The organism is Acinetobacter sp. UBA5984 (assembly GCF_002429925.1).
GTDB classification, from domain to species: domain Bacteria; phylum Pseudomonadota; class Gammaproteobacteria; order Pseudomonadales; family Moraxellaceae; genus Acinetobacter; species Acinetobacter variabilis.
The window spans coordinates 1-57671 of record NZ_DJBE01000005.1; the positions used below are offsets into that span (position 1 = coordinate 1).

Genomic DNA, 57671 nt, shown 5'->3' on the forward strand with positions numbered 1-57671 from the left:
CACCGGGTTTTGATCCCGGCATTCGTTGGTTCGAATCCAGCTACCCCTGCCATCTACTTCCATACATACCAACCGCCAAGGGTGCTTCATGCCCAATCTTGTCGTTTTTAGTGGAACCGCGCATCCACAATTCGCTCAAAAAGTCGTAAGTCACTTACATATTCCTCTAGGCGCTGCCTCTGTAGGCCAGTTTTCTGATGGCGAAATCGCTGTTGAGATTACTGAAAATGTTCGTGGTAAAGACGTATTCATCGTACAACCTACTTGTGCACCGACCAATGATAACCTGATGGAAATTCTGGTCATGGCTGACGCGTTACGCCGTGCAAGTGCTGGTCGTATTACTGCCGTGATTCCTTACTTCGGTTATGCCCGTCAAGACCGTCGTCCCCGTTCAAGCCGTGTGCCGATTACTGCAAAAGTTGTTGCAGATATGCTGACCACTGTAGGTATTGACCGTGTGGTGATGATTGATCTTCACGCTGACCAGATCCAAGGTTTCTTCGATATTCCTGTAGACAACATCTACGGTACGCCAGCCCTACTTGCTGACTTACGCCAACAACAGCATCATAACCTGATGGTTGTTTCTCCTGACGTAGGTGGTGTAGTTCGTGCTCGTGCTGTTGCGAAACAGATGGGTGATATCGACCTGGCGATCATCGATAAACGTCGTCAAAAAGCGAATGAATCACAAGTGATGCATTTGATTGGTGATGTGAAAGATCGTGACTGTGTGATCGTTGATGACATGGTGGATACTGCTGGTACGCTTTGTAAGGCTGCTGATGCGTTGAAAACTTTCGGTGCCCGCAAAGTGGTTGCTTACGCGACTCACCCAGTATTGTCTGGTAAAGCACTCGAAAATCTGAAAAATTCTGTGATCGATGAACTGGTTGTAACTGACACCATCCCTCTTTCAGAAGAAGCTTTAGCTCTTGGCAAGATTCGCCAGGTTTCAGTTGCAAGCATGGTTGCTGAAACAATTCGTCGTATCAACAACGAAGAATCTATTAGCGCAATGTTCGATTCTTATCTATAATAGTGCGCTGAATTTCCAAAGCCCTGCCATTTGGCGGGGCTTTCTATCACCGGATCGGTCGCAGGTCCGGTTCATTTAAAACTTAAATAGGATGTCTATCATGGCAAACTTCGTATTAAACGCAGAAGCACGTGAAGTAGCACAACAAGGGAAAGGTTCGAGCCGCCGCCTTCGTCATGCTGCTAAAGTTCCAGCTATCATCTATGGTGGTGAAGCTGCTCCTGTAGCTGTTTCTCTTGAACTTCGTCAGCTTGTTAAATTCTTAGAAAGCAACTCATTCTTCGAAGAAGTAATCGAAATTGATGTAAACGGTAAAGTTGAAAGCGTTAAAATCCAAGCGTTACAACGTCACCCAGCTAAAAACACTCCAATGCACGCTGACTTCAAACGCGCATAAGTGTTAATGGTGTAGATTAGTGTCAAATATTTCACTGATTGTAGGTTTGGGCAACCCAGGTTCTGAGTATGCTCAAACCCGCCATAATGCAGGCTTCTGGTTTGTAGAACGCCTTGCAGATCAATATGGCATTAGCCTTAAAAAAGACCCTAAATTCAATGGATTCAGCGGTCGTGGCAATATCGAAGGTCAAGACGTCCGTCTCCTTCTACCTACAACATTCATGAACCTTTCCGGTAAAAGTGTTGTTCCTTTCGCCAAATTTTACAATATCGCACCCGAATCAATCCTGATTGCCCATGATGAACTGGATATGAATCCAGGCATTATTCGCCTGAAGACTGGCGGTGGTCATGGTGGACATAACGGTTTACGCGATATCGTGCCGCATATCGGTCCGAACTTTCATCGTCTACGCATTGGTATTGGTCACCCAGGTTCTAAAGACCGTGTTTCTGGTCATGTCCTGAGTAAAGCACCAAGCAGTGAACAAGAGTTAATGGACAATGCAATTGCCCATGCACTTGCTCGCGCCAAAATGCTGGTGAACGGTGAAGTACAACAGGCAATGAATCAAATCAATGCTTATAAACCGAACTAAACATTCATAAATTGCTGGACAATTCCGCTTGCCTTGCTGGCCATTTAGGCGCAAAATGCGCAAGCCTACCCACTTATCCAGTGTTGTAGAAATTGATTCAACCATAAGATCAAAGTCTTAGGTCAACTAAGGGGACGCTAGCCATGCTATCTCGTTTATTAAAATGCAAAATTCATCGCGCTTTTGTTACACATGCAGAATTACACTATGAAGGTTCATGTGCAATTGATGGCGTTTTGATGGATCTAGCTGGCATTCGTGAATACGAAGAAATTCATGTTTGGAACGTGACCAATGGTAAGCGTTTTACTACTTATGCCATTCGTGGTGAAGATAATTCAGGGATTATTTCTGTGAATGGTGGTGCTGCGCATCAAGCTGATGTTGGTGATATCGTGATTATCGCAACATTTGGTGATTTCACTGAAGCTGAAGCCAATGCTCATAAACCACGTCTGGTTTATGCAAATCCGGATAACACTGTGAATCACACTGCAAACTGTATTCCGGTACAAGTTGCCTAAGCTGGTTCGACAAGATTCTAAAAAGCTCGCTTCTTGCGGGCTTTTTTTATGGGCTGATTAAAATAAAACTAACTTCCCTGCCACCAGCTTTTTCGGTTCTCACAGTTTAAGGACTTAAGATTTTGATCTACCAGGTCGGCTAACAAAGCTTCTCCATTTTCTTTTAGCTTTAATTCAGCGAATTTGGCATCGCGATAACAAGGCTCAAGTCCTTCGGCAAACATAAAACTGTTGGCAGCCGGATATAAGCCTTCAAAGGTATTCCGCGGATTTTTCAGGATTAATTGTGCTGAGCGTGGCTGATCCAGCGTACTTCGATCAAAACTGGTTTTGACCACTCTTCTTTGCTCATCAAGCTGTACATAGCTTAGTACACGGGACTGGTTTTCAAAATCTTGAATACTGATTTTAGGTTCTGATTGTTCTGATCTATTCTCCGCTGCTAGTGCACTAAAATGCAGATCATAATTCAGCGCCATATAATCGCCTTGCAGAATTGATCGCGGATCTACTGGTGCCAGTTCTACATAAATACTTTGGCTATCTCGAAGATGCCATTCATGTTGCACCACCAATCCACAAAATAAGGCAATACTGAAAATAGCCAGATGCAAAGGAAGAAACTTTTTCATCTTGCCTCTCCTTGATCATGTGGCGGTTTTGATGACTGCTTCAACATATATACCAACAACAAGACCAGCATCCCAGAAGCAAAGATACTGATGCTTTTAAACAGGAAGCTTAAACCCAGATTGTAATACAGCATCCATAACCAGAAGATTAACAGCAAGATAGTTAAGGCCTGAATCAAGGACTGCTTATAAACAATGGCCCATGCCATAAGCAGCATAATGATAAAAATCTCAAAATAGCCCAACAGAATAAGTAAGATGCCAAATACAGGAATTAACCAAAGCCATTTTTCCCTAAATTGCTGCCAGTTTTGCCAAATAAAACTCAGTAGTAATAAGCTCGGAAAAACATAAAACAGCAGAACGTGGTCAAAGCTGATCTGCCCGATGCCCTGCCAGTGCTCTAATCCAGTCACCGATTGAACCACGGCTGAACCTGTCAACATAGCGATGATCCAGAGCAGAATACTTTTCTGATAAATTGAGGACTGCCAATATCTAGCGGTTAGGAATAGCCCGATATAAATGACATAGTTCAAGCTTAGAGCAAGCGTGATTACAATATCATCATGCTTAAAAGAGTTCTCTAATGCCAAAACGACAATTGCTAAAGCATGAGCTATCAAGAGTTGTAAGGTCAGAATGAACCAGTGCATCCGTTTGATCACAGTCAGAGCCAGCATCATTAATTGCAACANNAAATATGGAATTCTTTTGACTTAATAATTTCCAAGCGATACCAATAAAAATGAGACCTAAAACAATTGAAACCGCTTTCCAATAGGTCAGCAATAGGATTGCCAGAATAATCCCAGCAATCCAGGCACCGAGTGCCAAAGGAATGACGGAGAATTTGGTTTGAGGAAATATTTTCTTGAGCGCAAAACTGATCAGCGCAAACCAGCCAAAGATCAGCATTGCCAAGATAAATAAACCAGCTGCTGAATTGGTAAGCCGATCGTCCAACAGTTCAAACAGCCATAGGCTCACACTGGCAGCCAAGCCTGCAATCAATAAAATGGTTTCTAATGCCTGATGCTTACGATAAAAATAAAATGCAGCACCTGCTGGTAGAACAACTGAAGAAGCCAGATAGATCAGCTGAAAATGATGGGTAAACTGCATCATACTGCTGATCGAAATCATGATGATGAATGCAATAAACAGATATCGCAGCAACGGGTAATAACGTATGACAAAGGCAAAACTAATGGCTGTAAGTAGATTCAAAGTCAGTAGATACAACCCTTCTGCCCGTATCATCCAGAAACTTTGTTTAAAGTAAAAATACAATGCCAGCTGAGTGACCACACAAAGCATGGCAAAAATACCGATATTGGATCGATATAGCCACGGCAAGAGTAATACAGCCCAGAGCAGAAATAACTGATAACTATCGGCACCAGTCTGATAGATCTGCCCAATCACAGCCAGACTTAAGCCCAGCATCAGGCCAGACAAGGTATCCAGACTCTGTCTGATCCATTCCCGCTGATTAAAGTAAATACTGGCTATTGCACTACAGACTAAAACCAGCATTGGAATTGCAAGTTGAACCTGATTCGGTAGCATCCACCAGTTCGCAGCCATTAAATACAGCAAACTGACTGCAATCAGCGCAACGCCCAAAATATTGAGATAACGCAAAACCTTTGCATCACAAAACAGCAAGGGAGAAAATGGATTATTATGGATCAGCTCGGTTTTCTTCATTGTCTGAATGATTGATCAATTTCTATTCTTAATAGCAACATAACATGTTTCCAGTTTTTTGCTAAAAGGCTGTAGTAATTCAAATAATCTGTTTTGCTTATCTGAAATTCTGCAAATTCGTGACTGGCCAAACTATACCATCTTTTAAAAACCAGGACTATAATGATCCCACATCGCTTCAGGGCGGGGTGAGATTCCCCACCGGTGGTAATTTCAGGGTAGTAAATCTTTCTATTTCTGAATCAGCCCACGAGCGGTCAATTTCAATTGATCTGCAGATCTGGTGTAAATCCAGAGCCGACGGTATAGTCCGGATGAAAGAAGACGAAAGCAGTACATCCTGTTTTATGCCTGGCATGAAACTGTTTTGCTATAAGCCTATTTTCACTATGTCCTGAAATGTTCAATCGTACTTTTACTTTACGTGAGCGTTTCAATGTCAAGTTTAATTCAACCCGAAATTTTCTTTTCCGCTTTAGCTCCCGCTGAACAGCGCATCCAACAAGCACTCGAAGACATCCGCCAAGGCAGACCTGTTCTGGTGATGGATGACTTTGACCGCGAGAATGAAGCCGACCTCATTGTTGCTGCAGAGACTTTGACTGTAGAAACCATGGCACGCATGATTCGCGATGGTTCCGGTATTGTCTGCCTGTGCCTGACTGATGAACTGGCCAATCATCTAGAACTGCCGCCAATGGTGCAGGATAACTCTAGCCAGTTTAAAACTGCCTTTACTGTAACGATTGAAGCTGCGGAAGGTGTGACGACTGGTGTATCTGCCAAAGACCGTACCACTACGATTAAAGCAGCCATTAAAGACGGTGCTGTCGCCAGTGATCTGAATCGTCCAGGTCATGTCTTCCCTTTACGTGCCCGTGAAGGCGGTGTGCTGACCCGTCGTGGTCATACCGAAGGTACGATTGATCTTGCACGTCTGGCGGGTTTAAGACCTGCCGGTGTTCTGTGTGAACTGACTAACCCAGATGGCACTATGGCTTCTGGCATTCAGGTATTGTCTTATGCACAGACACATCAGCTGACCGTGATCACCATTGATGAACTGGTGCATTACCGCCAGCAGCACAATGTCTAAGGCGTAAAGATAAAAAATCCCGGCTTAAGCCGGGATTTTTATTTTATATAAATATTTTTAGATGAGTACAGATAATATTCCATAGACTGCGACTACCAATAAAATCAAACCGCACAAACCAAGCAAATAAGGATACAGCTTGGATTTAGCAAAGCGTTGAAAGCCTAAATAAACTAATGATAGGGTCAAAAAATCCAGAACAATCCAGCTGATCGTTAGAATTACTAAACTGGAATCTAAGTTTGGAGTAATGCCGATGAACTGCGGGAAAAATGCAGCAAAGAAAATAATATCTTTGGGATTGGAGATCCCCACCAGAAAACCGGTTCGAAATCCTCCCTGTACTGGTTGCAAACCTTGTGAACTGGTTGGACCCTGCCCTTTCCAGACTTCCCGGAAAATCTGGATTCCTAGCCAGGCAATATATAAACAGCCAAGCAGCTTGATGCCATTCAGCCAGTTTTCATTAATGACTAATAAGCCTTTTAAGCTAAAAATAGATAAGGTGATCAATACCAGAGAAGCAAAATTCGTCCCGAAAATGGTCTGTAAAGCATGTTTATAGCCACCTTTCAGTCCAGTACTGGCAACTAGTAGCATAACAGGCCCAGGTGTGGCAATCATGATGACGACGGCCAGACAATAGAGAGCATATTCACTGATATTCACGCCATTTCCTCAGCTATCATGATTTTTTAATAAAAAAGAGGACTTATTCGTCCTCTTCCTGCATCTGAATCAGGTGCTGGCTCATCCCATCCGCCCGTAAAAAGGCCAAGTCATAACTGGCTTTGGCGAGTGCCAGTACCCGACGCTCGAATTCATCCCAAAGCGGACGTACCTGTTTGTAATGAATGCCTAAACCGCTTTCATCAGTAAAATGACGGTTCTTTTCACAGAGTTTCAAGGCATGGTAAAGCTTACGGCCCTTAGTCGCATCTTCACGCAGACGCACCCGTTTAGACAGGACAAATGTTTCCACTTTGGCCAGGTTTGCCATCGGCAGCATCGGGACCAAAATCTGATCTAGCTGTGCATCCAGCCGCTGCCAGACCGCAGTATGTTGATCTGCGTTATAACTGTTCCAGTGAATCACTTCATGATTAAAACGGCGGCAACCACGACAGACCGCATCACCAAATACGGTTGAGCAACGCCCTGCGCAAGGGGTCAAAGATGCAATACGACGATCCGAACTCAAAACTTACTCCAACTGTGCTGCAACTTCCAGCATCTGCATCATTGCATCAAAATCCTGGGTCGGCATGACTATACATGTTCTCCCTATCGATTTGAAGTCCGTTAAAACCCGGCCTTTTACTCGCTTATTCATTCAAATCACGTTAAAATATGCGCCTTTCAAATTATCATGCTACGTTGGAGTATTCCATGAACGCTACTGTAGAACAGCTTGCACCTGTAGAACAGCAAGCGACGACTGGTTGGGTTGTTGCCGCACTTTATCAATTCAAAGAAGTTCAAGACCCTGAGGGTCTGCAACAACGTCTTTTAGACTTGGTAAAAACCATCAACCTTTGCGGTACTCTAATTGTGGCAGGTGAAGGCATTAACGGTACCGTTGCGGGTAACCGTGAAGCCATCGATAAAGTACACCAGTTCCTGCTGGATGAAGGCTTCAACGAAATGGAATATAAAGAGTCGCATAGCTCTGACAAACCATTCCGTAAAATGAAGATCAAGCTGAAAAAAGAGATTGTGACTTTAGGTGTGCCGGTTAAGCCACGTGATCTGGTTGGCCATTATCTTGATCCTAAAGAATGGAATGAGCTGATTGCACGTGATGATGTGATTCTGGTGGATACTCGTAATGATTACGAATATAAAGCCGGTACCTTTAAAGGCGCAATCGATCCGAAAACTGAAACTTTCCGTGAATTCCCTGAATACGTGAAAAAGAATCTGGAACAGCACAAGGACAAGAAAATTGCCATGTTCTGTACCGGTGGTATTCGCTGTGAAAAATCAACTTCTTTATTGCTTCAGGAAGGCTTTAAAGAGGTATATCACCTGAAAGGCGGTATTCTGAAATACCTGGAAGAAACCCCAGCTGAAGAAAGTCTGTGGGAAGGTGAATGTTTCGTATTTGATGGCCGTACTGCGGTTACACATGGTGTGGAAGAAGGTCAAAATACCAAATGTCATGCGTGTGGCTGGCCATTAACACCTGAAGAAGCAGCGCTGCCAAGTTATGAACACGGCGTATCTTGTGTGTACTGCATCGATAAAACCACCGAGAAACAAAAAGAAGGTTTCCGTATGCGTCAATCGCAAATTCTGGCTGCAAAACGTAAACGTCTCTAACTCCAGTTTTGTAACCAAAAATATCTAAGCCCTCTTCGGAGGGCTTTTTATTTACATAAGCATTACATCTGCAATAAAAAACTTACCAATCCCTTACCAAGAACAGCATATTTTTACAGCCAAGCTTGATAGTCTTTATATCACATTACTTTGTTACCATAAGTCTTTCATTATTAATTAATTTTTTAAATGAAAAGGAAAACAAAATGGCCAATTCACTTGCTCGGGATTCAGATAATATTGTTAGATTCCAACCTAAAGAAAATACAAAACTGGAACGTATTACCCAAATGACAGATGAGCTGGAAGCAGAATCACATCTGTTTATTGTGATCTTGGGAACTATCATTGGTGCCATTCTTGCCCTGTTTATCGGCTACCATATTGAGGCTACAGCAGCACATTATTTACTGCTCAGTGCTCTGCCAGTTTGCCTGGCTTACAGCTTACGTAAAGTTTACATTTATACCTTAACCCATAGTTAATCCGCACTTGGCCATTTATATAACTTAACTTTACCCTCTTAAAAATACTGCTTAGGATACAAGCAGTATTCTTTATTTTGCCAATTCTATGAATCTGACTGAATGGATTATTTCTGTCATGGAACAGCTGGGCTACTGGGGCATTGCCCTGCTCATGTTTCTTGACAATGTCTTTCCCCCGATCCCCTCTGAAATTATTATGCCTTCTGCCGGCTATTCCGCTTCTCAGGGAGAATTACTGCTGGTTGGAGTCATTATTGCAGGCAGTATCGGTTCGTTATTGGCAGCGGCATTGCTCTATTGGATTGGCTACAAATTTAACCACGACAGTATTTTCAGATTCATAGACCGATATGGAAAATTCTTGTTTATCAAATCTAAAGACGTGAAAAAATCTCTGGAATGGTTCGAGCAGTATGGACACCGGATTGTATTCTTTGGCCGGATGGTTCCGGCAGTACGTTCCCTCATCAGTATCCCGGCCGGCATGAGCCATATGCCTTTCTGGAAATTCATGTTCTATAGTGGACTAGGTACTGTTATCTGGACCACGTTCCTGGCCTGTGTCGGTTTTTATTTTGGTGAAAATCAGGAATTGATGCACAAAATCTTTAGTCAGGTCAGTTATGTGATTATTGCGATTGTCGTGATCATCGTGGGCTGGGTTTTATACCGTAGACATCAACGTAAAAATCGCCCATCCTGAAGAGACCCCAGCATAAGGAGGCTAAAACGATGTCGCATTATCTTAAATATTTTGCCACCGTTTATCTGACTCTGGTCTTAATAGTCGGCATACTCATCTATGTATTCAATCTGGGCGCCATTCTGATGATTCCTGCCCTGATTGCCTCCGCCTTTCTCAGCGCCCGATACTTTGTGAAAAAAGAACTCCGACTACCCACCCAGGAAGAGAAAAGCAGACTGGTCTGGGGTTCCACGATTATTGCCATGACCTTTGGATTTATCTTTTTGTTTATAGTGATCTGGCTGCATCCACAGACGGAGGAAATCTATAGAAGAATGGCTTATACAGGACGCGGGCCAAACTCGTTCCTGGTGGCTACAAGTATTGCCTTACATGCCTTGCTGTTCCATATCGCCTATAATGGCTATGCGCGTTATAGCTTGAGCAAGCGTACGGGTGCCGATCATAAACCTTAGACTAGGTAATTAACTAGTCCAAACGTTGTACAAAACACCTGAGCTAAAAAAAGCACCTGACGGTGCTTTTTCATGGCGGGGCATGACTTATTCTGGTGTGTGGTACATCAGATATAATTCATTCAAGTTTTCTGGAATCTCTTCTGCAAGCTCATCCATTAACTGACCATTGCGACGGAAAGATTCCATTTGCGGATCTTCTTCATCGATGCCACTGAATACCATAATTGGCAGCGTTAAATCGACCAACTGTTCTTCAAATTCTTCTGTAAACCAGGCTTCTTCGTTCAGGAACATGGCATCTACAAAGCCCACACTCCAGTCACCTAGACTTGATTCGGTATCTGCTTCTTCAATTTCAAATGGGAAAGTGATCCCTTCTTCATTGGCCAAGCTTTGACGGATTGACTCTAACCATGCTTTAACCTGATTGATGATTTCTGCAGGCACTTTTTTCTGGTTGCCTTCAAAAAGCTCATCCATCCATTTGTCAAATTGCGGGCCTACTGCGATAGCACATAAGAAACCATGAGTTGCCGCAAAATCCAGACCATACTCATTTTGGTCGCCATCCAGATATTCACTCAACAGGTCTAAATCTAAAGCACTCATTTAACATCCAAACTTAGAAAACCGAAAGGATTAGCATAGCATTTATTCAGGCTATGCTAAATCTGAATTCGTTAATCTTCGTCGTCAAAGTCGTCATCATCGTCGAAGTCATAATCAAAATCTTTGAGTTCGCGTTCCAGGCGGCGTTGCGAGAGCAGATCATCAATTAAACGACGTTTTTCCAACGACTCTTTCGCACTTAGCTTACTCGATGCCTCATCGAAATTAACATCATCATCACCGTAGCTATCATCTAGTTCAAAATCTGTCGAAGACACTAAAACTACCTCGTAGTGAAAAATGTAAATGGGTCTAGGCGCTATTTATCTTGCCTTTAAAAACTTGTCAAGTTTTATTTATATATTTTGTATGTTTATACTAGTTAGCTCTTGTTTTTCTACAGCATAATTGTGTATTTATTAGCTGGTTAGATAGTGAACGCTTTTTATCCCATGGATGAGGGACGTTTCTAAAATTAGATTGGGAAATACACTTGAAAAGATAAACTTAGACCCAATATCGATATTCAATTGTTATTCAAACATATTTATAAAATCATGCTTGACTGATCAATTCCAAAAACTATTTCAGGTGAATTGTGCTATCATGCACGGTTTTTCACTGCCACAGATTCAACGAAGAGTAAGCAAAGATGAGCGATATGACTTCCCCTACTTCTCAAGTAGCGGCTCTGATTAGCCGAGGCAAAGAACAAGGTTACTTAACCTTCGCTGAGGTTAACGATCATCTCCCGGACTCCATCACAGAAAGCGAACAGATTGAAGACATCATTCAAATGCTGAATGATGTGGGTATTCCTGTCCATGATCGTGCGCCTGAATCTGATGATGCAATGTTCGAGGATACTGCAGAAGCTGCCGATGAAGTTGCAGAAGAAGAAGCTGCGGCTGTACTTGCATCTGTAGAAAACGAACCAGGTCGTACGACTGACCCTGTACGTATGTACATGCGTGAAATGGGTACCGTTGAACTTTTAACGCGTGAAGGCGAAATTAGCATTGCAAAACGCATTGAAGAAGGTATCCGAGACGTTCTTCACTCTATTGCTTACTGGCCGAATGCTGTAGAAGTTGTACTACAAGAATACAAAGATTATGAAGCTGGCGAACGCCGCCTTGCTGACATTCTGTCAGGTTATTTAGACCCTGAATCAGATGAAGAAATTCCAGAAGTACTGGAAGAAGTCGCTGAAATCGAAGAAGACGAAGAAGCAACGACCAAGTCAACCAAAGATGTAAAACTGGATGATGACGAGGAAGATGAAGAGTCTGATAGCGATGACGATTCTGAAGGTGACTCAGGCCCAGATCCAGAAATTGCCAAAGTTCGTTTTGCCGAACTTTCAGATGCCTGGAAAAATACCAAAGCGGTACTGGAAAAACACGGCCGTAACAGCAAAGAAGCAGAAGAAGCACTTCAAGCGCTTGCAACTGTGTTCATGATGTTCAAGTTCACCCCGCGTTTGTTCGATATCATTTCTGAAATGATTCGTGGTACACATGACCAGATCCGTGGTGCAGAACGTGAAGTGATGCGTTATGCCGTCCGTCGTGGCCGTATGGACCGTACCCAGTTCCGTACTACTTTCCCGGGTCAGGAATCGAATCCAGCCTGGTTAGATGAGCAAATTGCGAAAGCGACTGCTGATCAGAAAGCTTATCTGGAAAAAGTACGTCCTGACGTATTGGCCTTCCAGCAAAAAATCGCAGATATCGAAAAAGACCTTGATCTTAAAGTTCGTGACATCAAAGACATTGCCAAACGTATGGCAGTCGGTGAAGCGAAAGCACGTCGTGCCAAGAAAGAAATGGTTGAAGCAAACTTGCGTCTGGTAATTTCGATTGCGAAGAAATATACCAACCGTGGCTTGCAGTTCCTGGATCTGATTCAGGAAGGTAACATCGGTCTGATGAAAGCGGTAGACAAGTTTGAATACCGTCGTGGTTATAAGTTCTCGACTTATGCCACTTGGTGGATTCGTCAGGCGATTACCCGTTCAATCGCGGATCAGGCACGTACCATTCGTATTCCAGTGCACATGATTGAAACGATTAACAAGATCAACCGTGTATCTCGTCAATTGCTTCAGGAAATGGGCCGTGAACCGACACCGGAAGAACTGGGCGAACGTCTGGAAATGGACGAAGTGAAGGTTCGTAAAGTACTGAAAATCGCTAAAGAACCGATTTCGATGGAAACACCAATCGGCGATGATGAAGATTCGCATTTGGGTGACTTCATTGAAGACAGCAACATCACCTCACCAGTGGATGCTGCTACTTCAGAAGGCCTGAAAGAAGCGACTCGCGAAGTACTGGAAAACCTGACTGAACGTGAAGCGAAAGTCCTGAAAATGCGTTTCGGTATCGACATGCCAACGGATCATACTTTGGAAGAAGTCGGTAAACAGTTCGATGTAACCCGCGAACGTATCCGTCAGATCGAAGCGAAAGCTCTACGTAAGTTACGTCACCCTTCCCGTTCTGAACATCTGCGTTCATTCCTGGAAAATGACTAAGATTTAATACAATTTTGGAGACTTGAAATTTCATCTCTCGCCTCCATTTTGTATTGCAATACACCCAAACGCCTGCGCTACGCAGGCGTTTCGAATAGGGGAACTACATGTTAGACCGTACACCATCTCGTGAACTCCGCGAAGATCTTTGGGTTTTTCCAATGGATTACCCAATCAAACTCATTGGCCTTGCAGGTGAAGAACTGCTGAATGCAGTTGTTGAGATTTTTACCAAACATTTCCCTGACTTTGATGGCGATAGCGTAAGCATCACTCCATCTCGTACTGGTAAATATCATTCGATCACTGCTCAGCTACGTTTCCTTGAACTGGAACAGGTTCATGCCGTATATGCTGATCTTGCAGCTTGCCCACTGATCAAGACTGCACTTTAAGATTATTCTGCTCCAACCTTGGCAAATTAAAAGACACGCTTTCGGGCGTGTTTTTTATATGTGTGACCAGCTCACCAACAATTACTACGAATCCCTCCCCTATCCATTGCTGAAATCATTATAATTATTTTCAGTATGATTTAATTTTCTAAGGACGCACACTGTGACAGCTGCGGTTCAAAAACCCTCCCTGATTATCCGTCAATATAATAACCTGACTCCCTACGAAGACCGTTTTCTGGAAATGAAAAGCTTCACGGAAAACCGTGATGAAAATACGCCTGATGAGTTATGGATTTTGCAGCACCATGATGTACTGACCCAAGGTCAGGCAGGCAAACCGGAACATATCCTGATTCCAACTGATATTCCTGTCATTCAAACCGACCGTGGTGGTCAAGTCACTTGGCATGGTCCTGGTCAGCTCGTCGCATACTTTATGTTTGACCTGAATCGTCTGGGTTGGAATGTCCGTAGATTGGTGTCGTATGCTGAAAACCTGATGATCCAGCTCCTAAAAAATCATGGCATTGAAGCCTATGCCAAACCCGATGCTCCGGGCGTCTATGTGAATGAGCGTAAAATTGGTTCTCTCGGCTTCAAGATTCGTAAAGGCCGTAGCTATCATGGCCTGTCTTTAAATATTGATTGCGACCTGACTGGTTTCCATACCATTAACCCTTGCGGCTATGCAGGTCTGGAAATGGTGCGAATTAATGACCTCGTCAGCAATCCGCCAAAGTTTAATGACTTATGTGTTGAAATTATTGAAACTTTAAGCAGCAGCGGTTACTTTAATCAGGTGAACGTCGAGCAAAGATAAAGCCTTTGCATTTTAACAATAAATAAATTAGAGTAATTACTCTAAACAAATAATATCAAGATAGGGATCATCACGTGATTGCGACAAAATCCGTAAAACCCGCTTTGCAGCTTGCCTATGTCAAACTGATGATGGATATCATTGGCCGTGGCCTGGTCATGGCAAGTCAGGTAGACCCAGAAATCAAACAGGAAGTTGCCCAGTTTCCCGCCAATTTCAGGCTTTCAATGAATGTTTTTCCGCATGGCCCGGCCTTCGTTGCCCGGGTCACGGAACAACATCAGCTGGAACTGGTCAAAGACAGCAGCATCAAGCCAGACCTGACCATTACCTTTAAGCATCTGCATCATGCCTTTCTGGTGTTTTCCTTTCAGGAAAGCACGTCTCAGGCCTTTGCCAATGACCGCATGATTGCCAATGGTGATATTTCCTATGCGATCCGTCTGGTACGTTGCCTGAATAAAATGGAAGCGCTGATCTTGCCGAAAATGGTGGCGCAACTGGCAGTAAAAGAATACCCGAATAATCTGAGACTCAAAGATAAAATCATGGAAGCGAGCAGCATCTACTTAAAAGTCGCTCAATCTTATTTGAAACGGAGTGTATAACATGGCAAAACCTTATTATGAATTTTTCTGTCCAGTCAAAGTGATTGCTGGTCATGCCGCGTTAGAACACATTCCTTTTGAACTGGCCACTTTAGGTGCTAAACGTCCACTGATCATTACTGATAAAGGGGTACGTGCCAATAACCTGCTGGCGCCGATTGAAGCTGCTTTTGAATCGACCGATGCCAAAATTGCAGCGATTTTTGATGATGTACCGCCAGATTCTAGTTTAGGTACAGTGCGTAGCGCAGCACAGCTTTATCGTGATCATGATTGCGATGCCATTATTGCTGTTGGCGGCGGTTCAGTGATTGATACTTCAAAAGCGACCAATATTCTAGTCTCTGAAGGTGGTGACGACTTACTCAAATATTCTGGTGCGCATAATCTGCCTAAACCGCTGAAGCCATTTTTCGTAATTCCTACGACTTCAGGAACTGGTTCTGAAGTGACGATGGTTGCTGTGGTATCGGATACTGAAAAGAATTTGAAAATGCCATTCGCATCCTATTACCTAATGCCGCATGCTGCGATTCTGGATCCACGTATGACCCAGACCCTGCCACCGCATCTGACTGCCATGACAGCCATGGATGCGATGACNNATGGTGGGCCTGGTGCACTCGCTTGGACATGCTCTAGGTGCAGTCGCGCATTTGCCGCATGGCCTATGTATGAACCTGTTCCTGCCTTATGTGCTGGAATATAACAAGGAAGTCAATGGTGACAAGATTGCCGAGCTGCTACTACCATTAGCGGGTGCGGATATCTATGCACAGACGCCAGCACACCTACGTGCAGACAAGACCATTGCTACAATTTTAACCATGCGTGATCGAATCTATAGCTTGACCAAATTACCGCGCACATTAAGTGAAACAGGTAAGATTTCTGAAGCACAGCTGGATGAAGTTACTGAAAAAGCATTAAATGATGGTTCCATCATTTACAACCCGAAAGAAGCCAGTTTGGAAGATCTGAAATCTATCTTAAAAAAGGCTTGGTAATTACTGAAAAATAAGCCAATATAGCGAAAAATTTAAGCCTGATGTTTTTTTAGACATCGGGCTTTTATCTTGCAGGAAATCGCTGTTTTTTGCTTCGAATGGCACATTTCGTGCAGGCCTAAATTCAAAAAATAGCTAGTAAAAGCCGTAATTTTAAAGTAGATTGGCGCGCTTTTATAGAAAATTGTAGGGGGGATCGTTCGTCTCAAACGATCCTTATTAAATATGACTGATCCTTGATCAACGATTAAGAGGATAACGCCGTTGACAAATTTCTCTGGGACTCAATCGGCAGCTAAACTGCAAAAAACGCTAGGGCTCTGGCACATCATTATTATTGGTTTAGCTTACATTCAACCAATGACCTTATTTGATACTTTTGGTTTGGTATCTGAAGAAAGTCATTTGCATGTTCCTACTTCTTACATCATTGCCCTGATTGCAATTTTGTTTACATCGATCAGCTATGGTCACATGATTCGCCGTTACCCTTCTTCGGGTTCGGCTTATACCTATGCCCAAAAATCGATTCATCCGAATATTGGCTTTATGGTGGGCTGGTCTTCTTGGCTGGATTATCTGTTATCCCCAATGGTGAACATCATCCTGGCAGTGATCTATCTTGAAGCACTGTTTCCTGATGTGAACCATTGGGTCTGGGTAATCGTACTGACTGCCTTTATGACCGGGGTAAACCTGCGTGGTGCACGCTTCGTGGCGAACTTTAACAGTTTGATCGTACTGGTACAGTTATTGGTGATCGGTATCTTTACCTGGATGGTATTTACCAAACTGCAGGCCGGTTTCAATGCTGATGGTCCGATTACAGCTGAACAGCGTTACCAGCTTTGGAGTCTTGAACCGTTCTGGAATGAACTGACTTCAGTTGGCGCCTTGATTACTGGTGCGACCTTACTGTGCTTCTCATTCACTGGTTTTGACTCTTTAAGTTCTCTGGCAGAAGAAACCAAAGATACTGAAAACACCTTGCCTAAAGCGATTTTCTTGACTGCTTTAATCGCTGGTGTGATTTTCATTATCAGTACTTACTTCATGCAGTTGTACTTCCCTTCTACACCGGGTTCTTACTTCAAGAATATTGCTGAAACTCAGCCAGAAATCCTACTTCTTGTCGGTGGCTCACTGTTCCAGTCTTATGTGCTGACTTTTGCGATCATTACCGTAATGGCGTCTGGTATTTCTGCTCACGCAGGTGTATCACGTCTAATGTATGTCATGGGTCGTGATGGCGTGATCAACAAGAAAATCTTTGGTCATATCAGTCCGAAAAGCTATACGCCAAACTACAACATTCTGATTGTAGGTGCAGTGGCCTTAACTGCTGGCTTCATGGATCTGGATATCGTGATTTCAATGATTAGTTTCGGTGCCTTGACTGCGTTTACATTCGTAAACCTGTCAGTGATTTCACGTTATGCACTGCGTGATGGTCGTACTAAAACCGCAAAAGACATTTTTAGCTTTGTGGTCATCCCGATGCTTGGTTTTATCAGTATCTTTGCGATGTGGCTGGAAATTGAAGAAACTGCACTGAAATACGGTTTATGGTGGGCGATGTTCGGTATTTTGTACCTGGGTTATAAAACCAAGGGCTTTAAGCACCCTGCTCCACAACATAACGAGTTTGAATAATCGATATTGTTCATACTTAAAAAGGCGCTTTATGCGCCTTTTTTTATTTTCTTGGATAATGGACTGGGCTTATTGTAGGCGACAGTCAAAACCCATCTGGGTATTGACCCGGTTATTTTGAAAGCCCAATTTTTCAATAAACAGATCATGATTGGATAATAGTTTCTGATCTTCCGGACTGAGTCGAGCCTTGTTCTTTACCGCCATTTGATACATTTCATTCACCACGCCCTGAAAAATATCACAAACTTCCTGACGTTTGGCTGGTTTCATCTGACGTCCACGCCAAGTCCACTCGAAATCATCACGGCTAAGGATTTTGCCCCATTGCTCAATGCGGCTATTTAAGCGCCGTTGCATCGCTGCCAGCCCTTGGCGGATTTATTCCTGAGTAATGGGCTGAGCTGTATCTTGTGATGATACTGATTGCTGTGGCGCTTCTTGAGCCTGTGTCATCATGCTGGCCAGCAATAACGTACTACAGCTTGCTAAAAACCATCCTTTTTTCTACATTCTCAACAGCTTATCTACAAGATTACCTGAAAGACCAAACATGTACCTGTATCTGTTACATAAAATAAAAAAGCTGCCTTTAGGCAGCTGTTTAAATCGGTACGATGAACTTAAAGCGGTTTAAAACCCTGTTGACGCCAAGCTTCATAGACAATCACAGCTGTTGCATTGGACAGATTCAAGCTGCGTGAATTCTCGGCCATTGGCAGACGAATCCAGTGCTCTTTTGGGAACATCATACGTACATGCTCTGGCAAGCCACGAGTTTCTGATCCCATCAACAAGGCTACAGAACGATTTAGATCTGAGGTATGCGGGGTTTCAAAACCTTTGGTGGTCAGCGGATAAACCGCATCCACACCTACGCCCTTAGTAGCCAGATCGGCCAGACACTCTTCAATATTTTCCCAAATCTGCATATTGGCATATTCATGATAATCGAGACCGGCACGTCTTAGTTTTTTATCATCCAGTTCAAAGCCAAGGGGCTTGACCAAATGTAACTGTGCTCCCGTATTTGCGCATAGGCGAATAATATTACCTGTATTGGCAGGAATTTCAGGTTCATATAAAACAACATGGATCACAGCTTTTCTCTACTTTTGGGAGTTTAGTGGCCATTTAGGACCACTTCAATTTTTCACGTAAACGCACCACTTCACCAATAATGGTCAAGGTTGGTGCCTGAATATGGTGCTCATTCACTTTCGATGCAATATCTTGGAGCGTTCCCACCACCACTTTTTGCTCTGGTGTGGTGCCTTTTGAGACCAAGGCCACTGGCATATCTGGACGCTGACCATGCTCAATCAATTGTGCACAGATTTTTTCCAGTCCCACCAGTCCCATATAAAGTACCAGTGTCTGGTTTTCATAAACCAGTTCATTCCAAGGCAGTTCAGGAGAACCTTCTTTTAAATGACCTGTCAGGAAACGCACGCTTTGTGCATAATCACGATGAGTGAGCGGAATACCAGCATAAGCTGAACAGCCTGAAGCTGCGGTAATGCCAGGCACGACCTGAAAGGCCACGCCAGCAGCAAACAGCTCTTCAATCTCTTCACCGCCACGACCAAAGATAAACGGATCACCGCCTTTTAGACGACAGACTCGCTTGCCTTCGCTGGCATATTTCACCAGTAAGGCATTAATCCCTTCTTGTGGCACCGCATGATTGGACCTCGCCTTACCGACATAGATCTTTTCTGCATCACGGCGACAGAGATCCATAATCGGTGCAGAGACCAAACGGTCATAGATCACCACATCGGCCTGCTGCATCAAGCGTAAGGCTTTTAGCGTCAATAACTCCGGATCACCCGGTCCGGCACCGACCAGATAAACCTCACCTTTTGGCTTTTGCCATTCATTTAAGGCTTGTTCAATCAAACGGTCGGCTTCAGCCAGATTTTCATTAAATACCTGTTCTTTCAAAGGACTGGCATATAAATCTTCCCAGAAGATACGGCGTTCATCGGGATTAGTGATCTTGGCTTTAACTGCACTACGCCACTTACCAGAGAACTCAGCCAGTTTACCCATACCATGCGGAATGGTAGCTTCAAGCTGAGTGCGGATCTGACGAGACAATACTGGTGAAGTACCGTTACTCGCGACTGAAATAACCAGTGGTGAGCGGTCGATAATTGCTGGCACCATGAAACGGCAATGTGGTGGATCATCAACACTGTTGACCAGCACATTTTCAGCTTCACAGTCTTCAAACACCTGACGGTTGACTCCAGCATCATTGGTCGCTGCAATCACCAGACGGTAGGAACGTAGAGGAATTTCAGAATTGAAAGGTGCCTGAACATATTGACCGGCGGTCGCTTGAACAATCTCAAGCAGACTCGCTTCGATCTCAGGTGCAACCACCGAAATGACTGCCCCTGCTTTCTGTAGCAATACCGCTTTACGGTATGCAATATGTCCACCACCGACAATCAGACAAGGTTGCTGTTGCAACTTTAACGAGATTGGAAAGATATCCACAAAATACCTCAAAAAGTTTTAAATCTGACTGTCTAAGCAATTTTCATGCACATTTTGGTGCATACACCGACATTTAGTCGATGTAAGTTGCACCACCCATATACGGACGCAGTACTTCAGGGATCTCAATTGAACCATCAGCACGTTGATAGTTTTCCATGACCGCCAGTAAAGTACGACCTACAGCCAGACCTGAACCATTCAGCGTATGTACGAATTCAGTTTTTTTCTGGTCAGCACGGTAACGCGCTTTCATACGGCGTGCCTGGAAATCCCACATATTTGAGCAAGATGAAATCTCACGATACGTATTTTGACTTGGCACCCAGACTTCAAGGTCATAAGTTTTGCATGCACCAAAGCCCATATCACCGCCACACAGAATGATTTTACGGTATGGCAGACCTAATGCTTGCAAAATACCTTCTGCATGACCAGTTAACTCTTCCAGTGCCTGCATAGAGTCTTCAGGTTTTACAATCTGAACCATCTCAACTTTGTCGAACTGGTGTTGACGGATCAGACCACGGGTATCACGGCCATATGAACCGGCTTCACTACGGAAACATGGGGTATGTGCTGCATATTTCAGTGGCAGACGGTCGGCATCGATGATTTCATCACGCACGAAGTTGGTTACAGGTACTTCAGCCGTAGGGATCAGGTAGAATTCTTTCTCACCTTGCAGCTTGAACAGGTCTTCTTCAAATTTCGGTAACTGACCTGTACCACGTAAAGAATCTGCATTCACCAAATAAGGTACATAGGCTTCGGTATAGCCATTTTTAGTGGTATGCGTATCCAGCATGAACTGAGTGATGGCACGTTGCAGACGCGCTAAAGGACCTTTCAGAACGCTAAACCGTGAACCAGTCAATTTGGTCGCAGTTTCAAATTCCAGACCACCCATCATTTCGCCCAGGTCAGTATGGTCTTTGATTTCAAAGTCAAATTCGCGTGGTGTACCCCATTTCAGGACTTCCACATTGTCATTTTCATCTTTACCTTCAGGTACAGATTCATCTGGCAGGTTTGGAATAGACAGTGATTTTTCTTCTAGTTCAGCTTGCAGCTCAGCCAGTGCAGCTTCAGCAGCCTTGATTTCATCACCAATTGAAGACATGCGTGCCATGATTTCAGAGGCATCGCCACCTGCTTTTTTGATCTGACCCACTTGCTTGGCACCGGCATTACGCTCAGCTTGCAAGGATTCAGTTTTGGATTGAATCTCTTTACGTCGAGCTTCTAATGATGCCCACTCCTCAACATTCAGTTGAACACCACGTTTTGCCAAGGCTAAATTTACAGCCTCAATATTATTTCTAAGTAATTTCGGGTCGATCATAGCCAATCTTTGGATAAGAAAAAAACTGGCTATAGTGTAAGCTCTTAACGTCAAAAAATACAGTGACTGACCTACCGGCTGGAGTTTATTAGCGCAATATTTAAAGGCTTGTTTGAGGCAAAAGCGATAAATATTCAGGCCGGATGATCTCTCTTAATGCTGTATAAGGTACTTTTAATTCTGCCATATCACTGATTGTCTTGTTCAACTCGCCTGCCGGATAAACCAGTACCAAGCCCTGACTGTCAAAATAATAATTATCACTCAGTGCTAGTTTCTGCTGGGTGATTTGATAACGATCCAGCCAGTCTTTATTTGCTTGATATAGAGTCTGTTTCAGTTTTTCATCTGTATTACCGCACATAACCTGATGAAGAGCTAGACGTTTCTTTTGTTTTAGATCCAGATTGACATATTCAGTATGAGATTGGGGCTGTGCTGCACGTTCAGGCTGATGGGCAGTTTTAAATATAAAAGTGGCCAGATGCGCATGCTGATTCAGGTAATTCACCTGAATGGAACGTTGATCAATAAATTTTGGCTGATCCTTTGCTTTAATTTTATTACTGGTCACTTTGCTAAAAGCGACCGGCTCAGTACGCTGAATACGCTCCATGAAGTATTGATCAATCCAACTCATATTGGTATCTACAGTCTGCAAATCAAAGCGCACACAACCTTCGATTTCACACACGACCTGATTGGCATCTTTAACTGGAACTATTTTGGATTGGATTTCTCCTGTGTCTTCTGATTGCGCGGATGTAGTGACTGAAGAGGTTTGAGGCTGACAGGCAAATAGCCCGAGATTCAGACACAAGATACAACCGATCCAGCCTATTTTACATGAAGTCATTTTCATCCTGAGCTCCTAAAATTTTGCAATTTCATTGACTCAACTTTTGTTTATTCTAAAACACCCGAACTTCTAGATATACGCCAACCTTGTAATGACTCCAGATCCATCTCGATCAGGAACAAAAAAAAGCAACCCGAAGATTGCTTTTTTGTTGAGTTGATCTTGATGTTTATTGATCAATAATGTCTGTGCCTTTTGGCGGGGTAAAGTTAAATGTAGATGCCGGAATCGTGGTATTCAGTTTGACATTACTGAATTTAATATTGGTAGTCTGGCCTAATGAATCTTGCAAAATCATCAAGCTAGGCGCTTTGTTCGCACCAAAACTGATAGTCAGGCTTTCAAAAACCCCATCGGTATTTTTCGGATAAAGCGTGTAATAGGTTTTAGCTTTATTCGGCTGAGTTACGCGATAAGATTGCATAATCTGGCTAGTATTGCCGGACAATAATAATGCCGGTGTATTTGCCACTTGATCGTCTAGACTCTGACGCACTGCTTGCTGCAAGTCTGGATCATAGATCCATACGGTTTTACCAGTAGTAGCAATAGTCTGTTTCGACGGGCTTGAAGTTTCCCAGTAGAATTTACCCGGACGCGCCACTTTCATCACACCTTTAAAGGTCTGGTTCATGTGCTGCGCAGTCAAGCCTTTTTTCTGGGTCGCTTTCGGATTCGTGACTTTAGTCGTTTGTTCAAAATTTGCAGTTAAGCTACGGATATTGCTGAGCTGTTTCACCAGATTCGCAGTAGCTTGCTGCTCCGTCGCTGCAGTTGCGGCAAATACAGTCGTGCTCATGACAGGTGCCAGTGTCGCCGTACCGATTGTTATGGCACATACAGTTTTACGAAGCATACTCATAATCTCACCTTTTTGTATTTGCATATCGCTATTTATCTAATGACTCATCTTAAACCAATTTCTCAAACTAAGATGATAGAAAATAAGAAGTTTTGTATTGTTATTAATGCAGAATTCCTACTTTTATTCATCATTATGAAGATTCAATAGTGATATTTACATTCGCTGTCACAGCTTTATAAGCCGATAAACCTTCACGCATAAAAAAACCCACAGAAACTGTGGGTCTTTTTTCTATCTCAGCAAATTATGCTTCAACAGATACGTAGCGACGGCCAAATTGACCTTTCACTTCGAATTTTACTACGCCATCAGCAGTAGCAAATAATGTATGGTCACGGCCCATACCTACGTTTTGACCAGCGTGGAATTCAGTACCACGTTGACGAACGATGATGTTACCTGCAGTTACAGTTTGGCCACCGTAAACTTTAACACCTAACATCTTAGGATTCGAATCACGACCGTTCTTAGTCGAACCACCGGCTTTTTTAGTTGCCATGTCTATTTACTCCTAGTAATTAGCCTGAGATACCAGTAATTTTCAACTCAGTGAACCATTGACGGTGACCTTGTTGTTTACGGTAGTGCTTACGACGACGCATTTTGATGATGCGGATTTTGTCGTGACGACCATGGCTAACTACTTCTGCAGTTACTTTAGCGCCAGCTACAACTGGAGCACCGATTTGAATGCTATCACCGTTTACAAGCATAAGTACGTCATCAAACGTAATTGTTGAACCAGTTTCAGCTTTCAATAATTCAACTTTAAGGGTTTCACCCTCAACTACACGGTGCTGTTTACCACCGCTTTGGATTACTGCGTACATAATGTACTCCAAACATGCCCGTGTCGACGTGCCGATAAAGGAATATATCGATCTTAAAACGCGCGCCACTGGGGGTTATACAAGGGCAAAGATTTTAAGGGATATTATAAGAAACAACAAGCCATTTTAAGGAAATAATCATGAACTCCATTATAAAGCCTATAAATCATTAAATTATTCATTCAAAATCAAAGATTAATATTGGATATAATGGCCAAAAAAAGGATACTCAATTCCGAGTTTTCCGGCTGCCTGAGAATGTTTAGAAAAAAACTTTAGCGGAAAGATATTGTTCATTTTTTAAATGTCAAAATTTAGGCTAAACTCAAAGAAGTGCTATAAAAAGCTGATTTTTAGTGGAGTTTGTGCTTTTCTTAGCTTTCACTCATGTTATAAATTGTTAAACTACCCGCTGCGATTTACCAAACTAGAGGTTTTCTTTCACATGGCCATCGACTTTAAGCAAGATATTCTCGCTCCTGTTGCTAACGACTTTGCTGCGATGGACACATTCATTAACGAAGGAATTACCTCAAAAGTAGCGCTGGTGATGGCGGTCAGCAAGCATGTGGTTGAAGCTGGCGGCAAGCGCATGCGCCCAATCATGTGCCTGTTGGCAGCGAAAGCCTGTGGTGCCGTAGAATTGGAACAGCATCGCAAACTGGCAGCCATTATCGAAATGTTGCATACGGCAACTCTAGTTCATGATGATGTCGTCGATGAGTCAGGTTTGCGTCGTGGCCGTCCAACTGCCAATGCCACATGGAACAATCAGACAGCTGTGCTAGTGGGTGACTTCCTGATTTCGCGTGCCTTTGATTTACTGGTCGACCTTAACAATATGACCCTGCTCAAAGACTTCTCTACGGGTACCTGCGAAATTGCCGAAGGCGAAGTTCTGCAACTACAATCGCAACATCAGCCAGAAACCTCAGAAGAAACTTATTTAAGTATTATTCATGGCAAGACTTCTCGCCTGTTTGAGTTGGCGACCGAAGGTGCCGCTATTCTTTCCGACAAGACTGAATTCCGCGAACCATTACGTAAATTCGCTGGTCACTTCGGTAATGCCTTCCAGATTATTGATGACATTCTGGACTATACCTCTGATGCTGAAACCCTAGGTAAAAACATCGGTGATGACCTGATGGAAGGTAAACCTACCCTGCCATTGATTGCTGCCATGAAGAATACAACTGGGGAATCGCATGAAATTATCCGTCGCAGTATTGCAACGGGCGGAACAGATCATTTGGCAGAAGTCATCAAGATTGTAAATGATTCTGGCGCCTTGGATTATTGCCGCCAGCGTGCAACCGAAGAAACAGAAATTGCAATTCAAGCCTTGAATGCACTACCCGATTCAGAGTATCGTCAGGCCCTCGTTAATCTGGCCAAACTGGCTCTTCACCGGATTCAATAGCCGCTTATCTCGCCTATGCATATTAATTTTCTTGATATTTTTCAAAGCATGCAGCATCAGCTTGAACAACCACAAGCGGTGCTGGATGAGAATCTGCTCATCCAACTTGTAGAACGTATACGCCCAGAAGACAGCAGAAATACAGAAGAAATCGAAACAAAATTTAATGCATTTATCCGGGCTTTACTGCTCACTCCCAATGCAGTCTTAACCTTACAAAGTTTCACTTTAAGAATTATCAACCGCTATAAACAAGCCAGTCTGTTTTCCGATACCGGGATTCTTTCTCTGGATGGTTTCTGGAACCAGCTGAATCAGCGGATCGGGGCGCATATCCTGCCGGTGATTCCAGATCATTTACAGCTTCAGGAATTGTTCCGCAAGATTTTCTATTTGCGTACCGATAAATACTGGCTGGATTATTTTGATGAAGCGGATTGGCAGCGACTTTTTGCTGTTGTAAATCAGGGTCATTCCAATCAGGTAGAAAAAACCCGAATCAAAGATCAGATCATTAAAGCACTAACGATTCTGTCCTACCGGGTGAGTGGGATCGGCCTGCATCCTGAATTTATTAATGCCCAGCCTGAGCTCATGGAATATGAATCACCTTTTCTGGTGCAAAACCGTGAGATTATTGAATTTATCCAGGAATATAAAAAACGCTATAACACTGTAGAACTGGTAGATGCGATTACGCCGCCAGATGCTTCTCAAGCTCTGGTCATGCTGGAGCAGTGTCACGATGTTGTCGCCAAAATTCGCCGCTCTACCAAACGGATTGGGGTCAGTGTCAGCCTGACCTATATGCTGGCCTTGCTGGAACAGTGTCTGGAACGGATTGAAATCCTGTTGAATATGGTGCTGGATGACGATGATCTGCGTTATCAGTCCATTGGTCTGTTTATCGCAGATATTACCGAAGCGATTTATAGCGAACGCAGTGTGCGTGCCTTACTGACTACCAATAGTGAACTCCTGGCTTTACAGGTAACTGAAAATGCCAGTAAGACTGGTGAACATTACGTAAGTACCGACAAGCAAGGCTTTTTGGCCATGTACAAATCGGCAGCCGGTGCCGGTATCATCATTGCCTTTATGGCCTCGCTGAAAGTCTTAATGGCGCGTGTCACGATGGCACCTTTAATGCAAGCCTTTAGCTATAGCATGAACTATTCGCTCGGTTTTATGCTCATTCATGTGCTGCACTTTACCGTTGCAACCAAACAGCCAGCGATGACTGCAGCTGCACTGGCTTCTACCGTACAACAGCGTAAGGGTTCGAAAACTGCCCAGATTGCTGAACTGGCTGCACTGATTGTGAATATCATTCGGACCCAGTTTGTCGCGATTCTTGGGAATATTTCAATCGCAATTCCGGTTGCAGCACTGATTGCCCTGATGTGGGAATTTGCCCTACATGAGCCATTAATGACACATGCCAAAGCAGCCAAAACCTTATATGACCTGAATCCATTTACTTCTTTAGCGATTCCTCATGCAGCAGTGGCTGGAGTATGTTTATTCCTGTCAGGCCTATTAGCCGGTTATTTCGATAATATGGCAGTGTATCGGAAGGTCGGTCCTCGTCTAAGAGCTCATGTGCGCCTGTCACAACTGATGGGACAAGAACGTTTGCATCGATTTGCTGACTATATTGAACGTAATCTGGGTGCACTGGCGGGTAATTTTATTTTTGGGGTTATGTTGGGCAGTATGGGTACCATCGGTTTCATTCTCGGCTTGCCTTTAGATATTCGTCATATTGCCTTTGCGTCTGCCAACTTTATCCAAGGACTAATCAATATTAATGGTCCAGATATTGGACTCATTATCATCTCTTTCCTGGGTGTTCTGCTGATTGGTCTGACTAACCTTTTTGTAAGTTTCAGCCTGACCATTATTGTGGCATTACGCGCACGACGGGTGCGTTTCGAACAGTGGAAACCGCTCGCTAAACTGGTCATGACCCATTTCCTGACTCGCCCAAGTGAGTTTTTCTGGCCGCCGAAGCAATCTATTGAAATTGACGAAAATCATACATCCACAAAACTGTAAAATTGCGAGAATATTTGGGCATTTAGGTACAAAATCCCATAAGTAAAAAATGGAATTTGCATAAAATACGCACTCTTGAAAAAAAGTGTACTGACAAGTACACTTTAGCGCAGACAGTTAACCGGCTGAATAACGGTTAAAAGGACAAGGATTTTTGGCATGCATTACTTGTTACTTATTGTCGGAATTTTATTTTTAATTTTCAGTGTGTTATTTCTTGATATTGCAACTTTAAGCCAGTTGGATGTGCTTGCAATTGAATGGATTAGCGGCTATCGCACAGAATTTTTAAATCAAATTAATCAGTCCTTATCAGTGATAGGTGGCATGCCATTTGTATTATTTTTATCCACACTATGGTGTATTTTTCTACTGTGGTATAAAAAGCATGCAAGCGTAATTTTTATATGTATCGGAATTATCGGAGGAATTCTCCTAGGCTGGCTTTTAAAATTCAGTATTGCCCGACCTCGACCAGCAGAGTCTTTTCATCTGGTTGAAAGCTATGGAAGCTCCTTCCCGAGTGCCCATAGCGTCTATGCAGCCTGTCTCGGCTGTCTGGCAGTGTTCATATATCGGCAACATCCCCGACATACCATCATCTGGATGGGTGCAGGTGCATGGATGCTGATTATGGGTATTTCAAGAGTTTATCTAGGTGTACATTTTCCTTCAGATGTCATATCCGGCTGGAGTATAAGTTTTATTTGGATTTCGTTGTGGTATATGGTCTGGATCAGATATTGCACGGCTCACAAATAAAAAAATTTAGATAAGAATCCAATTGAGGTGGAACAATGATTTCTGCAAAGCTTTGGGCTCCCGCCCTGACTGCTTGCGCATTAGCAACAAGTCTTGCACTTGTTGGTTGTAGCAAAGATCCTAAAGAGGGCCAGCAAGCTGGTGCTCAGCAGCAAATGCCACCGACTGAAGTCGGTATTCTTGTTGCACAGCCACAAAGTGTCGAGCAGTCTGTAGAGCTCTCAGGTCGTACAACAGCATTTGAGATTTCTGAAGTACGTCCACAGGCTAGTGGTGTGGTGCTTAAACGCTTATTCACTGAAGGTAGCTATGTCCGTGAAGGTCAGGCGCTTTATGAAATCGATTCAAGCACTAACCGTACTACTGTCGATAATGCTCGTGCTGCGATTGCCCGTGCTGAAGCGAATTTAGGTGTATTGCGTGTTAAAGAAGGTCGTTACCGTCAACTGGTCGGTACCAATGCCATTTCTAAACAGGAATACGATGACATCGCAGCACAGGTCAAACTGGCTGAAGCTGATTTGAATGCAAACCGTGCAACTTTACGTAATGCTGAAATCAACCTGGGCTATTCAACCGTACGTGCACCGATTTCTGGTCAAACCAACCGTTCTTCGATTACGGCGGGTGCGTTAGTGACTGCAAATCAGACAGAACCACTGGTTACAATTCAGCGTCTAGATCCAATCTATGTAGATATCAACCAGTCAAGTGCTGAACTGCTACGCCTGCGTCAACAGCTAAGCAAAGGCAACCTCAACAGCTCAAACAACACCAAAGTGAAGTTAAAGCTTGAAGATGGCAGCATCTACCCTGTCGAAGGCCGTCTTGCATTCTCGGATGCCAGCGTGAACCCTGAAACAGGTACTGTGACTTTACGTGCAGTATTCCCGAACAAAAACCATTTACTTCTGCCAGGTATGTTTGCCACAGCGCAAATCGTGCAAGGCGAAATTCCAAATGCTTTCCTGATTCCACAAGCGGCGTTAACCCGTACGCCTACTGGTCAGGCCATGGCGATGCTGGTGGGTGCTGACAATAAAGTAACTCCACGTCCAGTAACGACAGTCGGTACTCAAGGTAGTAACTGGATCGTAACCGAAGGTCTAAATCCGGGTGATAAAGTGATTGTTGATGGTATTGCCAAGGTAAAACCTGAACAGCAAGTGGTGCCTAAACCCTATCAACCTCAAGCAGCTGCCCCACAAGGTGCTGCTCCTGCTGCGCAACAACCTGCAGCAGATGCAAAAAAGGCAGATGATGCAAAGAAACAACCTGAACAAAAACCTGCTGCAAATGCATAAGGAGTAATGGTTCATGGCTAAATTCTTTATCCATCGCCCGATTTTTGCATGGGTGATTGCATTGGTAATTATGCTGGCGGGTATTTTAACCATCAGCAAAATGCCAATTGCTCAGTATCCGACGATCGCGCCACCAACAGTCACCATTTCTGCGACTTATCCGGGTGCATCTGCAGCGACTGTAGAAAATACAGTAACGCAGATCATCGAGCAGCAGATGAACGGTCTGGATGGCTTGCGTTATATTTCCTCGAACAGTGCCGGTAACGGTCAGGCATCCATCGCCTTAAACTTTGAACAAGGTGTCGATCCTGATATTGCACAGGTTCAGGTACAAAACAAATTACAGTCTGCAACTGCACTGTTACCTGATGATGTACAACGTCAGGGTGTACGTGTGACCAAATCTGGTGCCAGCTTCCTTCAGGTATTAGCTTTCTATTCTCCTGATGGCAGCCTGACTGCAGATGACATTAAAGACTATGTAAACTCAAACATTTCTGAACCTTTAAGCCGTGTGGCCGGGGTTGGTGAAGTTCAGGTCTTTGGTGGTTCTTATGCAATGCGTATCTGGCTGGATCCAGCCAAAATGGCTAGTCTGCAAGTGACTCCAAGTGATGTGGCTCAGGCAATCCGTACCCAGAACGCTCAGGTGGCTGTCGGTCAATTAGGTGGTGCGCCACAAATTGAAGGACAGGTACTGAATGCGACAGTGAATGCGCAAAGTCTGCTGCAAACACCTGAACAGTTCGAAAACATCTTCCTGAAAAATACCACTTCAGGTGCTCAAGTCCGCCTGGGCGATGTCGCACGTGTAGAACTTGGTGCAGACAACTACCAGTTTGATTCTAAATTTAATGGTAAACCGGCTGGCGGTGTTGCGATTAAACTTGCAACCGGTGCCAATGCACTGGATACCGCTGAAGCAGTTGAAGAACGTTTAAAACAGTTACGTCCTAACTATCCTCAAGGGATGGTGGATACACTGGCATTTGATACCACACCATTCATTCAGTTATCGATTGAATCGGTGGTTCATACTCTCATTGAAGCAGTCATTCTGGTCTTCATCGTAATGTTCCTGTTCTTGCAGAACTGGCGCGCAACGATTATTCCAACCATGGCCGTTCCAGTAGTTGTACTGGGTACTTTTGCAATCATTAATATCTTCGGCTTCTCGATCAACACCTTGACCATGTTCGCGATGGTTCTCGCGATTGGTCTGCTCGTCGATGATGCGATCGTTGTGGTCGAGAACGTTGAACGTGTCATGGCTGAAGAGCATCTGGATCCTGTGTCGGCGACTGAAAAGTCGATGAAACAGATCTCTGGTGCGCTGATCGGTATTACCTCTGTACTGTCTGCAGTATTCGTACCAATGGCATTCTTTGGTGGTTCTACAGGTGTTATCTATCGCCAGTTCTCAATCACNNACCATTCTGAAACAGCATGATCCGAACAAGCCGCAAAGTAACAATCCGGCTGCACGATTCTTCCGCTGGTTTAATCATAGCTTTGACCGTGTTTCTGTGAAATATCAAGGCGGCGTCAATCGTATGACACACCACAAGATTTTCTCCGGTATCATCTATGCGGTGGTGATCGGGATTATTGTGCTGATCTTCCAGAAACTACCTTCTTCATTCTTACCTGATGAGGACCAAGGTGTCGTAATGACGCTGGTACAGTTGCCACCAAATGCAACCTTGGAACGTACCGATAAAGTCATCAATACCATGACAGGCTACTTCCTGGAAAATGAAAAAGATCATGTCCAATCTGTCTTCAGTGTGGCTGGTTTCTCATTCACAGGTGTAGGTCAAAACGCTGGTCTGGCATTTATCAAACTGAAAGACTGGTCTGAACGTACCACACCAGAATCACAGGTCGGTGCAATTATCCAGCGTGGTATGGCACTGAACATGATTGTGAAAGATGCGTCTTACATCATGCCATTACAATTGCCAGCAATGCCTGAACTGGGTGTATCTGCCGGCTTTAACATGCAGTTAAAAGCAGCAAGTGGTCAAAGCCATGAGCAACTTTTGGCAGCGCGTAATACTGTTCTGGGCCTGGCTGCACAAGACAAACGTCTTGCAGGTGTCCGTCCAAATGGTCAGGAAGATAACCCGCAGTACCGTGTGATTGTCGATCATGCACAAGCCGGTGCTTTAGGTGTCAGCATCTCTGAAATTAACAGTACCATGAGCATGGCGTGGGGTGGTTCGTACATCAACGACTTCCTTGACCGTGGTCGTGTGAAAAAAGTGTACGTTCAGGGTGAAGCCAGCTCTCGTATGATGCCGGAAGACCTGAACCAGTGGTATGTTCGTAACAACCGTGGCGAAATGGTACCGTTCTCGGCATTCGCAACGGGTGAATGGACCTATGGTTCGCCTCGTCTAGAACGCTATAACGGCGTATCTGCAATGAACATTCAGGGTACACCGGCACCGGGCGTGAGCTCAGGTGATGCAATGCGTGCGATGGAAGAAATCATTGCCAAGCTTCCTGAAATGGGCATGCAAGGTTTCGACTATGAATGGACTGGTCTGTCTCTGGAAGAACGTGAGTCTGGCGCACAGGCACCATTCTTGTACGCGCTTTCACTGTTGATCGTGTTCCTGTGTCTGGCTGCATTGTATGAAAGCTGGTCAATTCCATTCTCGGTTCTTCTGGTTGTACCATTAGGCATCGTGGGTGCATTACTATTGACCTTTGGCGGTATGATTCTGTTTAAAGACCCGAATCTGTCGAATAACATCTACTTCCAGGTAGCGATTATTGCCGTAATTGGTCTTTCTGCGAAAAACGCAATCTTGATTGTGGAATTCGCCAAAGAGCTGCAGGAACAAGGCGAAGAGTTGTTTGATGCGACCCTGCATGCAGCAAAAATGCGTTTACGTCCAATTATCATGACCACCCTTGCCTTCGGTTTTGGTGTACTTCCACTAGCACTTGCTTCAGGTGCCGGTGCGGGTAGCCAGCACTCCGTCGGTTATGGTGTCCTTGGTGGTGTAATCAGTTCGACTCTTTTAGGTATCTTCTTTATTCCTGTATTCTACGTATGGATTCGAAGTATCTTTAAATACAAACCAAAACAACAAAATCAGGAGTACAAGTCGTAATGCAAAATATATGGTCTATTACAGGTCGTAGCATTGCGGTATCTGCCCTCGCGCTTGCTTTGACTGCATGTCAAAGCATGCGTGGCCCAGAGCCCGTTGCAGAGGCAAATATCCCAAGCAGTTATACCAATGCTTCAGGTACTTCTGTAGCAGAACAGGGTTATAAAGAATTCTTTGCTGACCAGCGCCTGTTACAGGTACTGGACCTGGCATTGATCAATAACCGTGATTTGCGTACTGCCGCATTAAACATTCAGCGTGCCCAACAGGCTTATCAGATTTCTGAAAATGACCGTCTGCCAACCATTGGTGCGAGCGGCAGCGTGTTACGTCAGGACACTGGCAGTAACAACCCGCAAAGCCGTGGCGCTGTGACGACTTATAATGTCGGTCTAGGCGTAACTGCATTTGAGCTGGATTTCTGGGGTCGTGTGCGCAGCTTGCGTGACAATGCACTGGATACTTATCTGGCGACTCAAAGTGCGCGTGATGCGACTCAGATTTCCCTGATCGGTCAGGTGGCCCAAGCATGGCTGAGTTACTCATTTGCCAATGCCAATCTAGCGTTGGCTGAGCAAACGCTGAAAGCCCAGCTTGAATCTTATAACCTGAACAAAAAACGTTTTGATGTGGGTATCGATAGCGAACTTCCGGTACGTCAGGCACAGATTTCTGTTGAAACTGCACGTAATGATGTTGCCAACTATCGCACCCAGGTGGCTCAGGCACAAAACCTGCTAAATCTGCTTGTAGGTCAACCCGTACCGGCCAACCTGTTACCGGCACAGCGTGTTACCCGCATTACCTCTAATGCAGCACTAGGTGCAGGCTTACCAAGTGATCTGCTGATTAACCGTCCGGATGTACGTGCAGCTGAATATCGTCTGTCTGCGGCAGGTGCCAATATTGGTGCTGCCCGTGCGCGTCTGTATCCAACGATCAGTCTGACGGGTTCGGCAGGTTTTGCATCTGCGGATCTGGGTGATCTGTTCAAGTCTGGCAGTTTTGCGTGGTCTGTAGGCCCAAGTCTGGATATTCCAATCTTCGATTGGGGTACACGTCAGGCGAATATCCGTATTTCCGAAACAGATCAACAAATTGCGCTGTCAGATTACGAAAAATCAATTCAGACTGCATTCCGTGAAGTGAATGATGCCCTAGCGGTACGTCAGAATATTGGTGACCGTATTGCTGCTCAACGCCGTCTGGTCGATGCAACTAATACCACTTACCGTCTGTCTCTGGCACGTTTCCGTGCCGGTATTGACAGTTATCTGACTGTACTGGATGCACAACGTGCTTCATATGCAGCAGAACAAGGTTTGTTATTACTTGAACAGGCGAATCTGAACAGCCAGGTTGAACTGTACAAGAGTCTTGGTGGTGGTTTGAAAGTTAATACCTCAGACACTGTACCGTATCGCCCGTCTGTGACCGAACAGCGTCGTGCGAAAGAGACAAAATAAGCCTAACTCCTTTTCAGAAAAGCTCACTTCGGTGGGCTTTTTTATTGCTTTTTTAAAGGAGATTTTCTATCTTCATGATTATATGACTGATTAAGAAGATATCTGCATGTTATTGAGCAATCTGGAATCTGTACCGGGACATACTATTCGCCAGCAAATCGATGTGGTCTATGGCAGTACTGTGCGCAGTAAGCATGTTGGACGTGATTTTCTGGCCGGTCTAAAAAATATTGTCGGTGGTGAGTTGACCGCTTATACCGAATTACTGGAAGAATCCCGTCAGGAAGCTATGAACCGGATGATTGAAAAAGCCCGCAGTATGGGTGCCAATGCGATTGTGGGTATTCGTTTTTCTACCTCAAATATTGCCCAAGGTGCTTCTGAACTGTTTGTGTATGGCACTGCAGTCATCGTTGATCCGGTCATACCTAAACTGCCTGATCCATTTCCACAGGCGAACTAATGCATGGACGGATTGATTATACAGATTGTCATTTTTGCCATTCTGTTCAGCGTGGGTTTCGGTTTTGGTCGCTTTAACGAGCGCAAGCATCTGCAATATCTGGATGAACAGGAACAGCGTTTGGCTTATATCCGGGTCAATAATAGCCGTTTCATCGAATCTACATTCCCCGGCCATATGATCAGCAGCAATGTGGTGATTTCACATGATTACTTTAAATATGCGATTGCTAATGTGCAAAACATGCTAGGTGGTCGTTTGACCAGTTATGAGAGTGTCGTTGAACGGGCACGACGTGAAGCTATAGTACGATTAAAATTGGAAGCAGAGAAAATAGGCGCTGACCAGATTATGGGAATTCGACTCAGTACTACCGAACTTGGCATGCAAGGCGGTATGGTTGAAGTCTTCGCTTATGGCACCGCAATTCAGGCCAAGTAATTATGCTTCTGAAAGCTTTTCTACAAATAAAATTCCATTCAAGTGGTCAATTTCGTGCTGTACAATTCGTGCCGGAAAGTCTTTAAACGACTGAACCACTTCATTTCCCTCTAAGGTAAAATAACGCACCTCAACCTCTTCTGCTCGAGCTACCCTCCCCCTTTGCTCGGGCACACTTAAACAGCCTTCCTCACCCAATACTTGCGTAGCTGAAGCACTGATAATCTCCGGATTGATCATGGTCACGGCTTCCATATATGGCGCATCCGGATAACGTAAATTGGGCCGTGATGCGACAATAATAATGCGTTTAGAGACATAAACCTGCGGTGCTGCAATGCCCACGCCCTGACGGTGTTGCATAGTCTCCATCAAGGCGCTGTTAAATTGCCGCAACCAGTCACTGTCAAATTCAGCCTGTGTGACCGGACTGGCAATTAGGGTTAAAATGGCCTCACCTTGCTGTGCCACCGCCAAGGTATTTGTCATCGCGCTATCCTGTAATTTTTTCATCCAACTCTATCTTAGAGGGAAAGTTACAGAATGAATATCATACTAAAATGAATAAATACGTTTAAAAAAGATAAGCTGTATTTTCAGTAATGTTTCGGACTCCAGCTTATTTTGCCTTAAAAATTTCACCTGAAAGGAAGATAATTAATCAAAACATTCCAAATAATTTTATTCATTTAAATTTTAATAAATTTTAGTTTAGATTAAACAAAGAAAGATTGATTATTCAAGAAAATAACCCTTCTTTAAAATCAGCAATCAAGTCATGGATATTAAATAATGGAACGAGCACATGAATGCACAACCCTATCTGAGCCCTGCTGATAAACGCACCCTCGGACTATCGTCCCTAGGTGGCGCACTGGAATTCTATGATTTTGTCATTTATGTGTTCTACGCCAAATTGATCTCTGAACTGTTCTTTCCAAGTACCCTAAGTCCGTTCTGGGCCATGCTGAATACCTATGGCATCTTTGCTGCAGGCTATTTCTTTCGCCCACTCGGCGGTGTGGTGATGGCGCATTTTGGGGATCTGATCGGTCGTAAAAGACTATTCAGTTTATCCATCTTGCTGATGGCGCTACCGACCCTCATGATTGGGATCATGCCAACCTTTGAAAGTATTGGTTATGCTGCACCATTACTGCTGCTATTGATGCGTGTTGTTCAAGGTATTGCGATTGGTGGTGAAATTCCGGCTGCCTGGACCTTTGTGTCTGAGCATGTGCCTGAAGGCCGAATTGGGATTGCCAATGGTTTGCTGACCGCTGGCCTATAACTCGGAATTCTACTCGGTGCCCTAATGTCACTGTTTATTTCCTTACAGTTCACTGAAGCGGAAATCAAAGACTGGGCTTGGCGCGTTCCCTTCATTCTGGGTGGAATTTTCGGTTTTATCGCTCTTTACCTGCGCAGTTATTTGAAAGAAACTCCAGTTTTTAAAGCCATGCAGGCGAAAAAAGAACTGGCGAAAGAATTACCGGTCAAGCAAGTGCTGTTAAGCCACAAAACTGCTGTAGGCATCGGGATGTTATTTACCTGGTTCCTGACCGGCTGTGTGGTGGTCTTGATTCTGGCGATGCCAAATTTACTGGTGGCCAGTTTTGGCTTCGAACGTGCTGATGCATTCAAGATGCAAAGTGCTGCAATCCTAATGCAAATGCTCGGCTGCATTATCGCTGGTGTACTGGCTGACCGTTTCGGTGCAGGCAAGGTCATTTTACTTGGCTCTATTTTTGTCGCGGCAATGGCTGGGATTTTTTATCACAGTCTGGGTCATGTTGAAGCGTCAACGGTGTTCATGCTTTACATGTTGCTCGGTCTAAGCTCAGGAACCGTGGGCATGGTGTCTTATAGCATGGTGAAAATGTTCCCGGCACAAATCCGTTTCAGCGGAATTTCATTTTCCTATAATCTGGCCTATGCGATTGCAGGTGGAATCACCTTGCCACTGGTGCAATGGTTGAGCCTATATAGCAATATTGGTGCCCTGTACTATATCTGGACTGTGTGTCTAGTGACCCTATTCACTGCCCTGCTTTACCGCAGCAAATTTGAAAAAAACAGCCTAAAATAAAAAAGAGCCTGACTCACAGGCTCTTTTTCTAAGCGTGAAAATACGAGCTTAAGCTTTCAGATTCTTGCGTAGCTCATCTTCTACAATGCTGATCTCGATCTCACTGAATTTACGGATTTCACCTTCGGCATGTTTTTCCAGCATGCCACCGACCAAAGGCACTTTCACATTCACCGTCCAGTTCAACTGGAACTGGATCTGCTGTTCATCACCTGTAACGGCACGCTGACATTTAGCTTCAATCGGCAGATTGGCACCTAGTTCCACGACTGAAGTCATTTCTTCTAGATTGCTAACATCGGTACGCTGCAAGCGAAACGCATCTTTCAGCAGTTTTCTTGCAATATCCGGGATTTTGACATCCAGATTGTAGGCACGTTTCAGGGTATACAGATGTCCTTGCTTTTCTGAAACCAGAATTTCCATATTTTGAGCAGGGATTCGATGACAAACCGCTTCATGCAAACTGATGTCATTTGCCAGACGTTTAAACTCATCAATCGAAACACCGCGAATAATTGCATTTACGGTAAACTGGTGGGCCATATCTATTTTCCTTATTTTTATTAGGGGGTTATGGACTCAAATTAAGTCAAATGAATCATCTGACAGAGAAGATAAGCTATTTAAGTCAATTTTACATCGGCTGTCATTATTTTTTTATTGAGAAAAATTGGCGTTGAGGTCAATGTTTCCAGGCAATTTTTGCAGATATACAGGGTCCGCAGCTGAGTAAAAGCTGAACTTCACGATACTCAATGACCGCATGAAATTCTTCTGCACCATCATCCAGACCTGAAGCATACCAGACCGTGCCCGCAGGAAATTTCTTTAACCAGCTGGCCTTATAAAAATCAGAAACAGAATCAAACTGTAAATAGTGTTCCGGTTCGGCTTCAACCTGAGTCGCCAGAGCCATAAATTTCTGTAATTGTGCCTGATGAAAATCAATCAGCATGAGGCAGCCCTTCCTTTTGTATGAGGCGATTGCATGCCATATTAAGCATTGATGTCATTTACGACTCGTGAGTTTTGACATCATGGCTTAGATCAGATTAAAAATAATATAGATTCACCTCCCCTGATTCAATCCACGTATAAGGATATCCAGCATGCAACAAGGAAAAATTCAGGTCGAAACCGTGCAGTTTCTGGCAGAAGATGGCTATACCTTAACCGGCAAGCTTTACCGCAGTGAATATGCCAAAGCCAATATTGTCATCGCCTGCGCAACGGGTGTCCCCCAAGCTTTTTACCGGCGCTTTGCCGATTATGCAGCACGAGCAGGTTTTCAGGTACTGACTTTTGATTATCGTGGGGTGGCTGATTCTGCACCCAAACGTTTAAAGAATTTTAAAATGTCCTATTTAGACTGGGGAAAATATGATCTCAGCGCTGCGATTGATTATCTCAGCCGAACCGGTCTGGATATTTATATGATTGGCCACTCCTATGGCGGGCAGGCTTTGGGATTAAGTAAATATCATGATCGCATTGAAGCAATGTACTGCTTTGGCACCGGTGCTGGCTGGCATGGTTATATGCTTTTAACTGAAAGAATCAAGGTTCAGGTAATCTGGAATATTGTTTTTCCACCGATGGTAGCGGTGACAGGCTATTTGCCATGGAGTCGTTTAAATATGGGCGCTGACTTGCCGCGTGATGTTTATCGTCAGTGGCGCAAATGGTGTAAAAATCCGACCTATTTCTTTGCCGATCCTGAACTGAAAGACCTACATGCCCATTATGCCGCGGTAAAAACACCTATTTATGCCGTAGCCGCACTCGATGATGCCTGGGCCTTACCTAAATCCAGACAAGCCTTTATACAACATTACCGTCAGGCCTCGTTGCATTATATTGATATTCAGGCGACCGATTATGGACTCAAACACATTGGACATATGGGTTATTTCCGTCAGGGCGCAGAACAGCTCTGGGATGAAGTGCTCGCTAAGTTCAGTGAATTACATCAACTCAAAAATGCAGCTTGATTTTAGTCTCTAGAGTATTTAAGCATTTAGCTGCTTAAGCATAATATGCCTGTTGAATATCGGTTCTGATTTCCTGACGGTGTTCCTCGCCGAAACGGTCGACATGGGCATAAAATACCCCATAACGGCCGACATAATATTCCAGTGACTGGTCATAAAAATTCCAGAAAATTGACCATTCGCCTAAATCCATCTGACGGATTTGTGTACCGGTATGCATCGGCATCTTACGGAGCAGTTCCTGCTGTAATTGCTCTGCTTCATTGCGATCCTGAATCTGAACCTGATGTTGGAAAAATAATTGCGCTACATCATCAAACAGTTCCAGCTCATAGGCATCGACCACATGCAATGTTTCCTGAGACTCAGGTTGACTCTCTTCAGTACTGCTGGAAATCGGATCCTCTTTTTCGACACGTTTACTCTTTACATACTGCTGGGTTTTATAGATTTTCATGCCGATAAACCAGGTCGCATACAGTATCAGGGCTAGACATGAAAAAATCAGGAACTTAAGAATCATTGATCATCTCGTGTAGTTAATTTTATTTTTATCACGGTCTGCCAATTCTTGATTTGGCGATCTTCTTCCAACTTAACACAAGTCTATTTTTTGTACAGTAAACTTGAGGATTTTTTTAGATCTTCTTGGATTTTTTTCTTCGGTTGAGCCTTATTTCCCAGTATTCAATTTGAAATAAGGATCTAAAATCTTGTTAAAAATTAGAATGAATCCAGAAAGCCAATATTGATCAGGATAAATAAATCAGACAAATCACTACAGAATCGATCATCAACTCTGGATTCTTTAGCAAATGCACTCAAAAAGCTACACGATTGGTATTTGTTTTTTTGAGCATTTTCCTTCAAATAAAAGGTCCCTCTTTATGGTCGAGTAAATGAATAAAATTATGATTCGTGAAGGGAAGATTCAAGATATACCTCAAATAATCCAGGTCATCCACGACAGTATTCAATCCTGTATTTTGGATCATCAACGTGAAGACAGCGTGATCCAGCGCTGGCTGGAGCAGTTTAATCACGCCCAGCTGATTGTGGAAATGCTTTATAACGACTGCTGGGTGTATATTTTAAATGATCAGATTGTCGGCTTTTTGCTGGTCAGTGACACTGGAGAAATCCTGATGCACTATGTGGCTGCCCGTTTCCAGCGACTCGGGTTTGGCACCCAGCTTTTTGATCAGATGCACAACTCCTTAGTGCGTAAAAATATCCATAAAATTAAAGTCCAATCGACTCAAACAGCTTTAAGTTATTATCAAAAAAATGGATTTTTCTCACCGAATCATCAATCGGAAAATGAAGAAAATTATCATTTATATAAATACGCTTTTTAAAATTAAAAATTTTTCATGCCATTTTAAGTTGATCTCGCCCTGCCTGCTTAGCCGCGTATAACTGCACATCTGCCGCTTTCATCAGTGCATGAATATCTGGATAGGGATGTGTTTGATCCATCCAGGAAATACCCATGCTGACCGTGACATAAGATTTATCATCTGTTCGATTTAAGTGTTCAAATTGCTGTTCGCGAATCTTGTGCAAGACTTTTTCCAGAAACTCTAAGGCTGCCTGAACAGGTACATCAGTGAGTAGAATCGCAAATTCTTCTCCACCATAACGAGCTAAATACGCGGATTCGGGGAGTACCGTTTGAATGACCTTGACCAGATTCTGTAAAATTTCATCTCCTTTTAAGTGCCCATAATAGTCATTGTAGTTTTTAAAATAGTCGACATCGAGCATGGCAAAAATCAGTGTACTGTGTGGATGTTTCTGACAGTATAAAAACTGCTGCTGGATTTGGTCATTTAAAGCACGACGGTTAAAGGCACCCGTCAAAGCATCAATATTCACCTGATGTTCGAGTTTGGCATTCAGTTCACGTAATTGCTCTGTACGTGCTTTGACTTTCTGATCCAGTGAACTGTTCAAGATCATTAATTTATTATTCAGTCGCTCGGTATAGTAGGTTTGATGGGCATAATTACGAGATTGTTGAAACATAATGATCAAGACATACAGGCTGGTCGAAATAAATGACAGATGCACGCTCTCAATTACATTCAGTAATACCAGATAATCATTAAGAAAGGTCACACACAAAAAGATGATGGCAAACAGGTTAGTGAACGAATATTCATCTCCTTGAGAAAGTGTCACATAAAACCCGTAAATAAAATTACCCAGTATCACCAGACCATAGATAACGCTATACAAAGCCAGACGCTCAAAAACTTCTGGTGTGCTAAACAAGGTTACTGCGATATTAAAAATTAGTAATCCCGCACCTACGTAATAAATTGAACGTCGGATATAACGTGGCTTAAACAGGTACATGTAGCTCAGGAAGAATAAGATTGCCAGAAAAGTGAACAGATATTCTAGACGAGCGCCCCATAACCAACTGATTTTACTTACAATGGCGTATGGATGTGGCGCAGAAAACAGATTATGCAGTGCCAAAAAAATAATAAATAAGCCAAAAATAAATACACTGCGGCTATTTCGCTCCACAGATCCGCGAAACAGGGAAAATAAAATGGTAAATAGTCCTACACCCAGCACTGTGCCACAGACCAAAGCAATACTCAGCATTTGCAACATAAACTGTCGGTTAATGGTCGCAGAGGGGCCAATTTTCAGAGGCTTTTCTAATCCGCCATGTAAATTAGTATAGTTGGAAACCTGAATACTTAAGGTAAAATATTCATTCTGTGGCACAAAAGATGCGATCTTAGGTGCCTTTTCAGTCACCTGCCCTGTCGGGGTTTTACTGATTTTACCAAGACGCAGCAAGATATCCCCATTTAAATAAATGCTATAAGCACCATACTGACTCGGAATCTGAATCGCTAAACGTTGTCCGATAAATTTTTTGGGAATTTTAAAATGGCTAATAAAAGTGCCATAAGTGGCATTGGTTCCGGTGAGACTCTTGAATGAAGCTGGGAGTTCAACTACTTGTGATTCGAGTTCAGGATCTGGTTGCTCAATGAACTGACGTGGATAGAACTGCCATTTGCCTTGCAACAAGGTGGTACTATCTTCATCAAATTTTAGTTCGGTGACCTCATTCTGATGAGCTAGGAAATAAGATTCTGGAGCAGCATCATATTGAGCCCACACGATCCGTGTAGTCCCCATCAAAAATATCAGCATCAACCACGATGCCAATATCAGCATAATCCCCCTAAACCTGAGCAAAAAGGCCATCCTGTAGCTACTGTTATTAATTCTAATGTACGTGGAATGTTGGATATTGCCAATGATTTTTCATATAAAAAAGCAGGATAACCGACGAGCTATCCTGCTGCTGAATTCCTGACATATTGTACTGTTCAGAAAGTCACATAATATCAGTCACGTGTTTTAACGTCGTACAGTTCGATTTCAAAAATCAGGTTGGAATTTGCCGGGATAATGTTCCCCATTTTACGTTCACCATAAGCCAGATGAGCAGGTACGATCAGCTTACGTTTGCCCCCCACTTTCATGCCGATGATACCTTGATCCCAGCCTTTAATCACACGACCAGTGCCGATGACCGTCTCAAAATAATTACCACGATCCAGCGATGAATCAAACTTGGTTCCATCTTCCAGCCAGCCAGTGTAATGCGTGGTAATCAGTGCACCTTTTACCGCTTCTTTACCTTCACCCACCACCAGGTCAATAATTTCTAGTTCTTTGGTCATCGTCAATATCCTTCATTTTGCAAATAGCCCTAGTATAAACACGATTGAGCCAAATTCCTCAGACTTTAACTGCAATGGATCAAAAGCTGAGTTCCTGAACCTTCTTATCCTGTAATAAATACTGGGTTAATTTCTGGTGATTTTTAGCCGAACCCATCAGGATCCAGCGGCCTGTGATCCGCCGGTCGATTTTTTGCTGGCTGGAATGGATGACTTTTAATTTGTATTGTTTAAACAGTTTTTCATAATGATCTGGTTCATGCTGTTCAAAAGGACAGACAATTTCGTAGTTACGTTCCTGATTCAGAGATTCAATGCCGCGTTGTACATACATCAGCAAAACCAGCACCGTCATGACAATAAAGGTCGCCCAAATACTTAACAGCTCATAGCCAGCACCAACTGCCATGCCCAGTGCAGCTGTCATCCAGATTGTGGTTGCAGTGGTAATCCCAGAAATCCGGTTATCATCTTTTAAAATCACTCCGGCTCCCAGAAAACCCAGGCCAGTTAAGACATTGGCTGCCAGACGGTCGGGGTTGGCGACGCCGATTTTTAAGGAAATAATAGTAAATAGACAAGAACTCAGACTGACCATGATCATGGTGCGCAGTCCGGCAGATTTACTATGATATTCCCGTTCCGCTCCAATAACCGCACCAATCACGACTGCTAACAGCAAATCATAAAGTTCATGATACATGCTTCGTCCCTGGAACTTATTATTCTCTCCAGATATACGAAATATTGGGGCGAGGACACAAGTCGAAACTTGCATCCTTGTGAGTTGTTATTGTAACTGTTCCCATTCAATTACAGCTTGGGCGTGATCACCGATTAGGGTCCATTCACCATCCATGATATTTAGTTGCAGCTGCATGGTACGTTCGCATAACTGTTGTACCGCTTCAGTGCTGGCGGTTGAAATTTTCCAGACCTCAACATTTGATAAAGTTTTCAATTTGGAATTACGTTTATACCATTCATCAACTGAAGAACCATAAGCAACTACTGCGACCTGCTTGCAACGCGCACTGGCTTTCTTGACTTTATCTTCGTCAGGACAACCTACTTCGATCCATTTCAATAATTGGCCAGTCAGGTCTTTTTCCCACAACGCTGGCTCATCAGTCTCAAACAGGTCTTTGGTAAATTCAAGCGTCTCGCCAGCAAAACGTGCATAAGCCAGAATACGTACCATCAGACGTTCAATGGTTTCCGAAGGATGCAGCGCCATCGTCAACTGATAGTCTTCATAACGATGGGTATCCATATCGGCAACATTCAAATCTGCCTTATAAATTGTCGCTTTTAACGCCATAACACAATCCTCAAATTTGGCGCCTAGCATATAAGATTTATTGATTTTTTGCTGGACAGATTTCGTCTTATCCAGCTATTTTCTACACGCAGATTCGAAGCTATTTTTCCTGATCAATCCGGCATTGCATCAAGGCGGTTTCAAATTCTAGCCAGTCACGTGAAGTCTGGTAAATCACTTCTACCCGGTTATCAATGCCTTCTTCAGCAGACTGATAATTAAACTGTTCAGGATTGAAATTAAAGCTTTTCCAGCCCTGATTGGTATTGAAAATCCCTTTGATACGTAGCCAGTCCTGCTGCTCACAAAGCAAATCCAGCAGATTATAAAAATCAAACTGCCAGCGTTTCGGCAATTTCCAACCTGCCACCTGACAGCCTTGTGCACTTTCAACATAATGATAAGGCAACTGATGTACGACAGCCGGCATCTCTCCAGATATTTGGCGCTGTTGCTTGAGCAGTGGCTGGATCTGCCGAGGAGTACCCTGATAATCCTGTTTGATTTGCTCAATATCCAGCTGTCCGTTTTCTATCATCAGCCAGTGCTGAGCATAGGGCTGATACTCAGACTTGAGTTCAGTTAAAGCAGCATGATCAGTTTCAGTCATCAAATCAGCATGGGAAATGACCACAATATTGGCAACTTTCAGCTGATCCGCATACAGGTTCTGATGCGTCCAGTCCCGATCATGTAAACGTGAGCCATCCACCACGGTAACCAAAGATTGCATCTTTAAATGACTCTGCCAATGTGGTTCAGTGAGCTGTTCCAGCAGTTGTCCGGGATGTCCGAGTCCTGTAGGTTCAATAAATAGCCGGTCCGGTTTGGTTTCTGACAATAGCCGGGATAAAGCAATCTGCATCGGCAACTGACTGCTACAACATAAACAGCCACCCAGCAATTCTTTCACTGCATAGCCCTGATCCTGAGGCAGTAATTGCTGGTCGACGCCAATCTGACCAAATTCATTCATCAGCACAGCCCAGACTTCCTGCTCCGGTTTCTGGCTCAGTAAATATTTTAATAAAGTGGTTTTACCGGCACCTAAAAATCCGGAAATGATGTGTACAGGAATAGGCTGCTGAGCGGCAAGAACTTTCAAAATTGATTCTCAAAGATAGAATTAGAAGTAGTAAACCTGACTATTATAGAGCACTGGACTCTTGCAAAAGTGTTCATTTTTTGGATGAGTAAATCCTATTTATCTCAGTGCAAATAAAAATAACAGTTTGTAGTAAGTACTTTTTAGCCGTTAAATGGTTCACTTAAACGCTATATTTGAAATATTTACACACATTTCCAGCTAAAAATTTCCTATACATTTAACAGAAGAAAACAAATTTCCAGTGATTGTATTTGCTTGGTTAACAGCTTCGTGCGGCTTTTGTTAATTACTTTGCTCCGTAAAATTTTCATGCTTAGGATGAATTCCTGCCGGATTGATGTGATGGTCATTCGGCAGTTTATAAATGTAATAAAAAGGATGCTCAACATGAAATATGCACAAATCTTACTTGCAACAACGCTTACTGCAGCCGCAGCTACCAGTTTTGCAGCAAACAATACCACTGACACGAAGACCACTGAGGAACAGAAAGTCACTGTAACAACTCAGGAACTTCCTGCAACGAATAACCCAAATCCGAATGTAACCACGGCTGGACCTGCTGACCAGCCTGCTGCGTCTGAAGCTGCTACAGAAGACAAAGATGGTAAAAAAACGACTAAGTCGACATCGACTCGTTAATCAGGTTTAAAGCAACATCTTGTGCAGTAAATCTCCAGTAGGTTCGACCTATGCTGCGGGATATAGACCGAGGCTGAATCATGCAACTGCGTGATTCAGCTTTTTTATACGTTATAGGCTATTCACTATAGCTAGAAATAATCATAGGATTCATTCATCTTATGAATAAATTTAAATATTATTATTTATTATCAATAATTTATTAAAATTAAAATCTTTTCAACCAAATCTTTTTGATAGACATAACCTACTATGGACTAGCTTGTTTAGCGCTATTGATTGTTCCTTAATAGTCTCAATCCTGAATTGATTGAATGGACATTCGCGATGAGCAATACAAATTACACCACTGAAGTGGCGATTTTGGGGGCTGGCCCAGTAGGCTTAACGATTGAACTACCTGAGCAAACAGGGTGTTCAAGTCACTGTGGTTGAACAGCTGGATAGCCTGATCGATTATCCGCGTGCCATCGGCATTGATGATGAATCCTTGCGTACCATTCAATCTTTGGGACTGGTTGATCAGGTCTTGCCGCATACTACCCCTAACCATGCCATGCGCTTCCTGACACCCAAAGGCCGTTGCTTCGCAGACATTCAGCCACTGACTCGTGAATTTGGTTTCTCCCGCCGTAATGCTTTCATTCAACCTCAAATAGATAATGTTCTGCTGCAAGGCCTCAAACAATATAAAAAACTGAAGTACTTTTCTCCCGTCACCTGACACATTTCAGCCAGGATGCTGAGGGTGTAACTTTAAATGTTCAGACTAAAAATGACAGCTTAGAAACTATTCGTGCGCAATACCTGATTGCTTGTGATGGTGGTAACTCTTATGTACGTCGTACCCTCAATATTCCATTTGAAGGTGAAACTGCACCGAACCAGTGGATCGTGATTGATATCGATAATGACCCATTGGCAACCCCACATATTTATCTATGCTGTGACCCCGTACGTCCTTACGTATCGGCTGCCTTGTCGCATGGCATTCGCCGCTTCGAATTCATGGTCATGTCAGGCGAAACTCAGGAAGAACTCAGCAAACCGTAAAATATTGCCAAACTGTTGTCTAAAGTTTTACCAAATACCAGCGGTATTGAAGTGATTCGTCAACGTGTGTATAACCACAATGCACGTATTGCGGACAAATTCCGTGCCGACCGTATTCTGCTTGCCGGTGATGCTGCGCACATCATGCCTGTATGGCAAGGTCAAGGTTATAACAGCGGTATGCGTGATGCCTTTAACCTGGCCTGGAAAGTAGCACTAGTGGTACAAGGCAAAGCAGGTCCAGACTTGCTGGACTCTTACCAGGTAGAACGTAAAGACCATGCCAAAGCGATGATCGATCTTTCAGTCATGGCAGGGCACGTGCTTGCGCCACCGAAAAAATGGCAAGGTTTTGTGCGTGACGGTATTGCCTATGCATTGAACTATATTAAGCCAATCAAACAGTACCTGCTGGAAATGCGCTTTAAACCAATGCCGAAATATCATGATGGTGCGTTACTGGCAAATACTCACAAAGACTCTCCAGTTGGCAAAATGTTCATTCAGCCACAGGTCAAACTGGAATCTGGTGAAACAGCATTACTGGATGAAGTCATTGGTAATGACTTTGCCATCATTGCCTGGGGTGTAGATCCGAAATGGGGCTTAAGCAAGGAATCAATGCAGCAATGGAAAAAACTTGGCGTGAAGTTCATTCAGGTCATTCCTGCGGTTCAGCTGTCTAATCAACAGCGTAAGCAATATGAAGATGTTATTACCATTGGTGATATCGGCACTGAATCCGTACATGGTTTGGCAAGACCCAAGATTCTATCGTCATCCTGCGTCCAGACCGCTTCGTAGCAGCTCTTGCCATTCCTCAATCTATGGAAAGCACAAGCAAGGCGCTGTTCAACAAGCTCCATGTTAAATAATAATTGACCTGACTTAAAAAACCACGCTACGGCGTGGTTTCCTATTTATAGATGAACATAAAAGCTAAGTCCATTATTGCTCAAACCATGAAATATCTTTGAGAGAACCAAGACGTGCCATCTGCTGGAGAAAAGGTTTGAATTCTTCTAAAGGCGGTAAAATTTCGGTACTAATTGCGAAGATCAGACAATAGGCTACATATAGATCTGCAGCAGAAACTTTTTCACCTAAAAGATAAGGCTTGGCCTGCGACAAGCCCTGATTAAGAAAATCAAATACCGCGGCTTCGTTACCAAAACTTAAACTGGTTCGAACCTTTTCAATCTGTTCTTGAGATACTTGTAAATTTTTTACATCGATATATTCAGTCAGTGGCCCATGACAGAAGAAAATCCATTTTAAATAAGCACCACGTTTGGGATCATCTAAAGCGGGCGCCAACCCTTTGTCCTGATATTTATCTGCCAGATAGATAATGATAGCGGCCATTTCTGAGATCACGATGCCTTGATCAACCAGACACGGGACTTTGCCCATCGGATTGATCTGAAGATATTCAGGTTGATGCATATCTTTATAGGGAACTTCCACCTGCTCAAGCTGGTCTTCGATCTGTAGTTCTTTAAGGATGGGCAGCAAGGTCATGCCGCGTGACCGAGGGTTGTTACAGAGCTTCATCATTCTGCTTCAACCGATTTCTTATTTTTTGAATTTTAGTATAAAGCGATTTTCCTCTGCGATTAAAAAGCATGTGCTACAGATCATTTCTGTAGCACATTTCATTTATGGAAGATCAATAATTTACTTAAAAAGGTCTACACAAAACTTTTCTTTGAGCACTTTCAGAATCAGCTCAATCGCAGGATGCTGGTTATTTTTAGGGTAACTGACATAGAGAGTAATCATCGGTAAAGGTTCCAGCGTTTTCTTCACCACAATATTATCGCCGAGTAAAGGAATCACATAAGCGGGTACCAGACTCCAGCCAACCCCCATGCCCTCACCCTTACGAGATTCCGGAATAAACTCATTCGCGACAGGGACGGTGACCGTCGTTAGGATGCTGAACCAGATCCCATGTAAGAAACGTACTGCCAATAATGACCACATGCTGTCGACTAGCAGATAACTAAAGGCAAACAAGGCAAAAATAACTCCGGCTCCGCGCATTGCCAATTTCTTGCCGAGTTTCTCAATGCTCATGCCTGAAAAAGGTCGAACGGCAATTGATGACACTAAGAACAGGGTCAAAGCCAAACCTGCTTCTTTGACTGATCCGCCCAGATCTTTCATGATATAAACTGGCAGAATGGTCAGTAAGGCAAAGTAATAGATAAACAGGAACAGATTGTTCAATAAACACAGAACAAAGGAGCGATTCCATAAGCGCTCAGGACTAGCAGACATAACACGCAACTTTTAAAATAAATTTAAGAATTGACTAAACTCAGGGAGAAATCAAAGCTGGGCTTAAGGCCATATCTACCAGATTCTGGATATATTGATCATCCGGCATGCGGTTGAAGAAAATGATCTGGTAATGAATCGGCCCATATAAAGTGTCCAGCATCAGATCAAAAGGATAATCCGCACGTAATTCTCCACGTTGAATGGCCTGTTGAATCAATTGATGGGTTTGTTTTCGTCGTGGTAATAGATATTGCTGAAAAAAGTCTGCAGCCAGCTCCCGATGATTGGCCATAACGACCAGCAAAGCACGGCCTACCGGATGATTAAGCGCTTGAACTAGCAAAGTTAGCTGTTGAACCAGATTACTACGCAGGCTCTGTGAAGCATCCAGTTCAAATACCCCTGCTGTACGCTGCTTGAAAGCATCCAGTACCAGTTCAGATTTATGTTTCCACCAGCGGTAAATCGTAGATTTGCCAACCCCTGCCCGTGCAGCCACATCTTCTATTGTTAGCTGATGATATTCACCTTCTGCTAGTGCATCCGAAACTGCTTGCAGAATACTGTGCTGACGCCGTGAACATTTTTCTTCTTCACTCATGCTTAAAACCAAAAAACGAAACGATACGTATCGTTTCATATTGGATTAAAAAAGAAGCTTAAACCAAAGTTGAATGATTTTTTAGGCAAAAAAAAGGCCTCACATTGAAGGCCTCTTTAATAAACGAATTAAGTTTAGTACTTAACTATGCGCTGATTTTTTATAGATGCTGCATGAAGGATGATGGTTTTCCTGCAGACGGGCAACTTTACGTTGTTCAGCCGCTTCAAAACGGCAACGTTTCCAGTCATTGTCCAGATTCAGCGGTGGAATCTGTTTAGGCTTACCATTTTCATCAACAGCGACCATCGTGAAGTAGCAACTATTGGTATGGCGTACAGTACGTTTCTGAATATTTTGTGCTTCTACACGAATACCGATTTCCATTGAAGTACGACCTACATGGTTCACACTTGCCAGGAAAGTCACCAGCTCACCGACATGAATTGGTTCTTTGAAATTTACTTTGTCTACAGACAAGGTTACGACATAACTACCCGAATAGCGACTCGCACAAGCATAAGCAACCTGATCCAATAATTTCAGAATTGTTCCACCATGTACATTTCCTGAAAAGTTCGCCATATCTGGCGTCATAAGGACCGACATCGTTAACTCTGACTGGTCATCCGATGCTGTTGCAATTTGATCTAAAGGGGCCATCGTTTTCTCTGAACTCTTTGAATGACAATGATATAGACCATTATTATAGCGTTTTTGGTCTAAATAAAATGTTCAATTCGGCAAATAAACATCATAATTCTTGATATGAAATTTTTCTCCATACAAAAAAAAAGATATTCCTCTGAAGATCCATAAAAATCATCAGAAAGTTATTTTCAGTAACTATAAAATAAACAGGAATTTATCTAGTAAATTATTTTCTTGAATCAATGCACTGCAATTAAGAGATTATTTATTAAGCATGCAGAACTCGATTTAAGAGAACTGCATGCATTAACAAAAAATAATCTCGAATTAAGCAGGCACCTGTCTCAACATTTCTCGCGCCACATTTTCATAACTTAAAGTCTGCTGGCCATGCAATATAGTTTCAACGGTAAAAGAACCATCGGGATGAACTTTAGTTACAGTAAAAATTGTATTTTCAAACTGAGCTAATGTGACTTGCTGGCCAATTTCGATGTGATTCATATGGCTTTTACATTTATTAATCTATCAATTTTTATTCTGTCATGATCTTCTAAGCTTTTGAACAGTTGTTTAACTTAAGTCTGTGAATAATTTTGTTAAAATCAAAAAAATAGCCTTAAAATATATTTATAAAATCACTATATTTTTATAATTCAAATATTTATTTCCAATTGAAACTCGGGCTTTAAGTGACTTTCAATAGGTAGAAAACATCAGCTCATCTCTAAAAACGATGAGCAAAAATGAGCCGCTTTTCATCTACATGAGAAAAGAGGTAAATATTTTTATACATCTTTATGAAAAATAAATATTTTATTAAAAATCTTAGAGCAAACTATTGTTGCTGAGCCAAGAGCAATGGAATCTGATGACCCTGACTGTAATTATGCTTCTGATAGGCCTGAGCAATCTCTGGTAGCTTGAGTTTAGCTGCCTCGATGCCAGCGTCCATGGTCAGCTCCCTGCCACGCACATCAAAAATATGACCTTTTTCGCGTAAGTCTGGCTGAATCACTACATCGGCATATTGCAGTTCCTCAGAAGCTAAACGTTGCTGCATGATATTGATGTTCTGGTTGAATAGACCCCAGACATTAGTGGTTTCAGTATGGATTGGCTGCGCCAAAATATCGACAGCAATCACAATATCAGCGCCCAGCTCACGAGCTACTTTAACTGGCACTGGACTGACTAACCCTCCATCCACATATTCTTTTTTCTGGATGACAGTCGGAATAAACATGCTTGGAATAGAAACGGATGCACGTACTGCTTGACCGGTATTACCATAATTGAAGACTACCCGCTTGCCCTCTTTCAAGGCTGTGGCTACCACAAACATCGGGATTTTCATGGCTTGCAAAGGCGTTTGATCCACTTGCAAATTCACATAATTTTCGACTTTTTTGCCATCAAAAAAACCTTTAGGGTCCAGCTTGATGTCGCGGACGTCAGTCGCTTTCATGCTTAACGCAATATTACGCAGTTCAATCGCCGGTTTACCACTGGCATAAATGGAACCTACGATACTGCCGGCACTGGTTCCCACAATAAAGTCAGGTTGTATGCCTGCCTGCTCCAACACTTCAATTGCACCGATATGCGCATAGCCACGCGCACCGCCACTGCCAAGAACAAGTGCAATCACCGGACGGTTTTCTGTTTGCTTGATCTTGTGGAAATTGATCTGGTTTGGGCGTGCTTGGGCTTCTGCTATTGAACTGGCAGATTTAATATGACTAGAGTTAGGTTGATTTAAACCGGATGTCGTTTGGCAGCCACTCAGGCCTATCATTGTCATCGCCAATATACTCAGTACATATTTCTGCATGCAGAGCACGTCCTCATTTTGTTAAAGCAGCATAGTGTATAAACACATGCTTAAATAATCTGTAGAATTTCGTAAAACTGTCATACAGTTGCACTAATGTCTTTCAATTTTCAGCCACTGTATGAATACACCTTCAATGTACCGGATCTTTCTCACTTTCCTGCAACTGGGCTGTATGGCATTCGGTGGACCGGCAGCGCATCTGGTGTTTTTTCACCGTAAATTTGTCGACCAGTTACAGTGGTTAAATACGACACAATATGGCCAGCTGATTGCATTAGCGCAGCTTTTGCCCGGCCCCAGCAGCAGTCAGGTAGGCCTTTCAATTGGCTATCTGCAGAGGGGTTATGCTGGGGCATTCGTGGCTTGGCTTGGATTTACCCTGCCTTCAGCGCTTTTGATGAGCTTGATCGCAGTACTCGGTCAGCACTATTTCCATATTCTAAACTCAAACAGCTTTCATAGCATTCAATTGATCGTTTTTTCTGTAATCGTCTGGGCATTCTGGCAAATGCTTAACAGTTTCTGCAAGAGCATCTGGCAGTATGTACTGGTCTTGATTTCAGTCCTGATCCTGAGCTTCATTAGTATCAGTTTGAATCAGCTATTAGTCATTATTTTAGGGGCAGTTTTTGGCCTTGTAATGGCAAAATTTTCTAATTCTCCTCAGGAAAATAAGCCTGCTTCAAATTCATCTATCATTCACTCAAGCTATATTCGGCCACGTCACTCACCTTACTGGTTCATCGCATTTATACTGCCCTTTTTCCTGATTCCTATACTAGTCAAATCTGGTTCTTGGCCTGAACTCGCTTTTTTTGCTGATTTTTATCAAACTGGCTCATTGGTTTTTGGTGGTGGACATGTGATTCTGCCTTTGCTGCATCAGGACTTTGTGACGACCAATTTACTTTCGCCCCAATCTTTCGATCTAGGTTATGCATTTGCTCAATTGATGCCGGGTCCATTGTTTAGTTTTGCCAGCTATGTCGGTGCTCTGTTGCCTTGGACAGGCTCACCCTGGATTAATGCACTGTTAGCAACCTGCGCTATTTTCCTGCCTTCATTTTTTCTGATTTTTGCTACTTTGCCTTATTGGTCATGGTTAATGCAGCGAGGTATTATTTTTCAGGCAGTGAGCGGGATTAATGCGGCAGTCGTCGGACTGCTTTTATATTTGCTGATTGATCTCTCTCAGGCATATTTTCGTTCCTGGTCTGATCTGGTTTTTGTCATCGTGATGATTTTACTGTTACGCTCGAAATTACCAGTCTGGTTCAGCCTGATTGCTGGCTTTATCCTATATCAAAGCTATCTTAATTTTGTGTCATTCTAATAATTTAAGCTCATAAAAAAGCCCCGAACCAGTCGGGGCTTTTTGCTCAAGTCTTACCAGATATCTGATTTAACTTTATCTTTAAATTTCGGATGATCATCGAGTTTAAACTCTGGTTGCTCGATGCCACGTTTCAGCTGACCGGTATAGTCCTTGAGCAGCATCAAAATAAATGGCATCAGCAGCACAATCGCAATCAGGTTGATACTAGCCATGACACCCATGAACAGATCCGCCATATTCCAGATCAACGGCACACTGGCAATCGAGCCGAAATACACCATAAACAATACCAGCAATCGGAAAGTAAACATGACCTTACTGTTATTATTGATGAACTGAATATTTCCTTCTGCATAGGCATAGTTACCAATAATAGAAGAATAGGCGAACAGGAATAGGATCAAGGCCAGGAAGTCATCACCCCAAGCACCAATCTGGCTTTCAAGCGCCATCTGGGTCAAGGTTACACCTTCAAAACCGGCATTTTCATATAGGCCAGAGACTAAAATAATGATAGCGGTACATGAACATACGACGAAGGTATCTACAAATACGCCAAGCATTTGAACCAGACCCTGATTCACCGGATGTTTCACGTCAGAGGCAGCTGCCGCATTCGGTGCTGAACCCATCCCCGCTTCGTTCGAGAATAAACCGCGCTTAATCCCCATCATCATGGCCATCGAGATCATGGCACCGAAGAAACCGCCAGCCGCTGCTTCAAACTCAAATGCTTTGCTAAAGATCAGCTGGAAAATAGACGGCAACATATCGTAATTGATGACGGCGATATATAAAGCAACAGCCAGGTAAAGAACTGCCATGAAAGGCACTACCCCTTCAGCAACTTTGGCAATCCGCTTGATCCCGCCAAAAATAATCATGGCCGTAATCAAGACCAAGACCAGACCAATCCAGGAAATTTCCAGATCGAAGCCGCCTAATGGCAACATCAGATTGGTTTCATTCCAGCCCCAGGCATGTGAGGTTGCACCCGTAATGGCATTGGCCTGCACAGCATTAAACACAAAACCGTAGGTTGTAATCAGCGCAATGGCAAAGACAATTCCCAACCATTTCTGTTTAAGACCTTGAGTAATGTAATACGCTGGTCCACCGCGGAATTGCTGGTTCTTGTTATCCCGGACTTTAAACAACTGTGCTAATGACGATTCTACAAAAGCAGAACTCATTCCCAGAAATGCAGTAAACCACATCCAGAACACTGCACCCGGACCACCGACAGCAATCGCAATAGCGACACCAGCAACATTACCCACACCAACCCGGCTAGCCAGACCTGTAACAAAAGCCTGAAACGGCGTAATACCATGATCGTCTTCGACCTTGCCACGACTACGTTTCATGACTTTCATACTGTGCCAGAACAAACGGATTTGTACGGCACCGGTCATGATCGTATACAAAATACCGACTGCGACCAGGAATACCACTAAAAAGTCCCAGAGTGGACCATTTAAGGCATTGACCCAGTCCAGTAAGGTTTCATTTAGCTGATCATTCATGTCATATCCTTATGAGCTTATGACTCATTATCAAGCCTAAAATTAGACGAAAAATTTCAAGATCATCTGGATGATCGTGGCATTAATCAAGTCAACGAAGAAAGCACCACATAATGGAACGATCAGGAAGGCTTTATGCGAAGCGCCATACATATTGGTAATCGCCTGCATATTGGCGACAGCCGTTGGGGTTGCACCCATCCCGAAACCACAGTGACCTGCAGCCAATACTGCGGCATCGTAGTTTTTACCCATCACCCGGAAAGTCACAAATGCTGCATATAAAGCCATCGTGAGAGTTTGCGCACCTAGAATCACCATCAATGGTCCTGCCAGATCCGCCAGTTGCCATAATTTTAATGACAGTAGTGCCATGGCTAGATAAAGCGACAATGAAGCATTACCAAAAACATCAATTGCACGGTCGAAGATCTGGATTTTCAGGATGCCTTCCAGCACGTTACGCAGAATCACGCCGCCTGCCAGTGCCCATACAAATGTTGGCAGTTCAAATACTGTATCTTTACTGAAGCCAGTCATCAGCTCCGCAAATGCCAAACAGCCTGCAAACAAACCAAGTGTGGTAATGGCATTATCGGCGGTGATCAGACGAACACGATGTGGATATTCAAATTGCACATATTCATCTGTCGTGCTGTCCATTGGCGTGTTGTCACGTTTTTCGATTTGCTGATCGGTACGGGCCACAGCAAGATTATGACGGTTAATCAACAGTTTTGCCAAAGGCCCACCGATAATTCCCCCAATAATCAGACCAAAGGTCGCACTTGCCATACCGAGCGCCAAAGCACCTTGAATACCGTGCTCAACCTCAAGAATTTCACCCCAAGCGCCAGCAGTTCCATGTCCACCAGTCAGCGTAATCGAGCCGGCAATTAGACCGATCAGAGGGTCAATACCCAGTAAACTTGCCAAGCCCATGCCGACTGCATTTTGTAGTGCAATAAATGCCGAGATGGCAACCAGGAAGATCACCAGTCCGATCCCACCTTCACGTAATTTGGCGAAGTTCGCACTCAGACCGATTGACGCAAAGAAAATCAGCATAAAACTGGTTTGCAGTTCCGCGCTCGTGGTAATGCTATAGCCCCAGAACGAATGAACCAGCAGAGAGATAACCGCTGCAACCAGACCACCTGCAACAGGTTCAGGAATGTTGTAACGTTTTAAAAAATCGATTTTATCCACCAGAAACCGGCCCAGTAATAGAACAATTACTGCAGCGATCAGGGTATAAAATGCGTTAAAAGTAAAATCCATAATTTTTTTGTCCAAGATGGTTCTGAATTTTTGTCATTCTAAAAGTCGTGTTGCGATTCATTTTTACAGAAGAAAACCTTACATAACCCCATGTAATTGTCATCTTTTCCATTCATCTATCGCCTTTAGAATCAACAAAGCATTCCGCATCTGTTTCAAACTTATGAATATCATCGTGATGATCATATTCAGTGAGAGATTTATAAAAGCGAAAAACGGCCTTTTGCTGATTGCATAAGCTACGCCAGATGCGTAAATTCATCTCAGCGTGCAACTTATAGCGATAACATCCAACCTATATTTTTTACTTCTCAACCAGCATGAATTGCTGCATGAGTGCTTTTAACCTTACTGAGTTCATCAAGTCATTTGCAATAAGATATTTCAAATAGAGCTTGACCATGCAATCTTCATTATTTCCTCAAAATGCATGTATTCAACTGAAAAGTCGCACATTATGCTGTTTCTTTGTATAAAGTTTTATTGTTTTTTATTAACTATAGTTAGCAAATATATAAAAAATAAGTATAACTTATTATTTTTTATAGTTTACTACCCCTAAATTTTAATCGAAATAAAATATTAATTGAATCTAAAAATGGATATTTAATTTTATTTTTAAGATTGAATTTTAATCATTCTATTTTGCTCTTAACTTTCTGTATAGTTAGAGTCATCGATGTTAATTGCTCAAGATATCAGCATCTAAAATATCGGTTGCATGTTTAAAAGCAATTTTGTTTAAACATTCAATAAATTTCTTAAGCTATTTATATAACTCCTATATCTCCTAAGTGCATTCTCATTCATGTGATTTTTATTAATCATCACAATTCACTGTGAAACTAAAATTCCCCCTGCCCGACAGGGTTTGTTTGGTTTATAGTCAGTTCACTATCATTAAGGATATGAGATTGGAAATTAGAATGGATCAAAACCTCGTTCATGCTGTAGATCAAACCATTACTTCCCGGCATTCGGTTCGTGCTTTTCTGGATACGCCGGTCAGTACCGACATGCTCAAAGACATTTTGACTGTGGCCAGCCGCGCCCCTTCAGGGACCAATACCCAACCATGGAAAGTGTATGTGCTGACGGGAAAAAAACGTGAGGAGCTGGTACAGCGTGTCTGTCAGGCGCAAATGGAGCTTTATCAAAATCC

At 43.3% G+C, this 57671-nt stretch carries 54 protein-coding genes, 8 pseudogenes and 1 riboswitch (1 of these 63 running past the window's edge); of the genes and pseudogenes, 30 read left to right on the top strand and 32 right to left on the bottom strand.

The genetic code is table 11. The features are described from left to right. Positions 1 to 88: 88 nt before the first annotated feature. The 4 genes from B3J29_RS00920 (at position 89) to panD (ending at position 2564) form a co-directional block, all read left to right on the top strand. Positions 89 to 1042: a ribose-phosphate pyrophosphokinase gene (locus tag B3J29_RS00920; protein WP_004784839.1), complete on the top strand. Its 954-nt coding sequence runs from the start codon at positions 89 to 91 to the stop codon at positions 1040 to 1042. Between the two features lie 100 nt (positions 1043 to 1142). Beyond that, positions 1143 to 1439: a 50S ribosomal protein L25 gene (gene rplY / locus B3J29_RS00925; protein ID WP_004784841.1), complete on the top strand. Its 297-nt coding sequence runs from the start codon at positions 1143 to 1145 to the stop codon at positions 1437 to 1439. 19 nt (positions 1440 to 1458) lie between these two features. Further along, complete coding sequence (gene pth, locus B3J29_RS00930; protein WP_034701663.1) at positions 1459 to 2040, top strand: aminoacyl-tRNA hydrolase; 582 nt, start codon at positions 1459 to 1461, stop codon at positions 2038 to 2040. Positions 2041 to 2183: 143 nt separating this feature from the next. Next, positions 2184 to 2564, top strand: a complete 381-nt coding sequence (gene panD / locus B3J29_RS00935; protein ID WP_004784844.1) for an aspartate 1-decarboxylase — start codon at positions 2184 to 2186, stop codon at positions 2562 to 2564. 68 nt (positions 2565 to 2632) lie between these two features. On the opposite strand, the gene B3J29_RS00940 is transcribed toward panD, so the two are convergent. After that, complete coding sequence (locus tag B3J29_RS00940) at positions 2633 to 3196, bottom strand: GDYXXLXY domain-containing protein (protein WP_034170162.1); 564 nt, start codon at positions 3194 to 3196, stop codon at positions 2633 to 2635. Continuing rightward, positions 3193 to 4909: pseudogene (locus tag B3J29_RS00945) on the bottom strand (DUF2157 domain-containing protein). The gene B3J29_RS00940 and the pseudogene B3J29_RS00945 overlap by 4 nt, the downstream one beginning before the upstream one ends. A gap of 171 nt (positions 4910 to 5080) precedes the next feature. Beyond that, positions 5081 to 5239, top strand: a riboswitch (FMN riboswitch). A 106-nt stretch (positions 5240 to 5345) separates the two neighbouring features. Between B3J29_RS00945 and ribB the strand changes: the two are divergent. Beyond that, complete coding sequence (gene ribB, locus B3J29_RS00950) at positions 5346 to 6005, top strand: 3,4-dihydroxy-2-butanone-4-phosphate synthase (protein WP_004784851.1); 660 nt, start codon at positions 5346 to 5348, stop codon at positions 6003 to 6005. Between the two features lie 57 nt (positions 6006 to 6062). On the opposite strand, the gene B3J29_RS00955 is transcribed toward ribB, so the two are convergent. Beyond that, positions 6063 to 6674 carry a LysE family translocator gene (locus B3J29_RS00955; protein ID WP_004784853.1) on the bottom strand — a complete coding sequence of 204 codons (612 nt, stop codon included), beginning with the start codon at positions 6672 to 6674 and terminating at the stop codon, positions 6063 to 6065. A gap of 43 nt (positions 6675 to 6717) precedes the next feature. Next, complete coding sequence (locus tag B3J29_RS00960) at positions 6718 to 7206, bottom strand: DUF1289 domain-containing protein (RefSeq protein ID WP_004784856.1); 489 nt, start codon at positions 7204 to 7206, stop codon at positions 6718 to 6720. 188 nt (positions 7207 to 7394) lie between these two features. On the opposite strand from B3J29_RS00960, the gene B3J29_RS00965 reads away from it, so the two are divergent. The 4 genes from B3J29_RS00965 to B3J29_RS00980 all read left to right on the top strand — a co-directional run bounded on the left by B3J29_RS00965 (position 7395) and on the right by B3J29_RS00980 (position 9976). Further along, complete coding sequence (locus tag B3J29_RS00965) at positions 7395 to 8327, top strand: rhodanese-related sulfurtransferase (protein WP_004784858.1); 933 nt, start codon at positions 7395 to 7397, stop codon at positions 8325 to 8327. Positions 8328 to 8533: 206 nt separating this feature from the next. Beyond that, a complete protein-coding gene (locus B3J29_RS00970) occupies positions 8534 to 8812 on the top strand; it encodes a hypothetical protein (protein ID WP_004784859.1) in 279 nt (92 codons plus the stop codon). Between the two features lie 88 nt (positions 8813 to 8900). Next, positions 8901 to 9518 carry a DedA family protein gene (locus B3J29_RS00975; protein WP_004784864.1) on the top strand — a complete coding sequence of 206 codons (618 nt, stop codon included), beginning with the start codon at positions 8901 to 8903 and terminating at the stop codon, positions 9516 to 9518. 29 nt (positions 9519 to 9547) lie between these two features. After that, positions 9548 to 9976, top strand: a complete 429-nt coding sequence (locus B3J29_RS00980; protein ID WP_004784865.1) for an ABZJ_00895 family protein — start codon at positions 9548 to 9550, stop codon at positions 9974 to 9976. 87 nt (positions 9977 to 10063) lie between these two features. On the opposite strand, the gene B3J29_RS00985 is transcribed toward B3J29_RS00980, so the two are convergent. Together B3J29_RS00985 and B3J29_RS00990 are read right to left on the bottom strand one after the other, a co-directional pair. Next, positions 10064 to 10588, bottom strand: coding sequence for a YecA family protein (locus tag B3J29_RS00985; RefSeq protein WP_004784868.1), 525 nt, complete (start codon positions 10586 to 10588; stop codon positions 10064 to 10066). Between the two features lie 71 nt (positions 10589 to 10659). Beyond that, positions 10660 to 10866, bottom strand: a complete 207-nt coding sequence (locus B3J29_RS00990; protein WP_004784869.1) for a PA3496 family putative envelope integrity protein — start codon at positions 10864 to 10866, stop codon at positions 10660 to 10662. Between the two features lie 374 nt (positions 10867 to 11240). Here B3J29_RS00990 and rpoD point away from each other — a divergent pair, with 374 nt between their 5' ends. The 6 genes and pseudogenes from rpoD to B3J29_RS01020 all read left to right on the top strand — a co-directional run bounded on the left by rpoD (position 11241) and on the right by B3J29_RS01020 (position 17613). Continuing rightward, positions 11241 to 13127 (top strand): RNA polymerase sigma factor RpoD, encoded by a 1887-nt coding sequence (gene rpoD, locus B3J29_RS00995; RefSeq protein ID WP_004784872.1) that lies wholly within the window; start codon positions 11241 to 11243, stop codon positions 13125 to 13127. A 107-nt stretch (positions 13128 to 13234) separates the two neighbouring features. Further along, positions 13235 to 13522 (top strand): YbeD family protein, encoded by a 288-nt coding sequence (locus B3J29_RS01000; protein WP_004784874.1) that lies wholly within the window; start codon positions 13235 to 13237, stop codon positions 13520 to 13522. Between the two features lie 163 nt (positions 13523 to 13685). Beyond that, positions 13686 to 14345 (top strand): lipoyl(octanoyl) transferase LipB, encoded by a 660-nt coding sequence (lipB, locus tag B3J29_RS01005; protein ID WP_004784876.1) that lies wholly within the window; start codon positions 13686 to 13688, stop codon positions 14343 to 14345. A 74-nt stretch (positions 14346 to 14419) separates the two neighbouring features. Continuing rightward, the gene (locus B3J29_RS01010) at positions 14420 to 14953 is read left to right on the top strand and encodes a hypothetical protein (protein ID WP_004784877.1); all 534 of its coding nucleotides are present in this window, start codon (positions 14420 to 14422) and stop codon (positions 14951 to 14953) included. Position 14954: 1 nt separating this feature from the next. Beyond that, positions 14955 to 15960, top strand: a pseudogene (locus B3J29_RS01015) (iron-containing alcohol dehydrogenase). 264 nt (positions 15961 to 16224) lie between these two features. Further along, on the top strand, positions 16225 to 17613 hold the full coding sequence (locus B3J29_RS01020; RefSeq protein ID WP_004784881.1) for an APC family permease: 1389 nt from the start codon (positions 16225 to 16227) through the stop codon (positions 17611 to 17613). 69 nt (positions 17614 to 17682) lie between these two features. Here the strand turns inward: B3J29_RS01020 and B3J29_RS01025 are convergent. From B3J29_RS01025 to rplU, 8 genes and pseudogenes are all read right to left on the bottom strand, one after another. Continuing rightward, positions 17683 to 18072, bottom strand: a pseudogene (locus tag B3J29_RS01025) (hypothetical protein). A 164-nt stretch (positions 18073 to 18236) separates the two neighbouring features. Then, positions 18237 to 18713, bottom strand: coding sequence for a tRNA (cytidine(34)-2'-O)-methyltransferase (locus tag B3J29_RS01030; RefSeq protein WP_004784885.1), 477 nt, complete (start codon positions 18711 to 18713; stop codon positions 18237 to 18239). 34 nt (positions 18714 to 18747) lie between these two features. Next, positions 18748 to 20121 (bottom strand): siroheme synthase CysG, encoded by a 1374-nt coding sequence (cysG, locus tag B3J29_RS01035; protein WP_004784888.1) that lies wholly within the window; start codon positions 20119 to 20121, stop codon positions 18748 to 18750. Between the two features lie 73 nt (positions 20122 to 20194). Further along, on the bottom strand, positions 20195 to 21466 hold the full coding sequence (serS, locus tag B3J29_RS01040) for a serine--tRNA ligase (RefSeq protein ID WP_004784891.1): 1272 nt from the start codon (positions 21464 to 21466) through the stop codon (positions 20195 to 20197). A gap of 100 nt (positions 21467 to 21566) precedes the next feature. Further along, positions 21567 to 22328 (bottom strand): hypothetical protein, encoded by a 762-nt coding sequence (locus tag B3J29_RS01045; RefSeq protein ID WP_004784893.1) that lies wholly within the window; start codon positions 22326 to 22328, stop codon positions 21567 to 21569. Between the two features lie 166 nt (positions 22329 to 22494). Further along, positions 22495 to 23187, bottom strand: coding sequence for an outer membrane lipoprotein chaperone LolA (lolA, locus tag B3J29_RS01050; protein WP_004784895.1), 693 nt, complete (start codon positions 23185 to 23187; stop codon positions 22495 to 22497). A gap of 247 nt (positions 23188 to 23434) precedes the next feature. Further along, positions 23435 to 23689, bottom strand: coding sequence for a 50S ribosomal protein L27 (gene rpmA / locus B3J29_RS01055; protein ID WP_004784896.1), 255 nt, complete (start codon positions 23687 to 23689; stop codon positions 23435 to 23437). Between the two features lie 19 nt (positions 23690 to 23708). Continuing rightward, positions 23709 to 24020, bottom strand: coding sequence for a 50S ribosomal protein L21 (gene rplU, locus B3J29_RS01060; RefSeq protein ID WP_004784898.1), 312 nt, complete (start codon positions 24018 to 24020; stop codon positions 23709 to 23711). Positions 24021 to 24465: 445 nt separating this feature from the next. Here rplU and sdsA point away from each other — a divergent pair, with 445 nt between their 5' ends. The 8 genes and pseudogenes from sdsA (at position 24466) to B3J29_RS01100 (ending at position 35065) form a co-directional block, all read left to right on the top strand. Next, positions 24466 to 25443, top strand: a complete 978-nt coding sequence (gene sdsA / locus B3J29_RS01065; protein WP_004784900.1) for an All-trans-nonaprenyl-diphosphate synthase — start codon at positions 24466 to 24468, stop codon at positions 25441 to 25443. 15 nt (positions 25444 to 25458) lie between these two features. Further along, positions 25459 to 27501, top strand: a complete 2043-nt coding sequence (locus tag B3J29_RS01070; RefSeq protein WP_034701673.1) for a site-specific recombinase — start codon at positions 25459 to 25461, stop codon at positions 27499 to 27501. Positions 27502 to 27660: 159 nt separating this feature from the next. Continuing rightward, positions 27661 to 28263 (top strand): phosphatase PAP2 family protein, encoded by a 603-nt coding sequence (locus B3J29_RS01075; RefSeq protein WP_034701676.1) that lies wholly within the window; start codon positions 27661 to 27663, stop codon positions 28261 to 28263. 35 nt (positions 28264 to 28298) lie between these two features. Continuing rightward, a complete protein-coding gene (locus tag B3J29_RS01080; protein WP_175968004.1) occupies positions 28299 to 29567 on the top strand; it encodes an efflux RND transporter periplasmic adaptor subunit in 1269 nt (422 codons plus the stop codon). 70 nt (positions 29568 to 29637) lie between these two features. After that, positions 29638 to 32695 (top strand): annotated as a pseudogene (locus tag B3J29_RS01085) (efflux RND transporter permease subunit). Continuing rightward, the gene (gene adeK / locus B3J29_RS01090) at positions 32695 to 34161 is read left to right on the top strand and encodes a multidrug efflux RND transporter AdeIJK outer membrane channel subunit AdeK (RefSeq protein ID WP_034701683.1); all 1467 of its coding nucleotides are present in this window, start codon (positions 32695 to 32697) and stop codon (positions 34159 to 34161) included. Before B3J29_RS01085 ends, adeK begins: the two are co-directional and overlap by 1 nt. Before the next feature lie 106 nt (positions 34162 to 34267). Further along, positions 34268 to 34624 carry a YbjQ family protein gene (locus tag B3J29_RS01095; protein WP_175968006.1) on the top strand — a complete coding sequence of 119 codons (357 nt, stop codon included), beginning with the start codon at positions 34268 to 34270 and terminating at the stop codon, positions 34622 to 34624. 3 nt (positions 34625 to 34627) lie between these two features. Next, positions 34628 to 35065: a YbjQ family protein gene (locus B3J29_RS01100; RefSeq protein WP_175968008.1), complete on the top strand. Its 438-nt coding sequence runs from the start codon at positions 34628 to 34630 to the stop codon at positions 35063 to 35065. Here the strand turns inward: B3J29_RS01100 and def are convergent, their stop codons facing one another. After that, a complete protein-coding gene (gene def / locus B3J29_RS01105; protein ID WP_175968010.1) occupies positions 35066 to 35554 on the bottom strand; it encodes a peptide deformylase in 489 nt (162 codons plus the stop codon). 316 nt (positions 35555 to 35870) lie between these two features. On the opposite strand from def, the pseudogene B3J29_RS01110 reads away from it, so the two are divergent. Then, positions 35871 to 37154: pseudogene (locus tag B3J29_RS01110) on the top strand (MFS transporter). A 48-nt stretch (positions 37155 to 37202) separates the two neighbouring features. Here the strand turns inward: B3J29_RS01110 and B3J29_RS01115 are convergent. Both B3J29_RS01115 and B3J29_RS01120 read right to left on the bottom strand, forming a co-directional pair. Next, positions 37203 to 37700: a DUF2505 family protein gene (locus B3J29_RS01115; RefSeq protein WP_104425866.1), complete on the bottom strand. Its 498-nt coding sequence runs from the start codon at positions 37698 to 37700 to the stop codon at positions 37203 to 37205. 139 nt (positions 37701 to 37839) lie between these two features. Continuing rightward, positions 37840 to 38112: a hypothetical protein gene (locus tag B3J29_RS01120; protein WP_004784921.1), complete on the bottom strand. Its 273-nt coding sequence runs from the start codon at positions 38110 to 38112 to the stop codon at positions 37840 to 37842. 154 nt (positions 38113 to 38266) lie between these two features. On the opposite strand from B3J29_RS01120, the gene B3J29_RS01125 reads away from it, so the two are divergent. Continuing rightward, positions 38267 to 39148, top strand: a complete 882-nt coding sequence (locus B3J29_RS01125) for an alpha/beta fold hydrolase (RefSeq protein WP_175968011.1) — start codon at positions 38267 to 38269, stop codon at positions 39146 to 39148. A 34-nt stretch (positions 39149 to 39182) separates the two neighbouring features. On the opposite strand, the gene B3J29_RS01130 is transcribed toward B3J29_RS01125, so the two are convergent. Next, on the bottom strand, positions 39183 to 39668 hold the full coding sequence (locus tag B3J29_RS01130) for a hypothetical protein (protein ID WP_034170202.1): 486 nt from the start codon (positions 39666 to 39668) through the stop codon (positions 39183 to 39185). Positions 39669 to 40059: 391 nt separating this feature from the next. Here B3J29_RS01130 and B3J29_RS01135 point away from each other — a divergent pair, with 391 nt between their 5' ends. After that, positions 40060 to 40506 carry a GNAT family N-acetyltransferase gene (locus B3J29_RS01135; protein WP_175968223.1) on the top strand — a complete coding sequence of 149 codons (447 nt, stop codon included), beginning with the start codon at positions 40060 to 40062 and terminating at the stop codon, positions 40504 to 40506. A gap of 13 nt (positions 40507 to 40519) precedes the next feature. On the opposite strand, the gene B3J29_RS01140 is transcribed toward B3J29_RS01135, so the two are convergent. The 5 genes from B3J29_RS01140 to B3J29_RS01160 all read right to left on the bottom strand — a co-directional run bounded on the left by B3J29_RS01140 (position 40520) and on the right by B3J29_RS01160 (position 45293). Beyond that, complete coding sequence (locus B3J29_RS01140) at positions 40520 to 42355, bottom strand: sensor domain-containing diguanylate cyclase (protein WP_175968013.1); 1836 nt, start codon at positions 42353 to 42355, stop codon at positions 40520 to 40522. Positions 42356 to 42528: 173 nt separating this feature from the next. Continuing rightward, positions 42529 to 42867, bottom strand: a complete 339-nt coding sequence (locus tag B3J29_RS01145; RefSeq protein WP_004814829.1) for an FKBP-type peptidyl-prolyl cis-trans isomerase — start codon at positions 42865 to 42867, stop codon at positions 42529 to 42531. A gap of 79 nt (positions 42868 to 42946) precedes the next feature. Continuing rightward, the gene (locus tag B3J29_RS01150) at positions 42947 to 43570 is read right to left on the bottom strand and encodes an MgtC/SapB family protein (RefSeq protein ID WP_005236960.1); all 624 of its coding nucleotides are present in this window, start codon (positions 43568 to 43570) and stop codon (positions 42947 to 42949) included. A gap of 87 nt (positions 43571 to 43657) precedes the next feature. Next, entirely contained in the window at positions 43658 to 44188 is a 531-nt protein-coding gene (locus B3J29_RS01155; protein ID WP_175968015.1) for a YaeQ family protein, read from the bottom strand. A gap of 100 nt (positions 44189 to 44288) precedes the next feature. Next, a complete protein-coding gene (locus B3J29_RS01160; RefSeq protein WP_175968017.1) occupies positions 44289 to 45293 on the bottom strand; it encodes a CobW family GTP-binding protein in 1005 nt (334 codons plus the stop codon). A gap of 390 nt (positions 45294 to 45683) precedes the next feature. Between B3J29_RS01160 and B3J29_RS01165 the strand changes: the two genes are divergently transcribed. Continuing rightward, a complete protein-coding gene (locus tag B3J29_RS01165) occupies positions 45684 to 45938 on the top strand; it encodes a hypothetical protein (RefSeq protein WP_034170131.1) in 255 nt (84 codons plus the stop codon). Positions 45939 to 46265: 327 nt separating this feature from the next. Beyond that, a pseudogene (locus tag B3J29_RS01170) lies at positions 46266 to 47866 on the top strand (bifunctional 3-(3-hydroxy-phenyl)propionate/3-hydroxycinnamic acid hydroxylase). A 73-nt stretch (positions 47867 to 47939) separates the two neighbouring features. Here B3J29_RS01170 and B3J29_RS01175 read toward each other — a convergent pair. From B3J29_RS01175 to B3J29_RS01205, 7 genes and pseudogenes are all read right to left on the bottom strand, one after another. Further along, on the bottom strand, positions 47940 to 48545 hold the full coding sequence (locus B3J29_RS01175; protein WP_034170130.1) for a glutathione S-transferase family protein: 606 nt from the start codon (positions 48543 to 48545) through the stop codon (positions 47940 to 47942). Between the two features lie 123 nt (positions 48546 to 48668). Beyond that, a pseudogene (locus tag B3J29_RS01180) lies at positions 48669 to 48866 on the bottom strand (RpiR family transcriptional regulator); the annotation flags it as partial. After that, positions 48858 to 49274: pseudogene (locus tag B3J29_RS01185) on the bottom strand (MFS transporter); the annotation flags it as partial. The pseudogenes B3J29_RS01180 and B3J29_RS01185, both read right to left, overlap by 9 nt. Positions 49275 to 49314: 40 nt before the next feature. Continuing rightward, a complete protein-coding gene (locus B3J29_RS01190) occupies positions 49315 to 49878 on the bottom strand; it encodes a TetR/AcrR family transcriptional regulator (RefSeq protein WP_034581092.1) in 564 nt (187 codons plus the stop codon). A 141-nt stretch (positions 49879 to 50019) separates the two neighbouring features. Then, on the bottom strand, positions 50020 to 50541 hold the full coding sequence (locus B3J29_RS01195) for an acyl-CoA thioesterase (protein WP_004784949.1): 522 nt from the start codon (positions 50539 to 50541) through the stop codon (positions 50020 to 50022). Between the two features lie 315 nt (positions 50542 to 50856). Beyond that, on the bottom strand, positions 50857 to 51033 hold the full coding sequence (locus tag B3J29_RS01200; RefSeq protein WP_162835329.1) for a hypothetical protein: 177 nt from the start codon (positions 51031 to 51033) through the stop codon (positions 50857 to 50859). 334 nt (positions 51034 to 51367) lie between these two features. After that, complete coding sequence (locus B3J29_RS01205) at positions 51368 to 52363, bottom strand: patatin-like phospholipase family protein (protein ID WP_005236978.1); 996 nt, start codon at positions 52361 to 52363, stop codon at positions 51368 to 51370. A gap of 121 nt (positions 52364 to 52484) precedes the next feature. On the opposite strand from B3J29_RS01205, the gene chrA reads away from it, so the two are divergent. After that, complete coding sequence (gene chrA, locus B3J29_RS01210; protein WP_034170128.1) at positions 52485 to 53699, top strand: chromate efflux transporter; 1215 nt, start codon at positions 52485 to 52487, stop codon at positions 53697 to 53699. A gap of 53 nt (positions 53700 to 53752) precedes the next feature. Here the strand turns inward: chrA and B3J29_RS01215 are convergent, their stop codons facing one another. Both B3J29_RS01215 and gltS read right to left on the bottom strand, forming a co-directional pair. Beyond that, on the bottom strand, positions 53753 to 55228 hold the full coding sequence (locus tag B3J29_RS01215) for an alanine/glycine:cation symporter family protein (RefSeq protein WP_175968021.1): 1476 nt from the start codon (positions 55226 to 55228) through the stop codon (positions 53753 to 53755). A gap of 42 nt (positions 55229 to 55270) precedes the next feature. Then, the gene (gene gltS / locus B3J29_RS01220) at positions 55271 to 56509 is read right to left on the bottom strand and encodes a sodium/glutamate symporter (protein ID WP_034170126.1); all 1239 of its coding nucleotides are present in this window, start codon (positions 56507 to 56509) and stop codon (positions 55271 to 55273) included. A gap of 926 nt (positions 56510 to 57435) precedes the next feature. Between gltS and B3J29_RS01225 the strand changes: the two genes are divergently transcribed. Further along, on the top strand, positions 57436 to 57671 hold the 5' portion of the coding sequence (locus tag B3J29_RS01225; protein WP_175968023.1) for a nitroreductase. 472 nt of this gene lie beyond the right edge of the window; only the first 236 of its 708 coding nucleotides appear in the window; the start codon lies at positions 57436 to 57438; the stop codon falls past the right edge of the window.

What these genes read in the sequence shown, in the direction of transcription:
- B3J29_RS00920 (WP_004784839.1), top strand. Translation starts at nt 89, where the DNA reads ATGCCCAATCTTGTCGTTTTTAGTGGAACCGCGCATCCACAATTCGCT.
- rplY (WP_004784841.1), top strand. Translation starts at nt 1,143, where the DNA reads ATGGCAAACTTCGTATTAAACGCAGAAGCACGTGAAGTAGCACAACAA.
- panD (WP_004784844.1), top strand. Translation starts at nt 2,184, where the DNA reads ATGCTATCTCGTTTATTAAAATGCAAAATTCATCGCGCTTTTGTTACA.
- B3J29_RS00940 (WP_034170162.1), bottom strand. Translation starts at nt 3,196, where the DNA reads ATGAAAAAGTTTCTTCCTTTGCATCTGGCTATTTTCAGTATTGCCTTA.
- ribB (WP_004784851.1), top strand. Translation starts at nt 5,346, where the DNA reads ATGTCAAGTTTAATTCAACCCGAAATTTTCTTTTCCGCTTTAGCTCCC.
- B3J29_RS00965 (WP_004784858.1), top strand. Translation starts at nt 7,395, where the DNA reads ATGAACGCTACTGTAGAACAGCTTGCACCTGTAGAACAGCAAGCGACG.
- B3J29_RS00970 (WP_004784859.1), top strand. Translation starts at nt 8,534, where the DNA reads ATGGCCAATTCACTTGCTCGGGATTCAGATAATATTGTTAGATTCCAA.
- B3J29_RS00975 (WP_004784864.1), top strand. Translation starts at nt 8,901, where the DNA reads ATGAATCTGACTGAATGGATTATTTCTGTCATGGAACAGCTGGGCTAC.
- B3J29_RS00980 (WP_004784865.1), top strand. Translation starts at nt 9,548, where the DNA reads ATGTCGCATTATCTTAAATATTTTGCCACCGTTTATCTGACTCTGGTC.
- B3J29_RS00985 (WP_004784868.1), bottom strand. Translation starts at nt 10,588, where the DNA reads ATGAGTGCTTTAGATTTAGACCTGTTGAGTGAATATCTGGATGGCGAC.
- rpoD (WP_004784872.1), top strand. Translation starts at nt 11,241, where the DNA reads ATGAGCGATATGACTTCCCCTACTTCTCAAGTAGCGGCTCTGATTAGC.
- B3J29_RS01000 (WP_004784874.1), top strand. Translation starts at nt 13,235, where the DNA reads ATGTTAGACCGTACACCATCTCGTGAACTCCGCGAAGATCTTTGGGTT.
- serS (WP_004784891.1), bottom strand. Translation starts at nt 21,466, where the DNA reads ATGATCGACCCGAAATTACTTAGAAATAATATTGAGGCTGTAAATTTA.
- B3J29_RS01045 (WP_004784893.1), bottom strand. Translation starts at nt 22,328, where the DNA reads ATGAAAATGACTTCATGTAAAATAGGCTGGATCGGTTGTATCTTGTGT.
- lolA (WP_004784895.1), bottom strand. Translation starts at nt 23,187, where the DNA reads ATGAGTATGCTTCGTAAAACTGTATGTGCCATAACAATCGGTACGGCG.
- rpmA (WP_004784896.1), bottom strand. Translation starts at nt 23,689, where the DNA reads ATGGCAACTAAAAAAGCCGGTGGTTCGACTAAGAACGGTCGTGATTCG.
- rplU (WP_004784898.1), bottom strand. Translation starts at nt 24,020, where the DNA reads ATGTACGCAGTAATCCAAAGCGGTGGTAAACAGCACCGTGTAGTTGAG.
- sdsA (WP_004784900.1), top strand. Translation starts at nt 24,466, where the DNA reads ATGGCCATCGACTTTAAGCAAGATATTCTCGCTCCTGTTGCTAACGAC.
- B3J29_RS01070 (WP_034701673.1), top strand. Translation starts at nt 25,459, where the DNA reads ATGCATATTAATTTTCTTGATATTTTTCAAAGCATGCAGCATCAGCTT.
- B3J29_RS01075 (WP_034701676.1), top strand. Translation starts at nt 27,661, where the DNA reads ATGCATTACTTGTTACTTATTGTCGGAATTTTATTTTTAATTTTCAGT.
- B3J29_RS01080 (WP_175968004.1), top strand. Translation starts at nt 28,299, where the DNA reads ATGATTTCTGCAAAGCTTTGGGCTCCCGCCCTGACTGCTTGCGCATTA.
- adeK (WP_034701683.1), top strand. Translation starts at nt 32,695, where the DNA reads ATGCAAAATATATGGTCTATTACAGGTCGTAGCATTGCGGTATCTGCC.
- B3J29_RS01095 (WP_175968006.1), top strand. Translation starts at nt 34,268, where the DNA reads ATGTTATTGAGCAATCTGGAATCTGTACCGGGACATACTATTCGCCAG.
- B3J29_RS01100 (WP_175968008.1), top strand. Translation starts at nt 34,628, where the DNA reads ATGGACGGATTGATTATACAGATTGTCATTTTTGCCATTCTGTTCAGC.
- def (WP_175968010.1), bottom strand. Translation starts at nt 35,554, where the DNA reads ATGACAAATACCTTGGCGGTGGCACAGCAAGGTGAGGCCATTTTAACC.
- B3J29_RS01115 (WP_104425866.1), bottom strand. Translation starts at nt 37,700, where the DNA reads ATGGCCCACCAGTTTACCGTAAATGCAATTATTCGCGGTGTTTCGATT.
- B3J29_RS01120 (WP_004784921.1), bottom strand. Translation starts at nt 38,112, where the DNA reads ATGCTGATTGATTTTCATCAGGCACAATTACAGAAATTTATGGCTCTG.
- B3J29_RS01125 (WP_175968011.1), top strand. Translation starts at nt 38,267, where the DNA reads ATGCAACAAGGAAAAATTCAGGTCGAAACCGTGCAGTTTCTGGCAGAA.
- B3J29_RS01135 (WP_175968223.1), top strand. Translation starts at nt 40,060, where the DNA reads ATGATTCGTGAAGGGAAGATTCAAGATATACCTCAAATAATCCAGGTC.
- B3J29_RS01140 (WP_175968013.1), bottom strand. Translation starts at nt 42,355, where the DNA reads ATGCTGATATTGGCATCGTGGTTGATGCTGATATTTTTGATGGGGACT.
- B3J29_RS01145 (WP_004814829.1), bottom strand. Translation starts at nt 42,867, where the DNA reads ATGACCAAAGAACTAGAAATTATTGACCTGGTGGTGGGTGAAGGTAAA.
- B3J29_RS01150 (WP_005236960.1), bottom strand. Translation starts at nt 43,570, where the DNA reads ATGTATCATGAACTTTATGATTTGCTGTTAGCAGTCGTGATTGGTGCG.
- B3J29_RS01155 (WP_175968015.1), bottom strand. Translation starts at nt 44,188, where the DNA reads ATGGCGTTAAAAGCGACAATTTATAAGGCAGATTTGAATGTTGCCGAT.
- B3J29_RS01165 (WP_034170131.1), top strand. Translation starts at nt 45,684, where the DNA reads ATGAAATATGCACAAATCTTACTTGCAACAACGCTTACTGCAGCCGCA.
- B3J29_RS01175 (WP_034170130.1), bottom strand. Translation starts at nt 48,545, where the DNA reads ATGAAGCTCTGTAACAACCCTCGGTCACGCGGCATGACCTTGCTGCCC.
- B3J29_RS01190 (WP_034581092.1), bottom strand. Translation starts at nt 49,878, where the DNA reads ATGAGTGAAGAAGAAAAATGTTCACGGCGTCAGCACAGTATTCTGCAA.
- B3J29_RS01195 (WP_004784949.1), bottom strand. Translation starts at nt 50,541, where the DNA reads ATGGCCCCTTTAGATCAAATTGCAACAGCATCGGATGACCAGTCAGAG.
- B3J29_RS01200 (WP_162835329.1), bottom strand. Translation starts at nt 51,033, where the DNA reads ATGAATCACATCGAAATTGGCCAGCAAGTCACATTAGCTCAGTTTGAA.
- B3J29_RS01205 (WP_005236978.1), bottom strand. Translation starts at nt 52,363, where the DNA reads ATGCAGAAATATGTACTGAGTATATTGGCGATGACAATGATAGGCCTG.
- chrA (WP_034170128.1), top strand. Translation starts at nt 52,485, where the DNA reads ATGAATACACCTTCAATGTACCGGATCTTTCTCACTTTCCTGCAACTG.
- B3J29_RS01215 (WP_175968021.1), bottom strand. Translation starts at nt 55,228, where the DNA reads ATGAATGATCAGCTAAATGAAACCTTACTGGACTGGGTCAATGCCTTA.
- gltS (WP_034170126.1), bottom strand. Translation starts at nt 56,509, where the DNA reads ATGGATTTTACTTTTAACGCATTTTATACCCTGATCGCTGCAGTAATT.